The organism is Achromobacter sp. ACM05, from assembly GCF_019218915.1.
In the GTDB taxonomy this organism is placed as follows: domain Bacteria; phylum Pseudomonadota; class Gammaproteobacteria; order Burkholderiales; family Burkholderiaceae_B; genus Achromobacter; species Achromobacter animicus.
Window position 1 is genome coordinate 1 of record NZ_JAHUWQ010000006.1, and the last position, 57,671, is coordinate 57,671.

General features: G+C 64.2%; 46 protein-coding genes, 1 tRNA gene and 1 pseudogene (1 of these 48 running past the window's edge). 10 read left to right on the forward strand and 38 right to left on the reverse strand.

The features are described from left to right. The 3 genes from KW836_RS27080 to KW836_RS27090 form a co-directional block, all read left to right on the forward strand. Positions 1-3,407, forward strand: a 3,407-nt coding sequence (locus tag KW836_RS27080) for an Ig-like domain-containing protein (RefSeq protein WP_218345259.1), incomplete at its 5' end; no start/stop codon positions are given. A gap of 104 nt (positions 3,408-3,511) precedes the next feature. Then, positions 3,512-4,195 (forward strand): transglutaminase-like cysteine peptidase, encoded by a 684-nt coding sequence (locus KW836_RS27085; RefSeq protein WP_218345260.1) that lies wholly within the window; start codon positions 3,512-3,514, stop codon positions 4,193-4,195. A 17-nt stretch (positions 4,196-4,212) separates the two neighbouring features. Then, on the forward strand, positions 4,213-6,174 hold the full coding sequence (locus KW836_RS27090; protein WP_218345261.1) for a LapD/MoxY N-terminal periplasmic domain-containing protein: 1,962 nt from the start codon (positions 4,213-4,215) through the stop codon (positions 6,172-6,174). 130 nt (positions 6,175-6,304) lie between these two features. Here KW836_RS27090 and KW836_RS27095 read toward each other — a convergent pair whose 3' ends face one another. The 3 genes from KW836_RS27095 to KW836_RS27105 are packed head-to-tail and all read right to left on the reverse strand — an operon-like array spanning position 6,305 to position 9,671. Next, positions 6,305-7,144 (reverse strand): M48 family metallopeptidase, encoded by an 840-nt coding sequence (locus KW836_RS27095; RefSeq protein ID WP_175125005.1) that lies wholly within the window; start codon positions 7,142-7,144, stop codon positions 6,305-6,307. Positions 7,145-7,181: 37 nt separating this feature from the next. Then, on the reverse strand, positions 7,182-8,252 hold the full coding sequence (aroC, locus tag KW836_RS27100; RefSeq protein WP_218345262.1) for a chorismate synthase: 1,071 nt from the start codon (positions 8,250-8,252) through the stop codon (positions 7,182-7,184). A gap of 36 nt (positions 8,253-8,288) precedes the next feature. Beyond that, a complete protein-coding gene (locus tag KW836_RS27105) occupies positions 8,289-9,671 on the reverse strand; it encodes a bifunctional diguanylate cyclase/phosphodiesterase (RefSeq protein ID WP_175125007.1) in 1,383 nt (460 codons plus the stop codon). Between the two features lie 466 nt (positions 9,672-10,137). On the opposite strand from KW836_RS27105, the gene KW836_RS27110 reads away from it, so the two are divergent. Together KW836_RS27110 and KW836_RS27115 are read left to right on the forward strand one after the other, a co-directional pair. Continuing rightward, complete coding sequence (locus tag KW836_RS27110) at positions 10,138-12,108, forward strand: EAL domain-containing protein (RefSeq protein ID WP_218345263.1); 1,971 nt, start codon at positions 10,138-10,140, stop codon at positions 12,106-12,108. A gap of 8 nt (positions 12,109-12,116) precedes the next feature. Further along, positions 12,117-13,649 carry a HAMP domain-containing sensor histidine kinase gene (locus KW836_RS27115; protein ID WP_218345264.1) on the forward strand — a complete coding sequence of 511 codons (1,533 nt, stop codon included), beginning with the start codon at positions 12,117-12,119 and terminating at the stop codon, positions 13,647-13,649. Between the two features lie 41 nt (positions 13,650-13,690). Here the strand turns inward: KW836_RS27115 and KW836_RS27120 are convergent, their stop codons facing one another. The 3 genes from KW836_RS27120 to KW836_RS27130 all read right to left on the reverse strand — a co-directional run bounded on the left by KW836_RS27120 (position 13,691) and on the right by KW836_RS27130 (position 16,481). Further along, a complete protein-coding gene (locus KW836_RS27120; RefSeq protein ID WP_043518814.1) occupies positions 13,691-14,410 on the reverse strand; it encodes a response regulator transcription factor in 720 nt (239 codons plus the stop codon). 215 nt (positions 14,411-14,625) lie between these two features. After that, positions 14,626-16,113 (reverse strand): YdiU family protein, encoded by a 1,488-nt coding sequence (locus tag KW836_RS27125; protein WP_218345265.1) that lies wholly within the window; start codon positions 16,111-16,113, stop codon positions 14,626-14,628. Beyond that, positions 16,110-16,481: a DUF2069 domain-containing protein gene (locus KW836_RS27130; protein ID WP_056571311.1), complete on the reverse strand. Its 372-nt coding sequence runs from the start codon at positions 16,479-16,481 to the stop codon at positions 16,110-16,112. The genes KW836_RS27125 and KW836_RS27130 overlap by 4 nt, the downstream gene beginning before the upstream one ends. A 17-nt stretch (positions 16,482-16,498) precedes the next feature. On the opposite strand from KW836_RS27130, the gene KW836_RS27135 reads away from it, so the two are divergent. Both KW836_RS27135 and KW836_RS27140 read left to right on the forward strand, forming a co-directional pair. After that, complete coding sequence (locus tag KW836_RS27135; RefSeq protein ID WP_175125011.1) at positions 16,499-17,812, forward strand: YihY family inner membrane protein; 1,314 nt, start codon at positions 16,499-16,501, stop codon at positions 17,810-17,812. Positions 17,813-17,848: 36 nt separating this feature from the next. Further along, on the forward strand, positions 17,849-18,307 hold the full coding sequence (locus KW836_RS27140) for a CBS domain-containing protein (RefSeq protein ID WP_056315762.1): 459 nt from the start codon (positions 17,849-17,851) through the stop codon (positions 18,305-18,307). A gap of 34 nt (positions 18,308-18,341) precedes the next feature. Here the strand turns inward: KW836_RS27140 and dusA are convergent, their stop codons facing one another. Continuing rightward, positions 18,342-19,322 (reverse strand): tRNA dihydrouridine(20/20a) synthase DusA, encoded by a 981-nt coding sequence (gene dusA, locus KW836_RS27145; protein WP_239214670.1) that lies wholly within the window; start codon positions 19,320-19,322, stop codon positions 18,342-18,344. A 217-nt stretch (positions 19,323-19,539) separates the two neighbouring features. On the opposite strand from dusA, the gene KW836_RS27150 reads away from it, so the two are divergent. Next, positions 19,540-20,508, forward strand: coding sequence for a homoserine kinase (locus KW836_RS27150; protein ID WP_175125013.1), 969 nt, complete (start codon positions 19,540-19,542; stop codon positions 20,506-20,508). A 63-nt stretch (positions 20,509-20,571) separates the two neighbouring features. Next, entirely contained in the window at positions 20,572-21,375 is an 804-nt protein-coding gene (locus KW836_RS27155) for a BPSS1780 family membrane protein (RefSeq protein ID WP_224776787.1), read from the forward strand. Positions 21,376-21,381: 6 nt separating this feature from the next. Here KW836_RS27155 and KW836_RS28205 read toward each other — a convergent pair. The 31 genes and pseudogenes from KW836_RS28205 to ndk form a co-directional block, all read right to left on the reverse strand. Further along, positions 21,382-21,615 (reverse strand): annotated as a pseudogene (locus KW836_RS28205) (DUF192 domain-containing protein); the annotation flags it as partial. Next, a complete protein-coding gene (locus tag KW836_RS27165; RefSeq protein ID WP_218345267.1) occupies positions 21,612-22,484 on the reverse strand; it encodes a type II secretion system F family protein in 873 nt (290 codons plus the stop codon). The gene KW836_RS27165 and the pseudogene KW836_RS28205, both read right to left, overlap by 4 nt. Positions 22,485-22,495: 11 nt before the next feature. Beyond that, the gene (locus KW836_RS27170) at positions 22,496-23,341 is read right to left on the reverse strand and encodes a type II secretion system F family protein (protein ID WP_218345268.1); all 846 of its coding nucleotides are present in this window, start codon (positions 23,339-23,341) and stop codon (positions 22,496-22,498) included. Continuing rightward, complete coding sequence (locus tag KW836_RS27175) at positions 23,338-25,029, reverse strand: ATPase, T2SS/T4P/T4SS family (protein ID WP_218345300.1); 1,692 nt, start codon at positions 25,027-25,029, stop codon at positions 23,338-23,340. Before KW836_RS27175 ends, KW836_RS27170 begins: the two co-directional genes overlap by 4 nt. Then, positions 25,029-26,396, reverse strand: coding sequence for a type II and III secretion system protein family protein (locus KW836_RS27180; RefSeq protein ID WP_218345269.1), 1,368 nt, complete (start codon positions 26,394-26,396; stop codon positions 25,029-25,031). The genes KW836_RS27175 and KW836_RS27180 overlap by 1 nt, the downstream gene beginning before the upstream one ends. Beyond that, positions 26,393-27,196: a Flp pilus assembly protein CpaB gene (gene cpaB / locus KW836_RS27185; RefSeq protein ID WP_218345270.1), complete on the reverse strand. Its 804-nt coding sequence runs from the start codon at positions 27,194-27,196 to the stop codon at positions 26,393-26,395. Before cpaB ends, KW836_RS27180 begins: the two co-directional genes overlap by 4 nt. After that, entirely contained in the window at positions 27,193-27,894 is a 702-nt protein-coding gene (locus KW836_RS27190; protein WP_218345271.1) for a hypothetical protein, read from the reverse strand. The genes cpaB and KW836_RS27190 overlap by 4 nt, the downstream gene beginning before the upstream one ends. Continuing rightward, complete coding sequence (locus KW836_RS27195; RefSeq protein WP_370633082.1) at positions 27,891-28,472, reverse strand: pilus assembly protein; 582 nt, start codon at positions 28,470-28,472, stop codon at positions 27,891-27,893. The genes KW836_RS27190 and KW836_RS27195 overlap by 4 nt, the downstream gene beginning before the upstream one ends. Positions 28,473-28,504: 32 nt before the next feature. After that, positions 28,505-29,908 (reverse strand): hypothetical protein, encoded by a 1,404-nt coding sequence (locus KW836_RS27200; RefSeq protein WP_218345273.1) that lies wholly within the window; start codon positions 29,906-29,908, stop codon positions 28,505-28,507. Positions 29,909-29,921: 13 nt separating this feature from the next. Continuing rightward, positions 29,922-30,188, reverse strand: a complete 267-nt coding sequence (locus KW836_RS27205) for a hypothetical protein (protein ID WP_056315734.1) — start codon at positions 30,186-30,188, stop codon at positions 29,922-29,924. Between the two features lie 361 nt (positions 30,189-30,549). Next, entirely contained in the window at positions 30,550-33,120 is a 2,571-nt protein-coding gene (locus KW836_RS27210; RefSeq protein ID WP_218345274.1) for an autotransporter outer membrane beta-barrel domain-containing protein, read from the reverse strand. Positions 33,121-33,385: 265 nt separating this feature from the next. Next, a tRNA-Ile gene (locus tag KW836_RS27215) sits at positions 33,386-33,464 on the reverse strand. Between the two features lie 7 nt (positions 33,465-33,471). Further along, positions 33,472-35,739: an RNA polymerase sigma factor RpoD gene (rpoD, locus tag KW836_RS27220; protein WP_175139236.1), complete on the reverse strand. Its 2,268-nt coding sequence runs from the start codon at positions 35,737-35,739 to the stop codon at positions 33,472-33,474. A 695-nt stretch (positions 35,740-36,434) separates the two neighbouring features. Beyond that, complete coding sequence (gene dnaG / locus KW836_RS27225; protein ID WP_218345275.1) at positions 36,435-38,516, reverse strand: DNA primase; 2,082 nt, start codon at positions 38,514-38,516, stop codon at positions 36,435-36,437. 19 nt (positions 38,517-38,535) lie between these two features. Then, positions 38,536-38,748 carry a 30S ribosomal protein S21 gene (gene rpsU, locus KW836_RS27230; protein ID WP_006218592.1) on the reverse strand — a complete coding sequence of 71 codons (213 nt, stop codon included), beginning with the start codon at positions 38,746-38,748 and terminating at the stop codon, positions 38,536-38,538. Positions 38,749-39,005: 257 nt separating this feature from the next. Then, on the reverse strand, positions 39,006-39,548 hold the full coding sequence (locus KW836_RS27235) for a phosphoribosyltransferase (RefSeq protein ID WP_056315724.1): 543 nt from the start codon (positions 39,546-39,548) through the stop codon (positions 39,006-39,008). A gap of 81 nt (positions 39,549-39,629) precedes the next feature. Further along, positions 39,630-40,925 carry an adenylosuccinate synthase gene (locus KW836_RS27240; RefSeq protein ID WP_218345276.1) on the reverse strand — a complete coding sequence of 432 codons (1,296 nt, stop codon included), beginning with the start codon at positions 40,923-40,925 and terminating at the stop codon, positions 39,630-39,632. Positions 40,926-41,001: 76 nt separating this feature from the next. Next, positions 41,002-42,159 carry an ATP phosphoribosyltransferase regulatory subunit gene (locus KW836_RS27245; protein ID WP_175139278.1) on the reverse strand — a complete coding sequence of 386 codons (1,158 nt, stop codon included), beginning with the start codon at positions 42,157-42,159 and terminating at the stop codon, positions 41,002-41,004. A gap of 267 nt (positions 42,160-42,426) precedes the next feature. After that, positions 42,427-43,329: a protease modulator HflC gene (gene hflC / locus KW836_RS27250; RefSeq protein WP_175125028.1), complete on the reverse strand. Its 903-nt coding sequence runs from the start codon at positions 43,327-43,329 to the stop codon at positions 42,427-42,429. Positions 43,330-43,347: 18 nt separating this feature from the next. Further along, a complete protein-coding gene (hflK, locus tag KW836_RS27255) occupies positions 43,348-44,646 on the reverse strand; it encodes an FtsH protease activity modulator HflK (protein WP_175125029.1) in 1,299 nt (432 codons plus the stop codon). Further along, on the reverse strand, positions 44,612-45,718 hold the full coding sequence (gene hflX, locus KW836_RS27260) for a GTPase HflX (protein ID WP_175125030.1): 1,107 nt from the start codon (positions 45,716-45,718) through the stop codon (positions 44,612-44,614). The genes hflK and hflX overlap by 35 nt, the downstream gene beginning before the upstream one ends. Before the next feature lie 84 nt (positions 45,719-45,802). Further along, the gene (gene hfq / locus KW836_RS27265; protein WP_006218585.1) at positions 45,803-46,039 is read right to left on the reverse strand and encodes an RNA chaperone Hfq; all 237 of its coding nucleotides are present in this window, start codon (positions 46,037-46,039) and stop codon (positions 45,803-45,805) included. Positions 46,040-46,195: 156 nt separating this feature from the next. Continuing rightward, on the reverse strand, positions 46,196-47,269 hold the full coding sequence (gene hisC, locus KW836_RS27270) for a histidinol-phosphate transaminase (RefSeq protein ID WP_218345277.1): 1,074 nt from the start codon (positions 47,267-47,269) through the stop codon (positions 46,196-46,198). Positions 47,270-47,272: 3 nt separating this feature from the next. Continuing rightward, on the reverse strand, positions 47,273-48,625 hold the full coding sequence (gene der / locus KW836_RS27275; RefSeq protein ID WP_105238156.1) for a ribosome biogenesis GTPase Der: 1,353 nt from the start codon (positions 48,623-48,625) through the stop codon (positions 47,273-47,275). Positions 48,626-48,650: 25 nt separating this feature from the next. After that, positions 48,651-49,808, reverse strand: a complete 1,158-nt coding sequence (gene bamB, locus KW836_RS27280) for an outer membrane protein assembly factor BamB (protein ID WP_175125032.1) — start codon at positions 49,806-49,808, stop codon at positions 48,651-48,653. A gap of 5 nt (positions 49,809-49,813) precedes the next feature. Next, a complete protein-coding gene (locus tag KW836_RS27285) occupies positions 49,814-50,452 on the reverse strand; it encodes a tetratricopeptide repeat protein (protein ID WP_175125033.1) in 639 nt (212 codons plus the stop codon). A gap of 3 nt (positions 50,453-50,455) precedes the next feature. Continuing rightward, positions 50,456-51,742 carry a histidine--tRNA ligase gene (gene hisS / locus KW836_RS27290; protein WP_218345278.1) on the reverse strand — a complete coding sequence of 429 codons (1,287 nt, stop codon included), beginning with the start codon at positions 51,740-51,742 and terminating at the stop codon, positions 50,456-50,458. A 54-nt stretch (positions 51,743-51,796) separates the two neighbouring features. Next, a complete protein-coding gene (gene ispG / locus KW836_RS27295) occupies positions 51,797-53,083 on the reverse strand; it encodes a flavodoxin-dependent (E)-4-hydroxy-3-methylbut-2-enyl-diphosphate synthase (RefSeq protein ID WP_175125035.1) in 1,287 nt (428 codons plus the stop codon). Between the two features lie 14 nt (positions 53,084-53,097). Then, on the reverse strand, positions 53,098-53,592 hold the full coding sequence (locus tag KW836_RS27300) for a helix-turn-helix transcriptional regulator (protein ID WP_175184960.1): 495 nt from the start codon (positions 53,590-53,592) through the stop codon (positions 53,098-53,100). Next, positions 53,589-54,743: a 23S rRNA (adenine(2503)-C(2))-methyltransferase RlmN gene (gene rlmN, locus KW836_RS27305; protein WP_105238151.1), complete on the reverse strand. Its 1,155-nt coding sequence runs from the start codon at positions 54,741-54,743 to the stop codon at positions 53,589-53,591. The genes KW836_RS27300 and rlmN overlap by 4 nt, the downstream gene beginning before the upstream one ends. A 44-nt stretch (positions 54,744-54,787) precedes the next feature. After that, positions 54,788-55,213, reverse strand: a complete 426-nt coding sequence (gene ndk / locus KW836_RS27310) for a nucleoside-diphosphate kinase (RefSeq protein WP_175125038.1) — start codon at positions 55,211-55,213, stop codon at positions 54,788-54,790. Positions 55,214-55,534: 321 nt separating this feature from the next. Here ndk and KW836_RS27315 point away from each other — a divergent pair, with 321 nt between their 5' ends. Continuing rightward, positions 55,535-57,671: the 5' portion of a valine--tRNA ligase gene (locus tag KW836_RS27315; RefSeq protein WP_175139243.1), read on the forward strand. The gene runs 758 nt beyond the window's last position; only the first 2,137 of its 2,895 coding nucleotides appear in the window; the start codon lies at positions 55,535-55,537; its stop codon lies off the right edge, out of view.

Sequence of the window (57,671 nt, forward strand, 5' to 3'; positions counted from 1 at the left end):
CGGACGGCGACAAGAGCGAAGCGGTGCTGACCATCACGATCAACGGCCAAACCGACGGTCCTCCGGTCGTCACCCCGGTTGATAGCGACGGCAACGTCACCAGCGCGCACAACAGTGTGGTGGAAGCTTCCGGCGCAACCGTCACGGGTTCGGTTGGCGTGTCGGCGGAAGCTGGCATCACCGCCGTCACCGTGGCTGGCCGCGACGTGACCGGTGCCAGCGCAGCCAACCCCGTCGTCATCACGACCGACAAGGGCATCCTGACTGTCACGGGCTACAACGCTGCGACGGGCGTGATCTCCTACTCCTACAAGGAAACGGGCGGCGCCGATAACCACTCGGCGGGCGATGACTCGGTTCGCGACAACTTCACGGTCAAGGTCACCGACCTGGCTGGCAAGTCGACGAGCAATGATCTGGTCATCCAGATCATCGACACCGCGCCGATCGCCAAGAACGATTCGGCCTCGGTCACCGAAGACACCGCCACCCCGATCACGGGCAACGTTCTGACCAACGACACGCTGGGCGCGGACAAGACCACCGTCGTGATCACGACCACCGACGCCAAGTACGGCACGCTGGTCCACAACGGCGACGGCACGTGGTCCTATCAGTTGAACAACGGTCTGTCCGCGGTTCAAGCGCTGAACAACGGCCAAACGCTGACCGAAACCATCCGCTACACCATCACCGACGCGGACGGCGACAAGAGCGAAGCGACCCTGACCATCACGATCAACGGCACCAACGACGCGCCGGTCCTGCAGGCCCACACCAAGGAGATCCTGGAAGACCAGACCGCCACCGGCAACGTGCTCCAGGGCGCGACCGACGTGGACAGCAAGACGCTGACCGTCACCGAGTTCACGGTCAACGGCGTGCGCTATGAAGCAGGCAAGACCGCCACCATTGCCGGCGTCGGCACCCTGCTGATCGGCGCCAATGGCAGCTACACGTTCAAGCCGGACGCCAACTGGAACGGCGATGTGCCGCAGGTGAAGTACACCGTGTCCGATGGCGCGGCGTCGACGACGTCCACGCTGGATATCGACGTGCTGCCGGTCAACGACGCCCCCGTGTCGCAAGATGCATCGGGCAACGTCACGGAAGGCAAGACCTACACCTTCGGTTCGGGCGACTTCGCGTTCTCCGACCCGGTGGAAGGTCACGCCATCAAGTCGGTGATCATCGACTCCCTGCCGACGGGCGGCACGCTGATGCTCAACGGCAAGGCCGTCACGCAAGGCCAGGAAATCAGCGCTGCTGATATCCAGGCGGGCAAGCTGGTGTTCCAGGCCGCCGCCACCAACGTGGGCGAGAACGCGGGCTCCAACTTCGACTTCCGCGTCAAGGACACCGGCGGCACGGCCAATGGCGGTCAGGACACCTCTGCGCAGCAGACGTTCAAGCTGCATGTGGACCAGTTCGTCGGCGGCAACAACACCAACGACACGGTCAAGGGCGGCACGGGCAACGACGTGCTGCTGGGCGACCAGGGCGGCATGGTCAAGAGCGTGACCCCGGGCAGCAGCTACAACATTGCCCTCGTGCTGGACTTGTCCGGCTCGATGGACGACAAGTGGGGCAGCGGCAACAGCGCGGAATCGCGTTTGGCTACCGCCAAGAAGGCGCTCAAAGCATTCCTCGAGGGCCAGCTGGCTCACCATGACGGCTCCATCAACATCTCGCTCATCACGTTCGAAGGCAGCGGAAGCAAGCTGCAGAAGTCGATCTCGGGCTTGACGACGCAGAACGTCGACGACATGGTCGACATCCTGATGGGCCTCAAGAGTGGCGGCGGCACGCCTTATGGGTCGGCGTTCACCCAGGCCAAGAACTGGTTCGACGGCCAGCCCACGGTGGACAGCAATGGCAATCCCTACAAGAACCTGACCTTCTTCCTGACGGACGGCGAGCCTACGGACAACGCCTCGTCGCGCGACAACGCCTTCAAGGGCCTGTCGAATGTCAGCGACGTTTACGGCATCGGCATCGGTGACGGCGTCTCCGTCTCGACGCTGGACAAGTACGACAACACAGGTTCCTCCTACACTTCCGGCGGATCGGTCGTCGCATCGTTCGAGTCCAGCTCGGGCGTGAACAACGTGAACAACTGGGAGAAGTCGGGCACCGGCGAAGTGACGGACTACAACAACGGAAGCAGCTGGTGGCCTGATTACCGGATGCGCATCACCGACACCAGCGTGAACGGCAGCGCCTATGTCGTGACGATGGCCGAGTCCCACAAGATGGTTGTCACTTCTGCGTCCGGCGCTTCGTTCGGGTTCAATGCGTTCCTGGGCAACCAGGGCGCAGGCGACACGTTCGAGTGGCGCTTGCTGATGAAGGTCGGAAACGAGTGGAAGGTCGTCGAGAAAGGCACGCAAGCCGACACCACGACCGGCATTTTTGGGCCGGGCGAATATCGCTTCCAGTTTGCCGTGAGCGACAACAGCAATAACAACGCTCGGTTCCGCGTCGACATCGACGACATCCGTACCTATACGTCGGGCCGCACTGGCCAGTCGCAGGTCGTGCTGAACCCGTCGGACCTGGAAACGGCTCTGATCAGCGGCAACACCAGCACCGAGCTGGCGCCTGTCGGCAACGACAAGATCTACGGCGGCGACGGATCGGACATCCTGTTCGGCGACGCGATCAACACGGATCAGTTGCCGTGGGGCGTGAACGGCAACCCGGCCAAGCCCGCCGACTACGCCGACGGCTCCGGCCTGGATGGTCTGAAGCTGTTCCTGCTGCTGAAGAACGGCACGCAGCCGACGGACGCCGACCTGCACAAGTTCATCTCGGACAACCACGGTCTGTTCGACGTGCAGGGCGACACCCGCGGCGGCAATGACGAGTTGCACGGTGGTTCGGGCAACGACATCCTCTACGGTCAGGGCGGCGACGACATCCTGTACGGCGATGACGGCAATGACATCCTGTACGGCGGTGCGGGCAAAGACACGCTGTACGGTGGCGCCGGCAACGACGTCCTGATCGGCGGCAAGGGTGACGACATCCTGCACGGCGGCGACGGAAGCGACACGTTCAAGTGGGAATTCGGCGATCAGGGCACGACGGCAAAGCCGGCCGTGGACGTGATCAAGGACTTCTCGATCGCCACGATCGCCAACGGCGGAGACGTGCTGGATCTGCGCGACATGCTGCAAGGCGAAAAGGATGGCACGCTGACCCAGTACCTGCACTTCTCGAAGGACCCTGCCAACAGCGCCAACACGGTCATCGAAATCAGCACCGACGGCAAGATCGGCCAAGGTGCGGACCAGAAGATCATTCTGGAGAACGTCGATCTGACCAACGGCGGCAAGCTGGCAACGGATCAGGCCATCATCAATGACCTGCTGCAGAAGGGTAAGTTGAACGTCGATCACAGCTAAGCATCGACCTCGCGGGGAAGGCCGCCCGGCCTTCCCCGTCCCGCACGGCGCATTTTTTTCAACGGCGCAATCTGAGACGCCGAAAAAATGTGAAAATCCGTTTCATGCCCTCAACCCGTCGTTTTCGTAGCGCGCTGACTCTGTGCCGTGTGGCGCTGCTATGCCTGGCTTGCGGGTGGAGTGGCAGTTCGGCGCTGGAAATCAACACCGACAGGCTGCAAAGCCTGTCGTCCAGCCGCTATGGCGCCAAGGGCGCAAAGTCCGTATCGAACTGGCTGCAACTGTTGCGCAGCCCGGCCCCCGCAACCGACCGCGACCGTCTCACCGTCGCCAACGATTTCTGGAACCGCGCCCTGCTCTCCGGCGAGGATTCCATCATCTGGAAGCAAGCCGATTACTGGGCAACGCCCCTGGAGTCGCTGGGCAAAGGCGCCGGCGATTGCGAAGACTATGTCATCGGCAAGTATTTCACCCTGCTCTCGATGGGCGTACCGGCCAACAAGCTGCGCTTCATCTACGTGCGCGCCCGCATCGGCGGCGCGGCCAGCAGCAGCCAGGTGGCCCACATGGTGCTGGGCTATTACGAGACCCCGAATGCCGTCCCGCTGGTGCTGGACAGCCTGATCTCAACCATCCTGCCGGCCACGCAGCGGCGCGACCTGACGCCGGTTTTCAGTTTCAACGCCGACGGCGTCTACGTGGACGGCAAGGCGGCCGCGCCCGTCGACCGCCTTAGCCGCTGGCGCGACCTACTTCAACGCATGGAACGGGAAGGCATCCGCCCCTGATGTCCGGAAACAAGACTATGTCCATACTTCGTCAGCTACTGCTCAGTGTGACCCTCGCCATCAGCGTGATTTTGCTGGGGACGCTGGCGCTCAGCGTCAATTCGGCGCGTGAGTACCTGTCGGGCCAGCTTCAGGTGCAAAGCACCGACGCGGCCGTCTCCCTGGCCCTGTCCCTGTCGCAACCGGCGAACAACGATCCGGTCGTGCAGGAACTGCTGGTCTCGGCGCTTTACGACGGCGGGCACTTCTCGCTGGTGCGCCTGACGGATCCCGACGGCAAGGTCCTGATCGAACGCAAGTCGACCGCCACCGCCGCGTCCGTGCCGGCGTGGTTTCAGGCGCTGGCGCCGCTGGACAGCCAGGCGGCCAGCCACGCGGTCAGCGACGGCTGGCGGCAGATCGGCGAAGTCACCCTGATCGCCAACGACGCCTACGCCTGGGAAGCCCTGTGGCGCAGCAGCTTGAAGATGATCGCGCTGGTCGTGGGCGCGGGCATCCTGTGGGCCATGTTTGCCTTCGTGCTGGTCGGATGGATCAAGAACCGTCTGCTGCGCGAGATCAGCGAACACGTCCGCGGCATCGGGCGCGACGCGCCCGGCGAGCAGGTCGAGGCGCGCGTGCCGGAGTTGTCCGGCGTGGTGCAGGCGCTGAACCAGACGCGCGAACGCATCCATGCCAGCGTCGAAGAACAGAACGCAAAGATCGAGTCGCTGGAACTGGAGCTGAACCAGGACCCGGTGACCGGCCTGCCCAACCGCAAATACTTCGTCAACGAGTTCCGGCGCGCGCTGGAAACCCGGCCCGCGGCGGGCACGTCCCGGATCGACGGCGGTCATGTGCTGGTGTTTCGCCAGCGCGATCTGGCCGATCTGAACCGCCACATGCCGCGCGAATTCATCGACCAATGGCTGCGCACCGCGTGCGAACGCATTCAGGGCACGCTCAAGCGCATGCACGTCGCCGCGCCCATGCTGGCGCGGCTGAACGGGTCGGACTTTGCACTGCTGCTGCCGGGCTGCGCGGCGCCGCAGGCCATGATGGTGGCCGAGCAGGTGCGCGCGGATCTGCATGCCTCGCGCATTCCGGTTGGTGAGGGCCATCTTTGCCGCTGGGCGCAGGCCATGACCGATTACGGACACGGCAGCCAGGCGGGCGCCGTGCTCGCCCGCCTGGATTTTGGCCTGATGCGCGCTGAAAGCGCCGGCAACGACCAGGTCGTGATCGCGGGCGCCACCGACATGCAGTCGCCGTCGGAAGCGGGCGAACGCGCCTGGAAGGACGCGATCCAGACGGCGTTGGAGAACCGGCAGTTCGAACTGTCCACCGAACCCTTGCTGGCGCTCGATGGGCGCACCGTGCGCACCGAAGCCATGCTGATGCTGCGCACCGCGCCCGACCAGGAGCCGATCCCCGCCACGCTCTTCATCCCGCCGGCCGTGCGGCTGGACCTGGTGGCGGAATGCGATCTGGAATCCGTGCGGCTGGGCTTGGAATGGCTGGCCAGCCATTCGGGCGAACTTGCGGTGCGCGTGGCGCTGCCCTCTTTGCGCGGCCAGAAGTTCCTGCGCCAGCTTGCACTGCTGCTGACCGAAAACCGTCCGCTGGCGCGCCGTCTGTACGTGGAAATCGACGCGCACGGGCTGGTGGAATGCCACGAGCAGATCACCGCCTTTGCGCGGGTCGCAGCGGAATTTGGCGCACACATCGGCGTGCGACGCCTGGCGCAGCAATTTGGCGCGGTGGCGCAACTGCACACGCTGCCGTTGTCCTACGTGAAATTGGGCGGGGGGTTCGTGGGCGGAATGTCGCAAAGCCCGGGTAGCCAGCAGTTGACGGCATCGGTGCTGGAAACGGCCCGTTCGCTGGGAATTGCGGTTTACGCGGAAGACGTGCCGGACGCGGAGACGCAGCGCATTCTGCACGGCCTGGGCATCGAGATCATGCGCGGCCAGGGCGTCAAGACGGCGAGCGCCTTGTAAGTCGAAGGAATACCGCAAGGACCTGCGGTTGGGGGATCAGACAGGCCCCACCGCCAGGCAAGGACCATGCAAAACGGCCCGCGCAGGCATTGCCGCGCGGGCCGCGTCCTCAGCGTAACGCCTTGCCGTCTTAACGCGCGGCCTGGCCCTTGGACTGTTCGTAAAGCGGCATCACTTTCTGCGAAGCCGATTGCAGATCACTGATGCGCGAGGCGGCCGACGGATGGGTCGACAGGATCTCGGGCGGGGCACTGCCTTGGCTGGCCGCGCCCATCTTCTGCCACAGCGTCACGGCAGCACGCGGGTCGTAGCCCGCCCTGGCCGCCAGTTCCACGCCCATCCGGTCCGCCTCGGTCTCGTGCGTACGGCTGTTGGGCAAGGTGAACATCACGCTGGTCAACTCACCGCCCAGGTCCGACGCCGCCTTGGATCCCGTGGCAATGGACAACACCTGCAAGCCCAGATTGGTCGCCATCTGCTGGGACACGCGCTCGCGCGCATGTTCGCGCAGCGCGTGGGCGATTTCGTGGCCCAGCACCGCGGCCAGCTCATCGTCGGTCGGTTTGATCTGCGAAATCAGGCCGGTGTAGACGGCGATCTTGCCGCCCGGCATGCACCAGGCGTTGACCTCGTCGCTGGACAGCACGTGGACTTCCCATTTCCAGTTGGCCGCATCGGGACGGAACACGCCGGCCTGCGCGATCAGGCGCTGCGAGATCTCGCGCACGCGCGCCACTTGCTTGGCGTCGCGATCCAGCAGGCCCTTGGACTTGGCCTCCTGCAGGATGTCGGCGTACTGCTGGTTTGCTTCCTGTTCCAGCGCCTGCGCCGGCACCATCGTGGACATGTATTGCTTGCGGTCAACGCCCACGGCGCCTGACTGCGTGGTGTTCATGCTGGTGCAGCCGGCCAGCACGGCCAGCGACAGCACGGCCCCGGCATTGCGCAGAAAATGACGCTTCTGTTTCATGTCGGCCTCCAAGCCAATTCAACTACGGGAAAACGTATCAGACGGGCGCCGCGCCGCACTGACCGCGATGGCGCAGCGCGTGGTCGATCAGCACAAGCGCCAGCATGGCTTCGGCGATGGGCGTGGCGCGGATGCCCACGCACGGGTCGTGGCGGCCCAATGTTTGCACCATCACCGGCTCGTTGGCGCGGTTGACCGAGCGGCGCTCGACGCGGATGCTCGACGTGGGTTTGATCGCGAGCGACACGGTGATGGGCTGGCCGGTCGAAATGCCGCCCAGCACGCCGCCGGCGTGGTTGCTCAGGAAGCCCTCGGGCGTGATCTCGTCGCCATGTTCCGACCCGCGCTGCGTGATGCAGTCGAAGCCGGCGCCAATGGAAACGCCCTTGACCGCGTTCAGGCCCATCATGACGTGGGCGATGTCGGCGTCCAGGCGGTCGTAGATCGGTTCGCCCCAGCCTGCCGGCAGGTTCTCTGCCACGACTTCGATGCGCGCGCCGATGGAATCGCCGTCCCGGCGCAACTGGTCCATATAGGCTTCCAGTTCGGGGACGACGTCGGCGTTGGGGGCATAGAAGGGATTGTTGGGCACTTCGTCCCACGAAACGAACGGGATGGCGACAGGCCCCAGCTGGCTCATGTAGCCGCGCACCTTGACGCCGTATTGCTCGGCCAGCCACTTCTTGGCGATGGCGCCGGCCGCCACGGTGGGCGCCGTCAGCCGGGCCGAGGAACGTCCGCCGCCGCGCGGGTCGCGCACGCCAAATTTGCGCCAGTAGGCGAAGTCGGCGTGGCCCGGACGGAAGGTGTCCTCGATGTTGGAGTAGTCCTTGCTGCGCGCGTCGGTATTGCGGATCAGCAGTCCGATGGGCGTGCCGGTAGTGACCCCGTTATAGACGCCGGACAGGATCTCGACCTGGTCGGCTTCCTGGCGCTGCGTCACGTGGCGCGAGGTGCCCGGGCGGCGGCGATCCAGTTCGTACTGGATATCGGATGCGTCCAGGGCCAGTCCCGGAGGACAGCCGTCCACGACGCAACCGATGGCCGGCCCGTGGGATTCGCCGAAATTCGTGACGGTAAAAAGAGTACCTAGGGTATTGCCGGGCATAAGGAGTCAACAGGTCGGGTTTGCAAGCAACCCCGATTATGACACCGCCGCGGCCAAAGCCTGGATTTCGGCGGCGGGCGCCGGCCGCCCCAGCAGAAAGCCCTGCATCACGCGGCATCCCAACGACTTCAGGATTTCGCGCTGCCCTTCGGTTTCGACGCCTTCGGCCACGACCGGCAGGTGCATGGCCTGGCACAAGCCGAACAGCGCAGAGACCACCTCGCGGCTGCCGGCGTCCGATTCCAGGGCGGAAATGAAGCTGCGGTCGATCTTGACCCAGTCGATGGGCAGATGGCGCAGATGGTTCAGGCTGGAATAGCCGCAACCAAAGTCATCCAGCGCTACCCCGATGCCCATGTCGCGCAGCGTATTCAGGATCTTCACGTGCCGCTCGTAGTGCAGGATGAAGATGGATTCGGTGATCTCCAGCACCAGCTTGCGCGGCGACAGCCGGGCGGCCGCCAGCACGTCCGATACAAGCTGGACCAACCCGTCTTCGTTCATCTGCTTGACCGACAGGTTCACGTGGACGCGCCACGCCGACGGCCAGAGCGCCGCCTGCGTGCAGGCGCGCTCCAGGATCCAGGCGCCCAGCGGCACGATCAGTCCGCTGCGTTCGGCCAATTCGATTGTCACGGCGGGCGACACGCTGCCCAGCACGGGGTGATGCCAGCGCAGCAACGCCTCGCACCCCTGCACCACGCCGGTCGCACTGTCGCAGACCGGCTGGTAATAGAGTTCAAACTGCTCCATGGCCGGTGTCGTCAGCGCCAGCCTAAGGTCATTTTCCAGGCCCTGCTGATCCCGCTGCCGCGCCAGCAGCCGGAAGTCGAAGAGGTTCCAGCCCTCGCCGCCCCGATCCTTGAGGGGCACCATCGCCACCTGCACGCAGCGTTGCAACTCCTCGACACTGCGGCCGTGGGCGGGATACAGCGCCGCGCCAATCCGGAAGACGGCAATCAGGGGACGGGCGCCCAGTTCATAAGGCGCGCTCAGGTCGGCCAGCAGCTTGGCGGACACCTGGGCAGCCCCCTCCTCGTCCACGCCGGGGACACAGACGGTGAACGAATCGGCCCCGGAGCGCGCGGCCATCCCACCGAGCGCGCGTGCGACCAGGCTGATGCGATCGGCCACCTGCACCAGTAATGCCTGGTCTTCGCCGGCGCGCAGCATGGCGCTGATCTGCGCGTAGTGTTCGAAACTGACGAGAAAAAAGGCGCCGCGGCGCGTCGTACCCTGGGGTTGGCCCAGCCAGGTACGCACGCGACGATGCAACTCCTGTTGGCTGAGGAGGCCGGTCAGTTCATCCCGCGTCAGGCGGCGGCGCAGCGCGCGGTCCCGGCGGAAGAACAGCAGACTGATCGCTGCAAGTGCGCCCGCGAGCGTCAGGCACAGTGCGAGCAGGTAACTCTCACGCACGGAGCCCCCCTATCCAAACGCCCCCGGCGTTGCGGCCCGATCACGGGCCCGGGGGCTGTAACATATTTTAAATTATGCATTGTTTTCGCAAAAAAACGCCACATTTCGGAGGCAACGCGCCTCCTTCTCCTGACTTTCTTCGGATCCTATGTTGCTCGCAGCGGTCATGGCGGGGTCCCGGATTGGCGATCTCTGGCCGGTCCTTTCGCCACGCCTCGACCCATCTACGACACCGCAACCCCAAAAATTAATACGCAGTGTCTCAATAGTTCTCAAAGGGCCAATTCTCACGAGCGAAATAATTGCACACCTTGTCGGATACGACCGAGCATTTCGTAATATTCTGTGCGTTCTGTGACAGGTCCCAGTACCGTGACACCGCTGCTGGCTGTTGTTTCGTAACGTGTGTCACGTTTGATATCCAGGTTTTTATCCCGCACAGGCCCAGGAAGGGATTCGCCAATACATGCCCACACTACGCCGGCTGCTTTTATGCTCCGCCCTTCTGGTCGGCTTTATCCTGCTGGGCGCCCAGGCCCTCGGGATGCTGGCGGCGCACCGCTATCTGAATACGCAGCTCGCCCAGCAAAGCGAATCGGGCGCCAATGCCCTCGCGTGGGCCTTGTCGCACAGTTCCGGCAGCCATAGCGAGCAAGTCGCCCTTGCCGATGAATTGTTCGGGCAGGGCCTGTATTCGCTGGTCAATATCACGAACGAAGGGAACGCGCTGCGTGTGGAGCGCCGGTCGGGACCGGCTGCCGCAGGCCGGGAGCGCGATTGGCGCGCCGGCTGGCTGAACATGGAAGCACCGGCCATTTCCCGGCCGTTCGTCATTCCTGGCGGACAAGGCAAAGGCACCCTCACCGTGCAGGCCGATGCTCGCCTGGCTCGCGACACGCTGTGGCAAGGCGGCATCCGCGTTCTGGGTCTGGTGCTGGCCGCGGCCGCATTCTGGGCGCTGTTCGCCACCAATCTCGTGCGCTGGATCGAAGCCCGCACGTCGCGCGACATCTGCGAACGCGTGCGCGCGCTGGCGCCCGGCGCCGATGCGCCATTGAGCGGTTCGTGCGAAGTGCCCGGTGTGGACCAGGCGCTGGTCGATGCGCAGCGCCGTGTCGCCGCCACGGTCGAGGAGCAGAATGCGCGCATCGAATCGCTGCAAAGCGAAATCTACCGGGATCCCATCTCGCGCCTGTCGAACCGCAAGCATTTTGTCGACCAGTTCCGGCTGGCGCTGGCAGATAAATCCGACGAGGCCGGCGGTCATCTGCTGATGTTCCGCCAACGCGACCTCGCACAGATCAACCGGCACCTGTCGCGGGCCTTCACCGACCAGTGGCTGCGCTCATCGTCGGACCGCCTGCGCAAGCTCGTGCAGGAATTCGGCGGTCCGGGCACGCTGATCGCCCGGATCAGCGGATCGGATTTTGCCCTGCTGCTGCCGCGCACCTCGGCGCCGCAGGCCAGCGTGCTGGCCGAACGCGTGCGGCGCGAGCTGCGGTCGCTGCGCGTGCCGATGGACAAATACGGATGGTGCCGGTGGGCGCTGGCCATGGCAGCCTTCGCGCCGGGCGACAACATGAGCGACATCCTCGCGCGTCTGGATCATGCGCTGATGTGCGCCGAAAGCGCGGACGACGACCAGATCACGCCGGCAAGCCAGGCCGCCGACAGCACCCGCATCGGTGAATACAGCTGGCACGACGCGCTGGTTACCGCGCTGGAGCAGCACCGGTTCTCACTGACGGCACAGCCGTTGCATGACCTGTCGGGCGCCCTGCTGCACCACGAGGCCTGCCTGACGCTGCACGATGCCTCCGGCACCGATCCCGTGCCGGCTTCGATCTTCATGCCGCCAGCCGTGCGCCTGGGCCTGTCCGCCGAATGCGATATCCAGGCGATCCGCCTGGGTCTCGATTGGCTGTTCACTCATGACGGCGCACTCACGGTGCCGGTATCGCTTGCCACCCTTGCCCAAGGATCCTTCTTCGCGCGTCTTGAACGCATGCTCGACGACCGGCCCACGCTGTCAGCGCGGCTGATCCTGGAAGTCGACGCCGCGGGACTCGTCGAACAAGGCGCCGATGTGCGCCAGCTCTGCGACATCGTCACGGGCGCAGGCGGACGGGTCGGGGTAGCGCGGCTGTCGCAGCAATTCGGCGCCATGGAGCACCTGCATGAATTTCCCGTCTCGTACGTGACGCTGAGCGGCAGTTTCATCGGCGGCCTCCTGCAAAGTCCCGGCAGCCAGCACCTGGCCGCCACCGTGGTCGCGACCGCGATGACGCTCGGCATGTCGGTTTATGCGGCTGACGTGCCGGACACGGCGACGCAACTCGTGCTGGAAGAAATCGGCGTCCGCGCGATAAGCGGAGCTGTCGTAAACTCCGCCCACGCGCAAGATCTCGCGCATGATCACCAATGGGTTCCTAGTTGACGGAAGGATTGTTTCTTCGCACCCGCTGGCGTTTTCGCCACCTTCGCGCAAGCCAGCCCGGCTTCTTCCGCACAACCATCTGGTCGGGAGTCGGCCTGCTGCTGTGCGCCTGCTTCTGGCCGGCCTACGCGCTCGCTTATGGGTTGAATGCCGACGGGGGACATGCCGGCTACGAGAACCTGCACTCAGGCTTGACCGCCGGCGTCGCCATCGCCTGCGCGATAGTGTGCGGCGTGGCCTGGGCGCACACGCGCAACGCGCTGTATGCAGCAGGCATGGCCTTCGCGCTGGTCGAAGGGTTGTTCCGTTCGCTGCCCGATCTAATGCCGCCGGGCGCGCTGCAAGCTGCCTCTTATGCCGCCCTGCTCGCCCTGACCGCGCCCCTGCTGCAGGGATCGCGCATTGCAACCGGACTGGGCGTTGCGTGCCGGTGGATCAGCATTGCGCTGTCCGGCGTGGCGGCGCTGGCGCTGATCTTCGTGTATGAAACGGAATCGGGAGTGCTTCCTGCGGCCATTGCCGGCGTGTGCGCTGCGCTGAGCGTGCCGCTGGCGCTGTGGTTCCTGGCCAGCGCGGTGCGGCAGCGGTCTGGCCGCCCGGCCAACCTTGCGCTGATGCTCGCGTTTGGCGCATCAGCCTGGATCCTCGGGCACGACGCGTGGCACGCAAGCGGCGCAGACGCCACGGATGCGAGCTTCGAAATGCTGCGACTGATGCTGGTGTCGGGCACGCTGGTCTGGCTGGCGCTGGATGCCTCCAACAGTGCCGCGCCGGCGCGCAATAATGGCGCCGGCTCGGACGCCGAACACCTGGCGCAAGGCGAACTGCGGCTGGCCGAACTGGCCGGTGCGCTGGACACGCAACGGCAGATGAACGCGCTGATCTCGCACGAGCTGCGCGCGCCCTTGGCCACCATCAGCGCCGCGGCGCAATCGCTGGACATGATTCTGTCGGACAGTGGCGAAACCGTAGACACGCGGCTCGCGCGCATTCATCGGTCGGTTGCGCGGATGACCGAGCTGATGGATCAGTTGCTGAATCAGGATCGCCTCGAGGAACATGCCTGGAGTCCGCGCGGCGAACAGACAGACATGGCCGACCTGGTGCGCGACGTGGTGAATGCCATGCGCCCGGATACCGCGCATGCTCTGGTGCTCGAAGCGCAAGCGCCGCAGCCGGTGTTCTGCGATCGCCCGCTCACCAGCGTCGTCGTGCGCAACCTGATTCACAACGCCATCAAGTATTCGCCGGCCAACGAACCGGTGCGAATCGAGACGGGTCATACACGGGTCGGCGACACGGCCATGACCTGGGCAGCCGTCGTGGACCGCGGCCCGGGGATTGGAGAAGAGGAACAAGCCCGGATCTTCGAGCCGCGCTTTCGGCGGTCCGCGCATCGCGAAACCCAGGGCATGGGGATCGGGCTGTATCTGGCCCGGCGCATCTGCCAAAGCCAGGGCGGTTCGCTGACGATGCAAAGCAAGGTGGGCGTGGGCACGCGCTTTGTCATCACCCTGCCCGCCAACGGGCAGTCGGCTTAAGCGCTGCACGGGCCTTGGCGTCAGCCGCAGCCGCGGCCGGGTCAGGCCGCGAACACGTAACCCTGACCGCGCACCGACAACACCGGCAGTTTGAGTCCGGCGCTTTGCGCCTTGGCGCGCAGACGGCTCACCAGCACGTCGATACGCCGCAACTCAAACCCGCCCGGGCTGTCGGGCAGGAAGAGTTCAGCCAGCGCCTGCCGGCTGACGGCACTGCCCGCGGCGTCCATCAGGGCTACCAGGAACGTCCGTTCCTGCGCGCTCAGGTGCAGCGAGGCGCCGTCGGGCGCCACCAGGATCCAGCCGCCGTCCTGCAGTGACCAGTTCGTATCCGCCGACGCGCGCGTCTCGGCGTCAGCCGGGCGTGGCGCCTTGGCCAACCGCATGCGGCGCGCCAGGCTGCGAATGACGGAGCTGAGTTCCAGCAAATCCACCGGCTTGGTCATGTAGACGTCGGCGCCGCCCTCGAGGCCGCGGACGCGGTCTTCCAGGGCGCTGCGGCCCGTCAGCATGACGATGCCCACCGGGCTCAAAGCACGCAGGCGCGTCGCAACGGAAAAGCCGTCTTCGCCGGGAAGATGGGCGTCGAGAATGACGATGTCGCACGGCTGCTCTTGCAGGCGGCGGTAGAACGCAACTGCATTGTCACAAGCGAACGCCACGCGAAAACCGTAGCCGCCCAAGCCCAACGCCAGTTCCTCGCGGAAATCGGCGTCGTCCTCGAGCAGTCCTATACATAGCAAACCATCTGCACCAGGCATATTCAGAGTGCTTTACATTGAAATTGTCGACAAATAACCCTGGAGCGCCCACGCGATCAAAAATGCCCCGGAGCCGGCAATCTTACGACTTTTACAATGGAAACGAATGATTGCAGCGAAAAAAATGGCGATATTTCACATTTTTACCGAGATTTTTTTGTTAATCCGGGGAATGTCGCACGATTAATGCTGTCGACGTTATCGCAAAATTATCTTCATGACGAGCAACTCACTTCGATTCCACCAGCCCAATCCGGGGGCAGGCCGGCATAGCGTTCAAAACCCTCCTGGGCGACGAAGGGGCTTCGCAGCAGTTTCATGAGCGTTTCAATTTCGCTGGCGTCGCCGGCCTTGGCCGCGCGAATCGCCTGTTCTGCCAGGTGATTACGCAGCACGTACAAGGGATTCACGCCGTTCATGGCGGCCGCCGTATCCGCCGCAGGCCGCCCGTCCTGCGCATGCCGGGCCAGCAGCTTGTCGAGCCAGGCGCCGGCGGCGGGACGGTCGATAAACAAATCCTCAAAGGCGTTGCGCTGTCCCTGCGTGGCGTCGGCCAGCCGGCGCCAGGACAACGTGAAGTCCGCCTGATTGGCGTCCATCAGTTTAAGCAGATCGTCCAGCAACGCCTCATCGTCAGGACGCCACGCCGCCAAACCCATCTTGGCGGCCATCTTGTCATGGAACGCGCGCGTGAAAATGGCTTCGTATTCATCCAGCACGGCGCGCAATGCGTCAGCGTCCTGCACCAGCAGGTGCAGACTGCCGCCTAGCCGATACAGGTTCCAAAGCCCCACGGACGGCTGCCGATTCCAGGAGTATCGACCTTCGGCATCCGAATGGTTGCAGATATGACCCAGCCGAAATCCGTCCATGAAACCATAAGGGCCGTAATCCAGCGTCAGCCCCAGGATCGACATATTGTCGGTATTCATCACGCCGTGGCAAAACCCGACAGCCTGCCAGTCCGCCATCAGCAACGCCGTGCGCCTCGTAACTTCACGCAGCAGATTCACGTACGGAGCCGTCTCGGACGCCGAATCGCCAGTCGGCACGTCGCGGCACTCGGGGTAATAGCGGTCGATCACATAATCGGCCAGTGTTTTCAGCATGTCCGGCTGACGCCGTGACGACCAATGTTCAAACGAGCCGAACCTGACGAAACTGGGCGACATCCGCGTCACGATCGCGGCGGTCTCGACGGTTTCGCGCATGACCGGATCATCGGAAACGACCAGCGCCAGGGCGCGCGTGGTGGGCACGCCCAACCCGAACATCGCCTCGCTGGCCAGGTACTCCCGAACGGAAGACCGCAGCACGGCCCGCCCGTCGCCCATCCGCGAGTACGGCGTCATGCCCGAGCCCTTGAGCTGCAGTTCCCAGGCGCCCTCGGGCCCTTGAACCTCGCCCAGCAGATGCGCCCGACCGTCGCCAAGCTGCCCTGCCCACACGCCAAACTGGTAGCCGCTATAGACGGCGGCCAGCGTATCGCCGCCCGGCAATGGCTGCCCGCCGGAAAACACCTGCAGGAATTCGGGGGTGGTCAGGACCGACGGATCCAGGCCGATCAGGGCGGCCGCCTGTTCGTTGGCGTGCAGCAGACGAGGATTGTTCAGCCCGCGCGGCGCCAGCCGGGTGTAGAAAGCCTCGGGCAGGGCCGCAAAGGAGTTGACGGCTTGCAGTTCGGACAGGGACTGGGCATTCATGCGCGTTGACTCCGGGCAGCGCGCTTGGCGGGCCGCACATAAAAGATGGCGCTGAGGAAAAAGGTGGTGGACAAGATGATCTCGCCCCACGCCATCAAGACGGACAGCGGCGCCGGATCCGACATGGCGCGCACCACGCCTTCCATCAGATACAGCAGCGACAGCATGGCCGCCCACTGGTAGGTGTAGAGATTGCCTCGCACGATGCCCCGCAGCGGAAACGCCAGCGGCAAGGCTTTCAGCAGCATCCAGGAACCGCCCGGCCGCACCGGCGCCACCACGGTTTCCCAGGCGACGCACAGCACGATCAGGGCAAACAATGAAACCGAGGCGACGAGGCGCAAGCGGGGGTTGAGTTCGGGATTCATGCTGCTATTATCGCCTGATGAATCGCCCCGCCGAGCCCGCCGCCGCTACGCCGGCGGTCAAAGAACGACCAACCTCGCGCATTTCCCGGGTCGCGAGGACCGGACGCGTATTTCGTTTCGTCCTCCAACGCGCCAACGAAGAAAAGCTGCTGCAGGTTGCCTCCAGCCTCACCTTCACCACCGTTCTGGCAATCGTCCCCATGCTCGCGGTGGTGCTGTCGCTGTTCACGGCCTTTCCCGTGTTCCAGGAATTCCGGGTCGCCCTCGAGGACTTCCTCACCACCAGCCTGATGCCGCCGTCCGTGTCGGACAACATCATGGACTACCTGAACCAGTTCGCGCACCAGGCGTCGCGCCTGACCGCCATTGGCGGCGCGTTCCTGCTGGTCACATCGCTGCTGCTGATCATGACGATCGATCAGGCCTTCAACGACATCTGGCGCGTCTCGCGCCAGCGTCCCCTGCCGCAGCGGGCACTGGTGTATTGGGCCATCATCACGCTCGGGCCCGTCCTGGCGGGCGCCAGCTTGTGGGCGACCTCGTTCGTGGCCCGCGAATCGCTGGGTCTCATCAAGGACGTCCCTGAAGTCATCAGTGTCGTCGTCTCGTTCATCCCGCTGGTGCTGACCGGCCTGGGCTTTGCCGCGCTTTTTGTCGTCGTACCCAACCGCGACGTGCTGTGGCGCGACGCGCTGATCGGGGGCTGTGTCACGGCCATCGTGCTGGAAATCATGAAGTCGGCGTTCGCCTTCTACCTGACCCGGTTTCCCACCTACACGGTCATCTACGGCGCCTTCGCCACGCTGCCAATCTTCCTGCTGTGGATCTACCTGTCCTGGCTGGCCGTGCTGCTGGGCGCAACGCTTGCTTCCAGCGCGCCGCTGATCCGGCTGGGACGCTGGCACATCAACCGCTACCCGGGCGCCTCGTTCGTCGACGCGCTCGATGCGCTGCGCGCACTGCGCCGCGCGCAGCTCTCGACGCCCGGCGGCGTGGCCGCCAACACGTTGGCCTCGGAGCTGCGGCTGCATCAGGATGAACTCAATGAAGTCCTGGAAACGCTGAGCAAGATGGGACTGGCCACCCGAAGTCCCGAAGACAACTGGATGCTGACGTGCGACGCGCGCGAGACCTCGTTGGCGCCCGTCGTGGATCGCTTCCTGCTGGACCGAAGCCAATCCCGCGTCCGCAATGACCCCGACATCCTGCGCATCGCATCGTCCGTAAATTCGCCGCAAACCACGCCAACGCTGGAAGAACTCTGCGGAGAAGCGCAAAATACCGGAAATGGAGTCGCCCCAGTGCTGCAACTGGAAGCGAACAAGAAATAGCAAAGCATAGGGCGCAGTCCGCCCCAGGAGATACCGATGTTGAAGGTCAGTGAGATTTTGCGCGTCAAGGGCGATACGCTCTATACGGCGTCGCCCGACATGCCCGTGGCCCAGGCCGTGCAAACCATGAGCGAACAAGACATAGGCTCGCTGGTCATCATGGAATTCGGCACCCTGACCGGCATGCTCACGTTCCGCGAAATCATCCGCCACATGCACGCGCACGGCGGCGCAGGCGATACGACCATCCGTTCCATCATGGACGACGCGCCGGTCAGCGTTTCGCCCAACACCAGCGCCGACGAAGTCCAGCGCCTGATGCTCGAAAAGCACGCCCGCTACATCCCCGTCATGGACGGCCCCACCCTGATGGGCGTCATTTCGTTCTACGACATGGCGCAGGCCATCGTCGCGGCGCAGCAGTTCGAAAACAACATGCTGAAAGCCTACATTCGCGATTGGCCTGCCGAAAGCGCGGAGCCCGCCCAGTCCTGAGCCCGCCGGCGCCCTTGCGGCGCCGGCTGCGTATTCACATCCCGGCGGACGCGGCCTCGCGCGTCGCGTCGCGCGCACCCGGCGCATGCCGCTGGCTGCGCCACGCGTCGTAGATCAGTTCCGGATTGTTCGCCGCCAAAAGGGCCGGATCCGACAACATCCGGCGCCACCGACGCGCCCCTGACTGGCCATTCACCAGCCCCAGCATCGGACGCGTCATCACCCGCAACGGCACGCCCTTGGCAACCTGACGCGCGGCGTACTCCGTCATCGCGTCCACGACCTGCGCATCGCTGGGCAGCCGCACCGACGGCCACAACTGCATTGACACTTCAGACAGCACGCGCGGCGTATGCCATGCGGCGCGACCCAGCATTACCCCATCAAAGGCTCCGGCCGCCTGCACGGACTGCCCGGCATCGGCCAGACCGCCATTGAGCACGAACGTGCAATCCGGAAAATCGCGCTTCAATTGCGCAACCACGTCGTAGCGCAGCGGGGGGATCTCGCGGTTGTCCTTGGGCGAGAGGCCCTTGAGCACGGCATTGCGCGCGTGAGCGATGAACACGCGGCAACCGGTGTCATAGACCTTGCCCACGAAATCGCGCACGAACTCATAGGATTCGTCGTAGTCCAGTCCCAGGCGGTGCTTGACCGTGACAGGAATGTCCACGGCGTCCTGCATGGCCTTCATGCAGTCGGCCACCAGGGCCGGCTCGGCCATCAGGCAGGCGCCAAAGGCGCCCTTCTGGACCCGTTCGGACGGGCAGCCGCAATTCAGGTTGATTTCGTCGTAGCCCCATTGCTTGCCAAGCTTGGCGGCGTGCGCCAATGCGTCGGGCTCGCTGCCGCCCAATTGCAAGGCGACGGGATGCTCGGCCTCGTCAAAGTCCAGGTGGCGGGCCACGTTGCCGTGCAGCAGCGCACCGGTGGTGATCATTTCGGTGTACAGGCGGGCGCGCGGCGCCAGCAGACGGTGAAAGTACCGGCAGTGGCGGTCAGTGACGTCGATCATCGGGGCGACGCAAAGCCGCCAGTCGGGGGAGTCCAAGAATCACTCTACAAAACAAGGGGATGCGGTATTTTACGGTGCTTGGCGACATTGTGCCCGCCGGGATCGGCGCCGCACGTGAAACCGCTGCCCGAGGCCGCCCGCCATGTGGTCTAAAATTGCGGCGCCGCGACCCTGCACGCCCGTGCGCGCGTCCGTTCAACCCTCATACCGAAGATCCATGGCCGTATTCACCCCCGTATCCGATGACGACGCGCGCGCCCTGCTGGCGCATTTCGATCTGGGCGAGTTCGTCTCGCTTCGAGGCATTACGGCGGGTATCGAGAACACCAACTATTTTCTGTACACGACGCGGGGCGAATATGTCCTGACGCTGTTCGAGGTGCTGACGCAGGCGCAGTTGCCCTTCTACATTGAGCTGATGTATCACCTGGCCGAACGCGGCATCCCGGTGCCGCAGCCGCAGACGCTGCGCGACGGCACCCGCTTGACCACGCTGCACGGCAAGCCGTGCGCCATCGTGTCGCGCCTGCCCGGCGGGTACGAGCCGGCCCCCGGCCCCGCCCACTGCGCGCTCGCCGGCGCCACCCTCGCCCGCGCCCACGTCGCGGCGCAGGACTTTCCGATCCACCAGCCCAACCTGCGCGGGCTGTCGTGGTGGCTCGAAACCGCGCCCAAGGTCCTGCCCTTTCTCAGCCCCGCCCAGGCCGAACTGCTGACGTCCGAACTGGCCGCCCAGCAGGCCGCCATCCAAACGCCCGCATGGCAGGCCTTGCAGTCCGGCCCCGCCCACTGCGACCTGTTCCGGGACAACGTCCTTTTTGCCGGCACCTTCGAAGATCCGCTCATGGGCGGCATCATCGACTTCTATTTCGCGGGCTGCGACACCTGGCTGTTCGACGTGGCCGTCAGCGTCAACGACTGGTGCATCGAGCGCGACACCGGCGAATTCATCCCCGAGCTGGTGCAATCCTGGCTGGCTGCCTACGCGGCGGTGCGCCCCTTCACGGACGCCGAGCGCGAAGTCTGGCCCCAGATGCTGCGAGCGGCAGCCCTACGTTTCTGGCTGTCCCGGTTGTACGACTTCTTCCTGCCCCGCCCGGCGCAGACGCTCAAGCCGCACGACCCACGCCACTTCGAAAGAGTGTTGCAAGCGCGCCACCGCTCGGAACTGCCCGTCTTGCCGTAACCGCTACGCCCCCCATAATGGGAACAGCATCCCCTATTTGAGAGAACTCCCTTCTAGAGAGCCATGCAAGCAGCATTTCTACCCGCGACGTCCGGCTGGCTTTGGGTCCGCGACGGATTCCGTCTGTTCCGCAAACAACCCCTGGCCATGTTCACCTGGGCCATGGCGATCAGCCTGCTCGTCGTCTTTGCATCGGCAACGCCGCCGGTCGGCCCGATGCTGGTCGTGGCCCTGATGCCCATCATCACCCTGATGACGCTGTCCGCGTGCAAGCACGTCGAGGCCGACCGCGTCATGCTGCCGTCCATGTGGGGCAAGCCGCTCAAACAGCCCGGCGTATTCCGCAAGCTGTTCCTGATGGGTCTGCTGTATGCCGGCCTTTGCCTGGTGACAGGCCTGGCCATCTTCCTGCCCTTTTCCGATTCGATGATGGAAGGCATGCGCATCGCCTCGGTCGAAAAGAGCATGGAGCCGATCCTGTCGGCCATGGCCATGCCGCTGATGCTGTTCGCAATTTGCTACGTGGTGATCGCGGCCCTGTTCTGGCACGCGCCCGTGCTGGTGGCCTGGCACGGTCTGCGCCTGACGCAAGCCCTGTTCTTCTCCGGCATCGCGTGCTGGCGCAACAAGCTGCCGTTCATGGTGTATGGCGTTTGCTGGATCATGGTGTTTCTGTTCATCGACCTGTGCGCCGGATTGCTGGTTGCCGTCGGTTTATCGCCCCAATTTGCCGGCACGCTGCAGATTCCGTTCAACATCGCGGCGGGCGGCGTCCTGTACTGCAGCTTCTATCCGGCCTATACCTCCGTGTTCGGCATCAATAACCCCGGCACGCATCTCGACAACGGCAACGGCGCGCAGGCATAACGTCACCCGCCACGGCGCAAGCGCCCGGCGCAATCCCACCACCCGGCCGTCCCGGCCGATAAACGCCACGTCGATGGCGTAGCGCATACCAAAGGTATGCACCGCGGCGCAGGGAGTCAGCAGCACGCCTGCCCGCGGCCCCGGCGGGGCCCGCCCCAGCAACCCACGCATACGCCCCCACCACCGCTTCACGGTCAGCAACCGCAGGCGCCCTTCGCATAATGGCATGGGGCGGCTCATTGCACGCTCTGCAATAACTGAACCGCAATCGGAAACGCCAGCACGATAAACGTGCACGGAAAGATGCAGCCGATCAACGGCAGCAGCATCTTCACCGGCGCCTGCATCGCCAGTTGCTCGGCCCTCGTGTGGCGATCGCTGCGGCATTGCGCCGCCTGCGCGCGCAAGACCGGCCCCAGGCTGGCCCCAAGCGCCTCCGCCTGCGCCAGAGCCGCCGCCCAGTTTCGCGCCAGCGCGCTGTTGCTGCGCTCGGCCAATGTCTTGATCGCCACGGTTCTGGACACGCCCGCCCGCATTTCTGCCAGGGCATCCGTGAGCGCGTCGCGCAGCACACCCGGCGGACCGCTTTGTGCCGCCAATTGCAGCGCGCCCTGCACGCTCAAGCCCGCTTCGACGCACAGCGTCATCATGTCGAACACGAAGGGCAGATCCCGTTCGATGGCGCGGCATCGCTGCGCACCCAGCCCCTTCAACCACAACGCCGGCGCCATGCCGGCGGCCAGCGCACACGCCAGCGCCCAGGGCAGCAGCGCCGCGTCGCCCGGCGGCGCCAGCGCAAGCGCTCCGGCGGCGGCCATGCCGCCGGCAGCGATAGCCGCGCTAGCGCACAACGCCGCGATGTGCGCATACCCGACTTCCCGCGGCAACGCCGCCCGTTCTATTGCCTGGTCCAGCCGTAGCCGCCACCGCCACGAGCAGAGCCGACCCGCCAACGGCGCCACCGCAGCGATCCAGGGCCATGCGACGCGCCACCACCACGGCATGGCGCGCGCCGCATTCTGTTCCGCCTTCAACAACGGTCTCAACAGCACCCACGCAAGCCAGGCCGTCCCGGCTGCCGTCGCGGACATGCTCAGGTATAGCCACATCCCGCCCCCACTCAGATATCAATCCGCATGATTCGCCGGATCAGCATTACGCCGGCCGTCTCCAGCACCGCCACGATGGCCAGCACGCCCCACCCCATCGGCGTATGCCACAACAGCCCCATGATTTCCGGCTCCAGTCGGTCGAGCACCGCCAGCAACAGCAAAGGCAAAGCCCCGACGATCCATGCCTGCAGCCGCCCCTGGGACGTCAACGCCAGCAGCTTTGCCTGCAATTGAAGGCGGACACGCAATGTCTGCGCGATGCTCTCCAGGGCTTCCGCCAGATTGCCGCCGGTCTTTGCCGCGATGCGCATTGCCGCCACCACCAGCGAGGTCGAGTCAGCAGGCATCCTGGCCTGCAGATTGTCCAGCGCAACGTCCCACGGCACGCCCAGACGCTGTTCCCGCAGCATCAGACCGAACTCCTGGGCGAGCGGTGCGCTGCTTTGTTCCACGACATGGCGCAAACCGGTCGTCATGGCCACGCCGGCCCGCAACGCGGATGCCAGCATCAACAGCGCCATGGGCAATTGCGCTTCAAAGCGTCGCGCACGCCGTCGCCGCAAACCTTCTACAACCATTCGTGGCAGCCGCGCCGACGGGAGAGCGAACAAGACCGCCACCAGCGCGCTGCCGGTGGCCGTGAACGCGGCGACCGCGGCCGCTACACCGCAGCCAACTGCGCCCACCCACAATTGGCGCGGGTCGATGAACAAAAACACTTCGCTCAAGCGCACGCTCGCGTCCTGGGTGTAGACCTCGCGGTAGCGCCGAAGCGCCGGCGCAAACCAGTTCTGCGCACGCCACGCCAGCAACCCGGCGCACACCATGGCGGCCGCTGCCGCAAGCCAGATCATGGCAAGCCCTGCGCAAAAGCGCCGAAGTCAGGCACCCGGCCCGCCGAGTCCGAAAACCATGCGGTATCCAGGCTTACGCCCTTGTCCCCCCATTCCTGCGCGAATCCAGGTAGCGCGCCGCATCCGCGAAACCCATGGGCTCGATCAAAGCCGAACAGGTCCTGCAACTGAATGCGGCCGCTTTCCATGCCTGCCACTTCAACGATCGCGGTGATGACCCGGCGTCCATCCGACAACCGCGCCTGCTGCACGACCACGTCCACACTGGCGGCAATGTGTTCGCGGACCGCCGACAGCGGCAGGTCCAGCCCCGCCATCAAAATCATGGATTCCAACCGGGCCAAGGCGTCCCGTGGAGAATTGGCGTGCAGTGTGGTCAGGGAGCCTTCATGGCCCGTATTCATGGCCGTCAGCATGTCGAACGCCTCAGCGCCCCGGCACTCGCCCACCACGATGCGGTCCGGCCGCATACGCAACGCGTTGCGCACGAGTTCCCGGATGTCGACTCGGCCCCTGCCTTCCTGGTTTGCCGGCCGCGCCTCCAGCGCGACCAGATGCGCATGGTGCAGCCGCAACTCCGCCGCGTCTTCAATCGTGACCACGCGCTCGCCGTCAGGAATCTCGTTCGACAGGATGTTCAGCAGCGTCGTCTTGCCGGAACCCGTACCGCCCGACACGACCAGGTTCTTGCGCATCCTGACGCATAGCGACAGAAATCGTGCCATCGGGTCGCTCAGCGCGCCCAGCGCAATCAGGTCTGGCATCTGCGGCCGCCGCTGCGGAAACTTCCGGATGGTCAGGCTGGCGCCCTTCATCGCCACGGGCGGAATGATGGCGTGCACCCGTGACCCATCGGGCAGCCGCGCATCCACCATCGGAGAACTTTCATCGATGCGGCGTCCCAATGGGGTCACGATGCGTTCGATCACCCAGCGCACCGATTGCTCGCTGGTGAACGCAGCCGGTTCGCGCCACAGGCGGCCCGCACGCTCGACGTAAATTTCGTCGTAGCGGTTGACCATGATTTCCGTGATATCCGGCGCAGCGAGCAACGGTTCCAGCGGCCCGAGTCCCACCGCTTCATCCAGCACCTCGCGGCAGAGCGCCGCCTTGTCGGCCTGCGACGGAAGTTCGGCGTCCGTGGCCACGATCTGCATCAAAAGACGCTCGGCCTCGGCGCGGAGCATGCCATCGCTCATCCCGGCCACATCGCGCCGGCGCAGGTCCAACGCGTTCAGCAGGGCCGCATGGAGGCGGCGGCGGTCGTGCAGCCGATGAGCGGGGCCCGGCGAAGCGACCGCCGCCGGGACGCAATCAGCATCGTACGTAGGAGGTTGTCCGGATTGCGCGGCGCCCCAAGGCGCGGCATCCGGAGTGTCGACGCGGTCGGCTGCCTCGGGCGCAAGCCTCGACACGCGTAGCCTGCAAGGCCCGATAAGGATCTCGTCGTGAGGCAGCACCGGCGCGTGCCGCACCACCCTGACGCCGTTGACCATCGTACCCGCCAGCGTACCCAGGTCTTCCAGGACGATGACGTCTGCTTCGCAAACCAGCCGGGCATGTTGCCGGCCAATCCTCCAGGTTGGAATCCGCAACGCGCAATCAGCGCCCCTTCCAATCAGCACCGGCGCGGGCAGCTTGAGCTGCTGCTGCGCGGCGTCCTCAAAGGTCAGTTCAATATTTAGCATCACGGCCCTTTCGCCAATGTCGAACCAGCACCCGCCGAACGCGTGACCCATTGCGAGCCGGCGCCCGCATAGGGATCCCACCCAGCCGCGTCGGAAGGCACCGCCGTTCCCAGTTGGGGAGGATTCGGAAACGTCGACTCAAGCATCTCGCGTCCGCGCCGAACGCGATCCGCCATGGCGGGCTCGCCCTGCGACACGATCTTTGGCGTCACGAAGATAGCCAGTTCGGTCTCGCGGCGCTGATAGCGGGTAGAGGAAAACAACGCGCCCAGGATCGGAATGTTCCGCAGACCCGGCAAGCCGCTGACGTCGGAGCCCTGCTCGCGCGAGAGAAAGCCGCCGATGACAAGCGTGTTGCCGGAACGCACATTGAACTCGGTAGACGCGCGGCGTGTCCGCAGCGCCGGGCCGCCCGGAAGGCTTAGCGAGGTGTCGACTGAACTGGCCTCCACTTCGATGAGCGACCGGATGACGCCGTTGCGGTCGATCCGAGGCGTGATGTTCAGCGACACGCCATAGGGTTTGAATAGCGTGGTGGGATTGCCTTGCGCATCGGTGGAAGCGTAAGGCACTTCCCCGCCTGCAAGAAAGGTCGCGCTCGCGCCGCTTCGGGCAAGAAGCTGCGGTTGCGCGAGCATGACCGCTTCTCCGGTTTGCGCCAGCGCGGCAATACGTGCCGACAGCAACGCGTTGACGCCGAAGTAACCCGCGGCCGACGAGACCGGTGCCGCCGTCTCGATGATCTGCTCGCCCGGCCGGGTCATGCGGCCACGAGATCCGCCATCCCACGCCAATCCTGCATTGACGCCCCCCTGCGTCAGGCCATCCCAGCGCACGCCAAACTCCTGCAGCCGCGACGTGGGAATTTCGACCACCTGCACGTCCAGCAGCACCATGCGGTCCCACCCGACCTGTCCCGTGAAATCCACGACCTCCGGATACCGGTCCGCCAGCGCCGCGATGCGCGAGCGGTCATCGTCGGACAGATCGTCGCCTTCGATCAAAATGCGGCCGCCCACGCTCGAGCTTCGCGCACCCGGGATGCGGGAGAGCAGGCTAAGAACCTCTTCGCGCAAGCGCGGCGTACCGGCGGCCACCACGCGTAGCTCGTAGGCCGCGATGCGATCGCGGCCTGCCCAGACATGCACGGACGACACGCCTTCCGCCCTTGCGAACACCACGATCTCGCGCCCTTCGGCAGCCACGGCGTTGACCACCTGGCTATTGCCGATGGCCACCCGCCTCACGCCAGGGTGCGGCAACACGCGGGTCTCGCCGACCTGCAGTTCCAATGTCTGGGTGTCAGACCATGCGGGGTGGCAAACCAGGCACAGCACGAAGACCAGGAAAGTTCTTATTGGCGTCATGGCCCCTCCGAGTCGATGCTTGCCCACGCGTCCAGGCGATCGCCATAAAGAATGGCAACGCCCGGCGCAGGCTTGGGTTCAGCGTCCAGTCCGATGAGCGAAGCCAGATCGCTTTGCGCGGCGGGGTTCACGGATGCTGCGTCATCGCGATGACGCAACATTGCAGTCAACACCCCAGCCTGCCGCGCGGCGATGAACCGCATGGCTTCATCGGGCGTCGCCGCCAAGGTGATGTTGCCAGCGCCGTCCTCGCCCCCGACGGTCAGGACGCGCATGCTCTGCAGCACCGGCACGGTGAGCTCGCGTTGGCGGTGATTGAAGGTCACATAGATGTCGATCGCGTCGCCGCCCTTCAGCATGTCCGCCAGCCCGCCGAGATCCGTGGCGGCAACCGTGAGAGCGCGCTGCCCCGCTCGGAGCCGCGCCGCCAGCGAGGGCTGCGGCGCTTCGAAGGTCATGAAACTTCTGAGCAGGGGTTCGCCATGCGCGACATCAGCAAGAAGCGTGGCGCCGATCACGCTGACAACCTCAAGGGGATCCACACTGGCCCCCGGCGCCCAGGGCTGCGGAATCTGGCGCACAGCAAGGTGCATCTCTTCGAGTAGCGTGCCGGCCGGCAGGTCATAAGCAGCCACCAGGCGACTGACCGACGGCGTGTGCGCCTCGGCTTCCAGCGCCTGGACGCGCTGCTGGACGTGTTCCCGCACGGCCCAGGCGGCCACCAGTCCTGCCAGCACGGCCAATCCGTACACGCCGGTACGGCGCAGCCGCACGGCGCCGCGAATGATCCAGGGATTCATGGCGCCCACCCCAGTGCACGCAGCCCGCTGCCGCCGTCCAAAGGCACCAACCACAGCTTCATCCGCTCGCGTTCACGCGCCCACCATTGATCGGCGCCTTCGCCCTGCTGAACCCATCCCGCCCGCCGCATTCCGGCATCGAGGAGTTCGGCCAGTTTTTGCGGCGGCACCGCGTACTGCCAGATGCGGTCGGAAACCTTGACGCCGGACTCCATCACGGCGACATCCGATTTGACGCGCGCGCCCTTCGGCAGCCACCCGGGCAACTGCGCGGTGGGAGCCGCACGAACACTGATCGCCGAAAGGCTGCCGACAGTACGGTCCATTCCAGCACTTTCCAATTGCGCAACCCAGCGGTCATTGCCGACGCGGCCGGACAAGATGAGTTGTCCGGGCAGCACGTGCAGATCTGCCAATGCAGGCTGCTGGGCAGCCAGCGCTTTAGCTACGGCCGACGGGTTTTGGGGCACATCGAGCACCCATACCTGCGCCGGCATCCCGTGCAGCCACATCCGGTCCGCCAGGCGCTCGCGCACAGCCCCCGCGGGCAATCGCAGGCCCTCAAGGCTGAGGACGCCCGCTGACGCACTGGCGCGCTGAGGCAGCAACAATCCACCGCACAGGCCAACGCCGACAGCGAGCAAACCAACGCGGCGCCACATGCCCCACCGCTTGGGAAACGTTCGTGCCCGATTCATCTTCCGTCCTCCGCACGCTTGCCAAGCCGATCATTCGGCACCACGTCATGCCACGCCGAAAGCCAATCCAGCGACAACGCAGGCCGCCCCCATGGGACCTCGACCTTGCTGACTTGACGCTGCATGCGCTCGGCCTCGGCCAGCGACGTGCGGCCGGCCTGCAACCACCCTGCCGACGATGCGCCCACGCGTCGTTGCGCGTCGGCGTCGCCATGCGCATAGCCCGCTCCGCTTGCGATACTGATGTGACGCGAGATCGGCAATCCAAACATGGCGTTCCCCGGAAGCGGCAGCGAACGGGTCTGCACGGACAACAACTGCATTGCCCCGCCGAACCAGTCGTTCTGCAACGCCGCGGCGCCGGCCACGGCGGTCCCCGGCCGACTCTGGGCCGCGTCGGTCAGGACCATTCCTGACGGCGCACGCAGCGTTGCCGCCGGCTGCCCCAACGCCACCGCCATGACAGCCTGCCGGCTGACTTGCGTGTTGCGCTGCGCTGAAAACTGCATGGCGCCGATATCGGAGACCGCCCAGAGCAGCACTGCCAACAGCGGCAAAATCAGCAACGCCTCGACCACCGCCTGCCCGCGTTCGGTTGACCCGCGCCTCTTCATCGAAGCCTCCCGGCCTGCACGGCTTCCTGCTGCGTAAGCGCGGACAGGCGAGCCTGCCAATAGGGCCGAAAGAGCGTGGCCAGTTCCGACCTGCCGTCGGCGCGCCGTTCCGGCCGCGCAAAGTGCGTCTCGGCCGCCGTGCTGACCGTGACGGCGCCGGTCCGCCCCAATGCGGTGTAGCGAAACTGACCAGTTGGCGCGGTGACGGCACTGTCGGCATCCGTGGTTTTAACGACGGAGGAATCCAGGCTGACCGCAATGGCAAACCGTAAGGGCTCAGCAAGACGCTTCGACGCGACTTCCCGATACGCCGGCAGTCCGCGCCCCGGCCAGCGCCGGGTCGACGCCATGGCGTAGGAGTTCGCCATCGGATTGGTGGCCCCGTCAAAGATGTTCCACGAGGTGGCGTGCTCGACCCACCGCCAGAAGTCCTCCTGCGAAAAGTCCGCGGGCGGATCCTCGACATATTCCACGTCGTCTGGGGCACGGCTTTTTTCGCCCTGCACGGTTCCCCATCCCATCGCGTACTCGCGAAAATAGCAGCCGATCCAACGGTTCGAGCGCAGCGCGTGGTAGGACTGCGTGTCCAACGCGCCCCAATGGCCGTCCGGCCCCAGCCAGGTCGAACCGCGCCGCCTGAGCTCGTGCCGATGCAAGGGACAACGTGAGCTGACTGCCCAAGGATTGCGACGTGTGTCGTTGCGGCGATTCAGGAACCCATAGCGAGCCACCGCGTCTTCCGTTGCAGGGCGCAAGCCGGCCATGCGCGTCGCGGCGTGGCGCTCCGTGTAGCCAGGCCACCCGTCGGCCAGCAGTCTCAGATCAATTGGCGATGCAGCAGCGGACGCCCCGCCAGCGTTGATCTCACCGAACGCCGGATAGTTGGCAGTCAGCACCTCACGCATTGCACGGTCCCGTGATGCCGTAAGGTCACCCACAATCTCTCGCGCCGCCATTTCCAGCACTTGATGCACGACGCGATCGTGTTGCGCGAAAGCAGAGGCGAGCCGGCCGTCGGCATTCGAAAGCCCCCGCGCGCCCTGATAGGCCGCCCCGGCGTCGGGTCCGAAAAGCATGGCGATCAGGCTGGCCGGCGGATTGCCTCGCTGGCGCTGCGATTGCATCGCATCGAGATAGTGCGCGGACGCCCCCAACGTCACCAGATGCGCCATGGCAACCTGATGCGCGATCTGGCTGCGATTCACGTAGGCAATGGCATTGAGTGCGCGCGCCTGAACCAGCGCGCCGCTATAGGCGGCCGCGTCGGCCGCATGGGTGAGGCGGCCTCGAGCCTCGATGGTCTGGCCAAAGTTGTACAGGACCACCAGCGACGCCGCACCGACGGCCGCAATGACGATACCCAAGACCAGGGCTTGGCCGCGCTGTTGATCGGCGAACATGATGGATGCGCCCTCAATTCGCGATCTCGGCATTGCCGGTAAATGACTTGAGCGATCGCGCCTTGGTCTGCGCGGCAGCCTTCTGGGCCGCCTGCTGCGCGGCTTTGGATTGCGTGCTGCCATCTTCGCCGGCCAGCTCGCGGGCCATCGCTGCCGTCTGCGAACGCACCACTTGTCCGAAATACTGATAGACCGCGATTGCCGCGACGGCGACCAGCGCCACCACGACAATGTACTCGGTCATACCCTGGCCCAACTGGCGTTTTCGATGCCCCCACATGTCTGCTCTCCCGTGCAATGAACGTGGAGGCCAGTGTCGCCAGCCGGCGGCCGGCGAACAATTCGTGGATGCCGAGACGGACAAATTCGCCCCCGCACCTTGACGCGCGCGCCCGTCGGCGAACCTGGAGAAGAAGATGATTCAACCCCGTTTATCGCAAGGGTTTCCCCTATTGCCGGGCCGGATTGCCAGCAGTAGATTTGAGTTGCCGGGCTGTCTGACACCCATCGCGTGCGAAGCCGGGCAGGAGCGCCTCAGACTCATCTTGAGCTGGGGCGCTCTTCCATTTGGGGGGCCTGCTGGCGGGGCTTTGCTATTCGCGGGAGCTATTGCCCTTTCGCGTACGAGCCTTGGACGGTCCCTACCATTGCACGCGAAATCCGATCATGCCGCCCACGGAATGGTTGTCGCTCATGTTGTTGGTGGCGCCGGCTACGCTCAGGTTGCCATACACACCGTAGCGCCCCTTGTTCCACAGATAGGTTCCACCGACGCCAAGCTCGGCCCACAGACGCTCATCCCGGCTTCTAAAAGACACGCCAGCCACGTTGACGTTTGTGCCATTCATGAACTCGTTATAGAGATTCGCGATGGCGTACACATGCGTTCGCCCCGCCGCGTCCTTCGTAGCAGAAGACTCAGGTTCATAGTCGAGCGACACGCCCAAACGTCCGGTCAGACTGTCGCCATCGTCAAGCCGCACCTTCGCGCCGAACGGGTCCGTGAAACTGTCGAAGTCCACGCGAGACCGAATCAACTGCGCCTGCGGAGTCAGCGAGAACCCCTTGCCGATGTCATAGCGATAGCCCGTCTCCACGGAGATGGCGACGCCGTTTCCGTTGTTGCCCTTCACCTCATCACGCCCGATCGTGCGCGACGAGATATCGCTGTCGAACCACATGGTCTGCAATTGTCCATCCACGTAGAACCCGCTGGCCCCGTACCACGTCAGGCTGGCGCCCACGCCCGTGCCGGTCGTGTCGATCTCGCCCCGGCCATACGGAGACGCAATATCGGCGGACGCGTTGCCATGAGAAAGATTCACGCCGGCCACCAGCATCGACCCATCCGGCCGGCGGTTCGCCACGACGTCAATGCCGGTTTGCAGCTTCCACAGATCGATATCCCGGCTCGACTTCGTCGCCGACTGTGCCGGGTTCATTGAACTGGTGGACCCTTGGATGCGAGCCCACCCCCCGTATTTTTCTCCGGCTGCGGGCAGTTGACCGTCAGTTCGCCAGAACCGGTTTCCGATGCGTTGCTGCAACGTCGGCACCGTATTGAGGGAAGCGAGCACCTGGGGATACTGCTCGAAAAGCGGTATGCCAGGCTGATAGCGCGGCCCCTCTTCGGGCATGCCGGGAATTTCCTCCACCGGTGCGCCAGGCCCGGGTCCGGGTTCCGGAATGGGTCCGGGCCCTGGTTCCGGTTCGGGAGCCGTCCCGGGCTCCCTGAACTCGGATACGAGGTACCAGTGACCGTCCGCGGGCGTCTCGCTGCCGCCGTGTTCAAGCGTGTAGGCATACGCGCCGGCGATCACGGCTTGCTGACCGTTTTCGGCCCGGTAATCGCCCTGAAGGGTGAAGGCATTTGCGGGCGACGCGCCGCCGACCTCTATAACTCGAATTCCGTTTACCGTCTGCGCCCCGCTGCCACTCAGGTTGGTGACTTTGACAGCGGTATTGCCCGCAACATTGCCTGTCACAACCAGTTTGTCAGCGGGCGACGCATCATTGCCAAGCACCGTCTCCAGTTGCAGCAACGAACCGCTGCTACCCGTGTAGTTTCCGCTGATGGTCAGCGTGCCCAACGATGCCCCGGGCGATACGGTGCCTGCGTTGACGACACTGCCCACCCGTCCGCGCCCTTCCAACGTACCGCCCGTAAGAATCTGCATCGACGCGCCCGACAGATCGCGATTGACCTGAAGAATGCCCGCGCTGCCTATTCGCGCGACACCCGTAAAGTCCCTGTGGTCCGCATTCAGGATGGTGCGCCCCGCCATCGCTTCCAGCCGCCCGCCGCCGACCAATCCAGTATTGGACCCCGCGCCATTGTTGGCGCCATTGTTGATCGTCGCATCGAACACATAACTGGAAGACGTGTGATTGAAAATCACACGGCTGTCGCCCGGGCCAAATGAAACGCGCGTGGTTTCCAGCGTGCCAGGCGCGACCGGCGCAGTGCCCGCATCGCTGCCGATGACAAGCTTGCCGATCCCGGAAGCTGTCGAGCCTATCAACGCGCCGGGAGCGATCACCTTCCCGCCTTCGGAGATCGTCAGGCTGCCACTTCCGAACGAGCCAATCTGAATGGGCGAGCCGGAAAGCCACTGAGAATTGGCCCCGCTAACCGTCACCGCTCCTTTGCCGCCAAAGACGCCAATGGAGCCTGACCCCGTCGAAACATAGCCGCCGTCCGCGATGTTCAAACTCCCCACACCCGACATCCCGATGAAGAGCAGCTGATTGTTTATCCATTGCGAGCCCGCGCCAGTGACGGTCACAACGCCTACGCCATCGTCGAATTCCCCGAGCGTGGCGCGCTGACTCTGGACCACGCCGCCCCCGGCAACCGTCAGCGTCCCTGCCGCACTCCACCCTACATTCAGCATGCTTAAACCGTTGAAGGACACCTCCCATCGCGCGTTCGGTCCTGTCACCGAGACCAACCCGGCGCCGCCGGAAATACCCCCCAGGTAAGCGTCGGGGCTGCTCACCAGGCCGCCACTCAACACATTCAGCGTGCCGGTTCCCGCGTTACCGACAAGGAGAGAAGTATTTATGTTCCAGGGGGAAGCCTGCGTACCCGGGACGGATACCGTCTGCCCGCTCTCGATGGTGATCTGAGCGGCCGATAGCCAAGGAAATGCCAGGAGAGGGAGCAGCGACGAGCGAGAAAGCACGCCGGCATGCAGAGGGTTGTTTTTCATGAAACTTCCTCCGATCGGGCTTCGGTATCAGCACATGCCAAACATCGGACGGGGCGGATGGGCCCTTCCCTCATCGCCCACAGCCGTGGGCGGTTTCGAGGATTATTGAGGAATAGTCCTTTTGGACGAGGAAGTGTTACGCGGGGTTACCAATACGGAACGGTCAACGATGCGCGGTCATTGAGCCTTCTCGTACGCCTGGACGCCAAAAACAAAACAGCCGCCATTGCTGGCGGCTGCGGTACCTGATCGCTCAGGATTTCTTTGGTAGGCCCCCCGAGAGTCGAACTCGGCACCAACGGATTATGAGTCCGCTGCTCTAACCAGGCATGAGCTAGAGGCCCAGGAAATTTACTGCCCTTCCAGGAAGCTCTTCAGCTTGTCGGCCCGGCTGGGGTGACGCAGCTTGCGCAGCGCTTTAGCCTCTATTTGGCGGATGCGCTCGCGCGTGACGTCGAACTGCTTGCCCACTTCTTCCAGGGTCTGGTCCGTGCTCATTTCGATACCGAAACGCATGCGCAGGACCTTGGCTTCACGCGGGGTCAGAGAGTCTAGCACTTCCTTGACCACGTCGCGCATCGAACCATGCAGCGCTGCATCCGAAGGCGCCAGCGTGGACGTGTCTTCGATGAAATCACCCAGGTGCGAATCGTCGTCGTCACCGATGGGCGTTTCCATGGAGATCGGTTCCTTGGCGATCTTCAGGATCTTGCGGATCTTGTCCTCAGGCATGTCCATCTTCTGCGCCAGCGTCGCGGGATCCGGCTCAGCGCCGGTTTCCTGCAGAATCTGACGGCTGATGCGGTTCATCTTGTTGATCGTTTCGATCATGTGAACCGGAATACGGATGGTGCGCGCCTGGTCGGCGATGGAGCGCGTGATGGCCTGACGGATCCACCACGTTGCGTAGGTCGAGAACTTGTAGCCGCGACGGTATTCGAACTTGTCCACGGCCTTCATCAGGCCAATGTTGCCTTCCTGGATCAGATCCAGGAACTGCAGGCCACGGTTCGTGTACTTCTTGGCGATCGAGATCACCAGACGCAGGTTGGCTTCGGTCATTTCGCGCTTGGCCTTGCGAGCCTTGGCTTCGCCGGTGGCCATGCGCTTGTTGACGTCCTTCAGGTCCTTCAACGGCAGCACGACGCGCGTTTGCAGGTCGATCAGCTTTTGCTGCAGTTCCTGCACGGCGGGAATCTGGCGCTCCAGCGTTTCGGCGTACGGATGGCCAGCGGCCACTTCGTCGACGACCCACTGCAGATTCGTTTCGTTGCCCGGGAACACCTTGATGAAGTGCAGGCGCGGCATGCCGGCCCGGTCCACACACGTATGCAGGACAGCGCGCTCGAGCTGACGGACTTCTTCAACCTGGTTGCGCAGCGTGTCGGCCAGCTTTTCCACCATCTTGGCGGTGAAGCGGATGCCCATCAGTTCGTTCTGGATGGATTCCTGGGCGCGCACGTAGATGTCCGACTTGTAGCCGTCCTTCTCGTACGACAGGCGCATCTTGTCGAACTGCTTGTTGACCTCGTCGAACTTGGCCAGAGCCTTGACGCGCAGGTCTTCCAGCTGCTTGCTGGACATGCCGCCGGCGGGGCCGTCGTCGCTTTCGTCTTCATCCGCGGTGACACCGGCGCCGGCGTATTCTTCGCCGTCTTCCGGATCGACCAGGCCGTCGACGACTTCGTCGATCTGCGCCTGGCCTTCACGCACGCGGGTGATGTGGGCCAGGATTTCGTTGATGGTGGTCGGGCAGGCCGAGATGGCCATGACCATGTGCTTCAGGCCGTCTTCGATGCGCTTGGCGATTTCGATTTCGCCTTCGCGGGTCAGCAGCTCGACCGAGCCCATTTCGCGCATGTACATGCGGACCGGGTCGGTGGTGCGGCCGAAATCGGAGTCCACGGTCGTGAGCGCGGCTTCGGCTTCGTCTTCGACGTCGTCGTCGTTGGACGCCACCGGCGCGTTTTCGCTCATCAGCAGGGTTTCGGCATCGGGCGCCTGGTCATAGACCGCGATACCCATGTCGCTGAAGGTGCTGATGATGCCGTCGATGGCTTCCGCGTCGACCAGATCGTCGGGCAGATGGTCGTTGATTTCACCGTACGTCAGGTAGCCGCGGTCCTTGCCCAGCTTGATCAGCTGCTTCAGGCGATTGCGGCGCGCTTCGTATTCTTCCGGCGTGACGGGACCGCGGGCGATCAGATCCTTGGGATCGGCCTTGCCACGTTTGCCGCCGCGCTTCGGCGGCTTCAGGTCGGGCAGGACTTCGCCTTCGCCGTCCATCGGATCGTCGAAACCATCGGAGTCGTTGTTGGCGTTCTTGGCGGGGCGGCCCGGACGGCGGCCGCTCGGTGCGGGGCGTGCGCTGCCGACCAGGTCGGCAAGCTTGTCTTCGGCCTTCTTGGCGCGGGCCTTCGTCACCTTTTCAGGCTTGTCCGCGGCAACGGCCGTCTTGGCTGCCTTTTTGGCGGCCGTCTTGACAGCGGGCTTGGCGACCTTCACCGCCGTCTTGGCGGGCGCTTTTTCCGCGGCCATGCTGACGGCGCGCTTGGGCGCCACAGCCTGGGTTTCGGCCGCATCAATTGCAGAGGAGGATTTGCCGGTGGATTTGGTCATAGTCGCTTCCGTGGTCGTCGCAACCCGTTTGGGCATGTTGCACCGCATAACGCCGCGCCGGGTACGGACCCGGGGCGGCTTGGAATACGGGTAAATCTGGTGGATCGGCGGAGTTCACGCGGCTGCGTTGTTCGCAGCACCGGCTCTTTCGAGCCCTTCTGGCGCCGTACCGGGTGCTTTACCGTTCTGGCGCAAGACGTGCATGACCTCATTCACCGGCGGATTCCGGACGTTGGGGGGGCTGCCTGCCTATAAATAGGCTTTGCTCGCTTATCGGGCCATTGCCCCAAGCAGCTAGGTATACACAGCACCCGAACCACTAACGCCACGCGGATTGACCGCCGCTGAACTGCTATTGATCCACCGCTCAGCTATATTAATTAACCATGTAACAATTCAGACACACGCATCCGGATTTTTTGAAGCGTTCAACTACCGGGTGCCCGAGCGGCTTGCCGCTCTCGTCCAATTGGCACAATAAGTATTAGATTCCGGCATCCGGAATAGATTCCGGTGCCCAACTACATTTCACGTTCCTGCTACTGCTGTATCGGTATGGCGAACAATCAACTTCCATACCGACCTTCAATTTTGTCGATCATGCAACAGTCGGGTCGCAACTGGCAATGGCGTTAAGCCTTGACCAGCGCACTTGGGCACCCCGCATGAGCGGAAAACCTTTGATTTTAGCGTATTTAGCGCAACCCAGCACCTTTCAAGACCGTCATACGGCTAGACAGCTCCAGATAGCGTTTGCGCGCCTCTTCCGAAGCAAGCCCTGAAGCGGCCAGCTTGGCCATTTCCGTTTTCGCCGAATCGAATTCGATTCGCCGCAAGGCGTCGTCCCATTCGGTCTGGGGATCAGGCAGGTCTTCCTGAGCGAGGATGTCCGCCCGCAACCCTTTCAAGACAGTGGCCAGGTCCGAGTCCGGCTCAGCGGCCTCCAGTAACGCACCGACATGGCGCGCACCGCTGGTTTGCGCCAGCATGATCAGGTCCCGTACCAATCCTAGATGGGGGCCATGGTCGATGACTTCAAGCTGCTGGTCGCCCATGGAGTCCACCAGTTCGGGATGGGCAAGCAGCAGACTCAACAGCCGCTTGGCCAGGGACGGCATGGTGCGGCGCCCCTCGAAGCCGCCAACGTCATTGTCGCGCCGGCCTTTCCAGTTGCCCTTGCCACCTTTCCAATCGCCCTTGCCCTTCCAGTCGCCCTTACCTTTCCAGTCGCTTTTGCCCTTCCATTCCTGCTTGCCGCCTTGTTGCCAGCCGCCCGCGCCGCCGCTCGGCTCGTCGCCGTGCGAGGCGTACTGGCCGTAATCGGTGAAGTCCGACTCGTCTGCCGGAATGTCGCTGAAGTCGTGGTTGCCGAAGTCGTAGCCCATGTCGGGCGGACCGCCGTCATGACCGGGCTCGCCACCCGAAGGCATTCCGGCTTCACCCGCGCCGGGCGCTGGCCGCGGGCCGGGTGCGAACGGTTTGGCGGGTTGCTGCGCCAAGACCTGCGCCATTTCCTCGGGCGTCAGCTGAACCAGCTTGGCCATTTCCCGTTCGATCTGCACGCGCAGCGCACATTCAGGAATCGCTGACAACAGCGGCTTGGCCTCGTGAAGGCAACTGGCGCGGCCTTCGGCTTCGTTCATGTTGTGATGCGATGCAAGCTCGTCCAGGAGGAACCGGGACAGCGCCACGGCATCGCCCAGACACGCGCGGAACGCTTCGGCCCCCAATTCGCGCACATACGAATCGGGATCATGCTCGGCCGGCAGGAACAGAAAGCGGATCGCGATATCGTCCCTGAGCACCGGCAGACAGGCCTGCAGCGCGCGCCAGGCTGCACGCCGTCCGGCCTTGTCACCGTCGAAGCTGAAGATGACTTTGTCGCTGGACCGCAGCAGCTTCTTGACGTGATCCGGGGTGGTGGCGGTGCCCAGCGTGGCGACGGCATTGGCGATGCCCTGCTGCGCCAGCCCGACCACATCCATGTAGCCTTCGACGACGATGACCTGACCTTCCTGGCGGATGGCTTGACGCGCCTCCCACAGGCCGTAGAGCTCCTGCCCTTTTGAAAACAAGGGCGTCTCGGGCGAGTTCAGGTACTTGGGCTCGCCTTTGCCGATGATCCGGCCGCCAAATCCGATAAGACTGCCGCGCGCGTTGCGGATCGGGAACATCACCCGCTCGCGGAAGCGGTCGTAGCGGCGCCCGTCTTCGGACTCGATGACGAGTCCGGACTCCACCAGCGTGGGGTCTTCGTAATTGGGAAACACCTGGGACAAGCCGTGGCGGTCCGTACCGGACCAACCCAATCCAAAATGCGCAGCAATTTCGCCGGTCAGACCGCGCTGCTTCAAATAGCGGACGGCCGCGGGAGAAGCACGCAACTGTTTCAGGTAATGGGCTTGGGCCGCATCGAGCACCTGCGTATGGCGGGACTCTTCGGCCTTGCGGCGCGCCGATTCCTGCTGCTGGCGGGGACTGCGGTTTTCTTCGGGGACCGTCATTCCCGCCGACGCCGCGAGCGTGCGCACGGCGTCGGGGAAACTGGCGCCCGTATGTTCCATCAAGAAGGTGATGGCGCTGCCGTGTGCACCACATCCGAAGCAGTGATAGAACTGCTTGGTGGGGCTGACAGTGAACGAGGGGCTTTTTTCGTTATGAAAGGGGCACAGGCCAAGCAAGTTGGCCCCACCCTTTCGCAACTGCACATATCGCCCGACAACGTCGACGACGTCGACTCGGGCGAGCAAATCCTGGATGAATGATTCTGGAATCAATAGATTCGGGAATCAGAAATCAATACAGGCGCGGGGGCAGTTGTTGGCTACGGATGCGCTTGTAGTGGCGCTTCACGGCGGCGGCATGCTTGCGCTTGCGCTCGGCGGTGGGCTTCTCATAGAACTCGCGCGAGCGCAGTTCGGTGAGCAAACCGGTCTTTTCGATGGTGCGCTTGAAGCGGCGCAGAGCGGCTTCAAACGGTTCGTTTTCCTTCAGTCGAACGATAGGCATAAAGTAATTGGCCTGCTTGTAGGGTAACAAAGTTGATGACAAACCTGGCTTGCTTTTCCAGCAACGCCTTGAAAGCGCAACCCGGGCACGCTTTCGCCCGGGTTTGAGCTGGCTGTTTCCGTTACCCAAAGACTACCCAGAGAGTAACAAGCCAAGTTCGGTTTAGCGATAACCAGCGATTCTAGCATGGGTAAGGACGGTTTGCCTACTGCCAGCGCTCGACCGCGGCCAGCACCCCGTCCCTGCCCCGCCGGCGATCAGCTCTGGGAACCCTTGCGGATCCAGGCTTCCAGCTGATGGGGACGCAAGCTGTCGTAATCTTCAAACGGCTGGTGAATCCAGGGATTCGTGGGCAGCTTCTCGACGTAATAGTCGGGCGTTGCCAGGGAATGTCCCTTCCACCACAGCACGGCGCTGCGCAATTCGGTGATGTCGGCGAACTGGCTCTTCAGGTGATCGAACACCTTGTTGAACGTCTTGCCGGTATCAACCATGTCGTCCACCAGCAACACCCGGCCGGAAAGCGTGCCGCGGGTGATGGTGATGAACTGGGCGATGTCCATGTCGCCTTGCTTGGTGCCGGCTGCCTCGCGATAGCTGCTGGTGGCAAGAATGCCCAGCGGCACGTCAAAAATACGCGACATGACGTCGCCCACACGCATACCGCCGCGCGCCAGGCAAAGAATCTTGTCAAACTTCCAGCCCGACTGATGCACCTGCAAAGTAAGGCGCTCGATCAAGCGGTTGTAATCGTCCCACGTTACCCACAGATGGCTATCGTCACTGGTCGGCGTGCTCATAGGCAAGCATCTCCTGCACAAAAATACGAAAAGGCCGCCGCCGGTATGACCGGCGGCGGCCTTGGGAATAATAACCCGATGTCAGCCCTTCAGGGGATGACGCAAAACAATGGTCTCGTTGCGGTCCGGACCGGTGGACACCAGGTCGATCGGCACACCGCAGACTTCCGCCACGCGCTCGAGATAGCGGCGGGCCGCGGCGGGCAGCTTGGCGTATTCGGTGATGCCGACGGTGGACTCGCTCCAGCCGGGCAGCTCTTCGAGCACCGGTTGCGCCTGCGCCACGGCGTGCGCGCCATAGGGCAGCACGTCGCGGAATTCACCATCGACGCGATAACCGACGCCCAACTGGATGGTTTCCAGGCCGTCCAGCACGTCCAGCTTGGTGATGCACAGACCGGAAATGCCGTTCAGACGGACCGAACGCTTCAGCGCCGCGCCGTCGAACCAACCGCAGCGGCGCGGACGGCCCGTGACCGAACCGAATTCCTTGCCGATGGTGGCCAGGCGGGTGCCGATCTCGTCGACCAGTTCCGTGGGGAACGGGCCGGAGCCGACGCGCGTGGTGTACGCCTTGGTGATGCCCAGGACGTAATCCAGTTGCTGGGGACCCACGCCGGCGCCGGCCGAGGCCGCACCTGCCACGCAGTTGCTGCTGGTGACGAAGGGGTACGTGCCGTGATCGACGTCCAGCAACGCGCCTTGTGCGCCTTCGAACAGGAGGCGCTTGCCTTCCTGCTGCATGGCGTACAGGTTGCTGGAGACATCCTTGACCATCGGGGCGATGGCCGGCGCGAGCGCCATGGCTTGATCGCGGACTTCGTTGGCCGAAACGGCTTCCGCGCCCAGGTACTTGGTCAGCACGAAGTTGTGGTAATCCAGCACTTCGGCGAGCTTTTCGTCGAACAGCGAAGGATTGAAGAGATCTTGCACGCGCAGGGCACGGCGGGCGACCTTGTCTTCGTAGGCCGGGCCGATGCCGCGACCGGTGGTGCCGATCTTGCCCTCGCCCTTGCGTGCTTCACGCGCCTTGTCGATGGCGACGTGGTACGGCAGGATCAGCGGGCAGATTTCGGAGATCTGCAGGCGCGAACGCACATCCAGGCCGGCGGCCTCCAGCTCTTCGATTTCCTTGAGCAGGGCTTCCGGGGACAGCACGACGCCATTGCCGATGAAGCAGGTGACGCCGGGGTGCATGATGCCCGACGGGATCAGGCGAAGAATCGTCTTCTTGCCATTGATCCACAGCGTATGGCCGGCATTGTGACCGCCCTGGAAGCGGACCACGCCCTGGACGGATTCCGCCAGCCAGTCGACGATCTTGCCCTTGCCCTCGTCACCCCATTGGGTGCCGATTACGACTACGTTCTTGCTCATGATACGAATCAATTTCGAGTTTCTCGGGAAATCCGGAAATCTCCCCGCGGCCCCCTCGTTTCCGAGAGGGAGTTAGTCACAGCGTTTTGACCGTCCAGACGCCATCCTGCAGCGCCAGCTCGCGATCGCAAACGAATTCGTCCTGATCCTGCTCGTGACCGGGCAATACCTGAACGACGATTTCCCCTGACCGGCGCAAGCGGCGAACCGCCTCGGTCAGAGCGGGGGCTTGCCCCCAGGGCGCACGAACCGCTCGCGCCCTTTCCGCCGGCGGCAGACCCGCCGCCAGCTTGCGTAAATCAAGACTGAAGCCCGTGGCCGGACGCGCGCGGCCGAACGCGCGACTGACGTCGTCGTAGCGGCCACCACTGACCAACGCGTCGTGCCAGCCTTCGGCGTACAGGGCGAACTTGACGCCCGTGTGGTAAGCGTAACCGCCCACGTCGGCCAGATCCACACTGAACGACACGTTCGGCATCGCATCCACCACCGCCTGAAGCGCGTCGAGCGCCTCGGCGACACCCGGCAGTGCCGGCAGGTCGCGGCGGGCAACCTTGAGCACTTCGGGACCACCGTACAACGTGGGCAGCAACTGCAGCGCCTTCAACGTTTCCGGACGAATGCCGGGCGCGCGCGCCACGAGCTCACCCAATCCGGGCACATCCTTGTCGCGCATCAGCCGGATGGCGTCCTGCGCCAGTTCGGCCGCTGCCGGGTCCGATTTCAGGATGGCGCGCAGCACGCCGGAATGACACAGGTCCAGGCGCGGATTGCGCACGCCAGCGATGGCAACCGTTTCCAGCACGAGCTGGATGATTTCGAGGTCGGCTTCGAATCCGGCATGGCCGTAGATTTCAGCGCCGATCTGCAGCAGTTCGCGGCTGGACAGCAAGTCCGAGGGGCGCGCATGCAGCACGTTGCCGCAGTAACACAGGCGGGTGACGCCCGCGCGGTTCAGCAAGTGCGCGTCGATGCGCGTAACCTGGGGAGTCATGTCCGCGCGCACGCCCAGCGTGCGGCCCGAAAGCTGGTCGACCAGCTTGCAGGTGCGCAGATCCAGATCGCTGCCGGTGCCCGACAGCAATGAATCGATGTACTCGACCAGGGGCGGCGCGACCAGCTCGAACCCGTAAGTACGGTAAAGATCGAGAAGTTCGCGGCGCAGTTCCTCGATGCGCCGAGCCTCTGCCGGAAGTACGTCGGCAAGGCTTTCGGGCAGCAGCCAGTTACCCATGAATGTGTTTACCTGAATAACGCCAAGTGATGCGTGGGCGTCGCCCAAACGAAAAGCGGCTGAGGGGCGTAAGCCCGCTCAGCCGCTGCGGAATGTTTTCTAGCTTACGCGGTATTGTACATGGTTCAGCCGCGAGCGCCAGCCGTGGGTCGGGCGTGGCCGGACTGCCCGGCCGCGCCCTCGATACCGGGCGGAAATCGTCCCGCCTGAAGCAGAAAAGCCCCTCAGGGACCCGAGGGGCTTTTCGTTCGTGCTAGCTGGGCAAGATCACTTGGCCGGCACGGTGACCGGCGCCAAGGCAGCGCCCGCCGGATCCTTCATGAACTGGAAGAAGCTGGAGCTGGGGTCCACGACCAGTACATCGCCCGGCTTGGAGAACGATGCGCGATAGGCTTCCAGGCTCTTGTAGTACGTGTAGAAGTCCGGGTTCTTGCCATAGGCTTGGGCGTAGATGGCTGCCGCTGCGGCGTCCCCCTCACCCATGATGCCCTGGGCCTTGGCGTACGCCTGGGCCACGATGACCTCGCGCTGGCGATCTGCTTCCGCGCGAATCTTCTCGCCTTCGGCGGCGCCGATGGAACGCAGCTCGTTGGCGACGCGGGTACGCTCGGCTTCCATGCGGCGGTAGACCGACTCGGAGATTTCCGGTGCGAACTCGATGCGGCGCAGGCGCACGTCGACGATCTGCACGCCCAGGGGCTCGGCACGCTTGGCGACGTTTTCCAGGATCTCCGTCATGATCTTGTCGCGTTCGGTCGAGACCACGTCCCGCACGGTACGCACGTTGACCGACGCGTTCAGGGCGTCGCGGATCTGAGCCTGCAGACGCTCTTGGGCCGCGCGCTCGTTACCGCCGAACGTCACGTAGAACACGCGGGGATCCGCAATGCGCCACTTGACGTAGGAGTCGATCAGCAGGTTCTTCTTTTCGGAAGTCTGGATGCGCTCGGCTTCGTTGGTTTCGATGGTCAGAATGCGCTTGTCGAGCGTGACGACATTCTGGAAAGGCGGCGGAACCTTGAAGTAAAGGCCAGGTTCGCTGATGACGCGGCGGACCTCGCCCAGCGAGAACACCAAGGCATAGTCGCGCTCGCGCACCACGAAAACGCTGGAGGAAAGGAGGGCCAGCACGATGAGCAGGCCGACCAGGATGGGCATAAGACGATTCATGTTCAGGACTCCTCCGGATTAGCGCGACATACGGTCGCGAGGCAGCGTGTTGCTATTGCTGCTGCCGGAAGGCTGCGGCACCGGCGCGGCCGTACCGCGCGGAGGCTGCTGGACAGGTGCATTGGACACGGGCGAGCCAGAGCTGCCGATGTTCGACTTGCCTGCGTCCTGAGCGGCCAGATGCATGATCTTGTCCAGGGGCAAATACAACATGTTGTTGTTGCTCTTGGTGTCGACCATGACCTTGCTGGCGCGGGTGAAGATGTCCTGCATGCTTTCCAGGTACATGCGCTGGCGCATGACTTGAGGCGACTTTTCGTATTCGCCCAGGATGCTGGTGAAGCGCGACGTATTACCTTGCGCATCGCCGACGACCTTGGCCTTGTAACCTTCAGCCTGTTCCGTCATGCGCGATGCCTGACCGCTGGCCAGCGGCACGACCTGATTGGCGTAGGCCTGGCCTTCGTTGATCTGGCGCTCGCGATCCTGACCGGCCTTGACGGCGTCGTCGAACGCGGCCTGCACCTGCTCGGGCGGCTGCACGTTCTGGATGGCGACAGTACTGATCTGCACGCCCGTCTGGTAGCGATCGAGGATCTGCTGCATCAGCGCCTGGACTTGGGAAGCCACCGTCGTACGCCCTTCGTACAGCACGAAGTCCATCGACTGTTTGCCCACGACTTCGCGCATGGCGGTTTCGGATGCCTGGCGCACGGACTCGTCCGGGTCGCGCGTCTTGAAGAGATAGTCGGGCGCGCCGTCTGCCTTCAGGCGGTACTGGACGACGAACTGCATATCGACGATGTTCTCGTCCGTCGTGAGCATCAGCGCTTCGGGCAGAACCTTGTTGCGCGCGCCGCCACGGAATCCGACTTCGAACGTGCGCAGTTGCGACACGTTGACGATTTCATGGCTTTGAATGGGGTACGGCAGACGCCACTGGAAACCGGCTTGCGACGTGCTCTTGTATTTGCCGAATTGGGTCACGACCGCGACCTGGCCTTCTTGCACGATGTAAAAGCCGCTGGCCAGCCAGATGCCCGCCGCGACCAGAGCAATGACGCCCAGGCCGATGCGTGTGCCGCGCGGGGATGGCGGCGTCATGCCGCCACGGTTGCCGGGGCGGTTATTGCCGCCACCGCCCTTGCGCCCGAACAGGTTCCCGATGCGATTGTTGAAATCGCGCCAGACCTCGTCCAGGTCAGGAGGGCCGTCTCCGTTGCCTTGGGGCCGCTTGGGCGGCGGCTCGGAGCCATTGTTGTTTCCACGACCCCAACCGGGGTCATTCAGATTGAAGAGTTTGATAATTCGCGGCATTGTTTCCCACAATCTGTCCGGTCTCCGCAATTGCCCCGCGCAACGCATCCAAACCGGCGCGCTCGGTGGCGCTTACAAATACTCGCGCAATCGTACCATGTGCATCGCGCTCCACCCGCGGTTCCAATCCCGCCCGGTCGATCTTGTTGTATACCAGAATGGTTGGAATCGCGGCAGCGCCTATTTCGGCGAGGACCTTGTTCACTTCGAAAATCTGCTCATCCCGCTGCGGGCTGGCCGAGTCCACCACATGCAGCAGCAGGTCGGCGTGCACGGTTTCTTCGAGGGTGGCCCGGAAGGCAGCAATAAGGTTGTGAGGCAGGTCGCGGATGAAGCCCACGGTGTCTGACACCACCACCGATCCGGCGCCTTCGATCCAGATGCGGCGCGTCGTCGTGTCCAGCGTGGCAAAGAGCTGGTCGGCGGCGTAGGCGTCGGCCCGGGTCAGCGCGTTGAACAGCGTCGACTTGCCGGCGTTGGTATAGCCGACCAGGGACACCGACAGCGCCCCACCCCGCGCGCGGGCGCGCCGTTGGGTGATGCGCTGGCGCTCGACTTTGTCGAGCCGTTCGCGCAGCGTCTTGACCTTGGCGCCGATCATGCGGCGGTCCATTTCGAGCTGGGATTCGCCGGGGCCTCGCATCCCGATGCCGCCACGCTGCCGCTCCAGGTGACTCCACATGCGCGTGAGGCGCGTGGCCAGATGCTGGAGCTGGGCCAGTTCGACCTGCAGCTTGCCTTCGTGGCTCTTTGCGCGCAGCGCGAAGATATCAAGAATGAGCGCCACGCGATCCACCACGCGCAGGTTGAAGGCGCGTTCAAGGTTGCGTTGTTGGGCGGGCGACAAAGGCTGATCGAAAAGGACGATATCGGCGAGCAGCGCCTGCGCCATCGCGACGCCCTCGTCGGCCTTGCCGGAGCCGATGAAGAACTTGGCGTCGGGACGATCGCGGCGGGCCGTCAGGGTGCCGACGATTTCGGCGCCCGCGCCCTTGGCCAGCATGGCGAATTCCTCGGCGTGCGCCGTGAAGTCCGGATCACCGAGATCCACACTGATGATCAGAGCGCGCATACATGCACCATATTCGAGCCAAAGCGAAAATGCCCGCCGACGGGAACCGTCTGGCGGGCAATAAAAGGTAAAGCTGGAGCGAGATTACTCAGCAGGGACTTCCACTTGAAAATTGACGGCACGCGCGGGGACGACGGTCGAGATGGCGTGCTTGTAGACCATTTGGGTGACCGTATTGCGCAGCAGCACCACGTATTGGTCGAAGGATTCGATTTGCCCTTGAAGCTTGATGCCGTTCACGAGGTAGATCGACACGGGCACATGATCCTTGCGCAGCGTGTTGAGGAACGGATCTTGCAGAGTTTGCCCTTTATTGCTCATTGGCCAGGCTCCATTTGATTGTTATTGAGTGATGACGCGCTTTTTGTACTGGTGGAGCACGCCGAAACACGTACTCTACAGGGTTTTCCCGGCCCGTGCTACTTGGCCGGGAAGCAAAAATGAGACCAGAGTTTTCCAGCTGAAAAGCCTCTGAAATCACGCCTGCAGGATCTCGTCGAGCGCTTGCAGAAGCATGTCGCATTGGCCTTCCGTACCCACCGTGATGCGCAGGAATTGTTCGATCCGAGCATGACGGAAATGACGCACGATGATGCTGCGTTCACGCAGGGCGGCGGCGAGCGTCGCGGCGTCTTTTTCCGGGTGGCGTGCGAACACGAAGTTCGCCGCCGACGGGAGCACCTCGAAGCCCAGCGACTCCAGCCCTGCGGTCATGCGCGACCGGGTTTCGATCACGGCGTTGCGGGTCTGCTCAAAATACTCCGTATCCTCCAGCGCCGCCACTGCGCCGGCGGACGCCAGCCGATCGATGGGGTAGGAGTTGAAACTGTTCTTTACCCGCTCCAGGCCGTCGATGAGCGCGGCGCTGCCCACGGCAAAGCCCACGCGCAAACCGGCCAGCGAGCGCGACTTGGAAAGCGTCTGCACCACCAGCAGGTTGTCGTAGCGCGAGACCAGCGGGATCACCGATTCGGCGCCGAAATCCACGTACGCCTCGTCGACGACGACGACCGTGTCAGGGTTGCCGGCGACGATGCGTTCGACTTCGGCGGCGCTGAGTGCGCGGCCGGTGGGGGCATTGGGGTTCGGGAAGATGATGGCGCCGGCCTGACCGTGGCGCGCCGGCAGGTAGTCTTCGACGTCGATGCGGAAGTCCGCGGTGAGCGGCATCGTTTCGAACTCGATGCCGTACAGGCCGCAATACACCGGGTAGAAGCTATAGGTGATGTCCGGGAACCGCAGCGGGCGATCATGCTTGAGCAGCGCAAGAAATGCGTGCGCCAGCACCTCGTCGGATCCGTTGCCCACGAACACCTGCTGCGGCTGCGCGCCGACGGCCGTTGCGATGGCCTCGCGCAGGCGGTCCGAGGACGGATCCGGATAGAGCTTGAGCGTATCGTCGCAGGCCGCGCGGATCGCATCGAGCACCTTGGGCGACGGCCCGTAAGGATGCTCGTTGGTGTTCAGCTTGACCAGATTCTGAAGCTTGGGCTGCTCGCCCGGCACATACGGACTGAGCGTCCCAACAACGGGACTCCAGAAACGGCTCATGGATCAGCTTTCCTGCGTGTAGGGGTTGTGCGAAGACTTGAATTCAATGCGCAGCGGCGTACCGGCCAGGTCGAACGCATTGCGGAAACGCGTTTCGAGGTACCGGCGGTACGAGTCGGGAATCGCGTCCAGCGCATTGCCGTGGATGACGACCAGCGGCGGGTTCTGTCCGCCCTGGTGCGCGTAGCGCAACTTGGGACGGAAGATGCCCTTGCGCGGCGGCTGCTGCTGTTCGACCGCGGCTTGCAGCTCGCGCGTGAGCTTGGGCGTGGACAGCTTGGCAAACGCGGCGGCGTGTGCGGCATTGATGGACTTGAGCAAGGGCTTGATGCCCTGCCCGCGCAGCGCCGAGATCGTGTGGACGCGAGCGAACGACAGGAAGCGCAGCTTGCGGTTGAACTCGCGCTCGATGCGTTCCTTTTCTTCGCCGTCCAGGCCATCCCACTTGTTGACGGCCACGACCACGGCACGCCCGGTTTCCAGCACGAACCCGGCGATGTGCGCGTCCTGCTCGGAGATTTCGGTTTGCGCGTCGAGCATCAGCAGCACCACGTTGCTGGCCTCGATGGCCTGCAAGGTCTTGATGACGGAAAACTTTTCGACGGCCTCGAACACCTTGCCGCGCTTGCGCAGACCGGCGGTGTCGATGAGCGTGTAGCGACGGCCGTCGCGATCGAAATCGATTTCGATCGCGTCGCGCGTGGTGCCTGGCATGTCGAACGCGATGACGCGTTCTTCGCCCATGAACGTGTTGATGAGCGTGGACTTGCCCACGTTGGGACGGCCCACGATCGCCAGCTTGATGCGATGATCGTGTTCGCCTTCTTCGGCGGGTTCTTCTTCGGCAGGCGGTTCGGCCAGATCCTTGAGCGCGAGCTCGATCAGGTCGACGATGCCGTCGCCGTGCGCCGCCGAAATCGGATAGGGCTGGCCCAGGCCGAGTTCATGGAACTCGGCGATGGCGGGCCCAAGTCCCATGCCTTCGGCCTTGTTCACCGCCAGCAGCACGCGCTGCTGGCCGGATTTGCGCAGCAGTTGCGCAATTTCGTGGTCGTGCGCGTTGATGCCCGCGCGCGCATCCACCAGGAACACGACGACGTCCGCCTCGGCGATGGCCTGCCGGGTCTGGCGGGCCATTTCGAGCAGGATGCCGTCCTTGGCCACGGGCTCGAAGCCGCCGGTATCGATGGCGATGAACGGAATATCGCCCACCCTGCCCTCGCCGTAATGGCGATCGCGGGTCAGGCCGGAATAGTCGGCCACCAGCGCGGCGCGCGATCGCGTCAGGCGGTTGAAGAGGGTCGATTTCCCCACATTGGGGCGGCCGACCAGGGCAACGACAGGCTTGAAAGACACGGTAAAAGGCTTTGTTTTATAAGGTTCAGTTGGTGCCGATCAGGACGAGATTGCCATTGCCCGTCTGGACCAGCACGCCTTGGGGCGTCGTCTGCGGCGGCGACACGACCGCGCCGCCACCCACCGACAGACGCGCCATCAGGCTGCCATCGCTGCGCGACAGGAAATGCACATATCCGTCCAGATCGCCGACAGCCAGCGCACCCCCCAGCATAGCCGGAGCGGTGACCTGGCGGTTCTTCAGGGCGGCCTGCTTCCAGAGATTACCGCCATTATCCAGCGCAAACGCGTTGACCACGCTGTTCTGGTCGGCGGAAAAGGCGAAGCGGTCGTCCAGAGTGAGACCGCTGACGCTGGAGAAGTCTTTCGTCCAGAGCGGACGGCCGCCGGCGGTGACATCGAAGCAAACGATACGTCCCTGATAAGCGACGGCGCACAGCAGGTTGCCGGCGATGCGAGGCGCGCCGACCACGTCGGTCAGGCGCTCCAGGTCGCCAGCGCCGCGCGGCGTGGCGACGGTGCCTTCCCATTGCACGTTGCCGCTGTTGGACGCGATGGCAAGGAGCTTGCCGCCAGGCAGACCCGTGATGACCAGGCCTTCGGCCAGGACCATCTGCGCAACGCTGCGCAAGGCGAGCGAGGGGCCGGGACGCTGCACGCTCCAGACGCGCTCGCCGCTGTTGGCGTCGAAGGCCTGGATGCGATAGTCGCCGCTGCGAACAACGACGATGCCGTAGCCGACAACCGGCGGGATGGCGACGTCGCTGGTGGCGCGGACCTTCCATTTCACCTTGCCGGTGTCGTCGAAGGCGATGACGTCGCCGTTGGGGGACGCCACGGCGGTGGTCGTGCCATCGCTGCCGGCGCCGGCAGACAATTTGGTGTCGGCCTTGGCCTTCCAGATGACACGGCCGCTCTGCAGATCGAACTTGCCGACGGAGCCGTCAGGCGTCGCGGCATAGATGGCGTCGCCGAGCACGGTGGGCGCGAAGCCCAGGCCGGAGCCGCTGCCGATGGACGTGGACCAGACCTGGCGCACGGACATGCCGGCCTTGTATTCGGTCAAGGGCGCGGGATCGTAACGGCCGTCGTCATGGGAAAACATGCCGCAACCACCCAGGGCAAGCAGGCTTGCCAGCAGAACGGCGCCGCGCCACGTACGGCCAGGTGCAAATTTACGCATTACAGTCACGCTCCGCTCAAGGCATCCAGTTTCAGTTGCACAACCTGGGTCAGGGGATTGGCCAGGCCCAGGCCATCAATGGCGCTCTGCCAGGCCGCGCGCGCTTCCTCGCGCTTGCCTTGCGCAGCCAGCACGTCGCCGCGGCGGTCAGCGAACAAGGCGGCAAAGGCGGCCGGCGGATTGTTCAACTGCGCCAGCGCGGCGTCGTATTGCTTCTGGTCCAGCATCATGCCTGCCAAGCGCAGGCGCGCCACGGCTTGCATGGCGGGGTTCTTGCCTTGGCCAGCCAGCCATTCGAGCTGTTCGCGGGCGCCGGCGTCGTCCTTTTGCGCCTGCAGAGCCTGCGCCGCCACAAGGGCGCCGCGCGCGGCATAGCCGGTGTTGGGATATTTTTCGCGCAGCGTCGAGGCGGCTGTCTTGATGCGCACCGAGGAATCGGCGCCGCCCAGGCGAGCGGCGTCTTCCAGCGCTTCGAAGTAACCCATGGCCTGGTTGGCCTGATGCGATTCGTACGCCTTCCAGCCCCACCAGCCGCCCCAAGCCAGGAGCACCACCGTCGTCAGGGCCAGCAGCAGCGTCCCATAGCGGGCCCACCACGCCTTGATCGCGTCGAGTTTTTCCTGTTCTTCAAGATCGTATGCCATGCCTTAACCCTTGTTGTTCAATGCGTCGGCCAGCTTTGCCAGCGGAACCCGTTGCTGCGCCGCCTCGCCCTGCTCTTCTGCGCGCAGGAACTTGACGCTGGCCGTCTGCGACGCCACTTCGTCGGCGCCAAGGATAACCGCAACGCGGGCGCCGCTGGCGTCCGCGCGCTTGAATTGCGACTTGAAGCCTGCGGATCCGGCATGCACGATGACCGAGAGGCCCGCGTCGCGCAGGTCTTCGCCGACCCGGGCAGCCAGGCGCTGCGCGTCTTCGCCCTGATGCACGATGTAGACATCGCACTCGGCCGGCGCGGCGATTTCAACGCTTTGTTCCCAGAGGTCGAGCAGACGCTCCATGCCGATGGCAAAGCCCACGGCCGGCGCGGTCTTGCCGCCCAAGAGTTCGACCAGGCCGTCGTAGCGGCCGCCGCCGCAAACCGTGCCTTGGGAACCGAGACGGTCGGTGACCCATTCGAAGACGGTGAGGTTGTAGTAGTCCAGGCCGCGGACCAGACGCGGGTTCAAGCGGTATTCGATGCCGGCGTCGGTGAGGCGCTGGCACACGCCGTCGAAGTGCGCGCGGGACTCTTCGCCCAGGAAGTCGAACAGGCGCGGCGCGCTGTCGGCCATTTCCTGCATGGCGGGGTTCTTGGTGTCCAGCACGCGCAGCGGATTGCTGTACATGCGGCGCTGGCCGTCCTCGTCGAGGATGTCGCGGTGCTTTTCCAGATGCTGGATCAGGGCAGCGCGGTGCGCGGCGCGCTCAGCGGGTTGGCCCAGCGAATTGAGTTCAAGGCGCACGTCCTTCAGGCCCAGCAGCTTCCAGAGGCGGGCCAGCATGACGATGAGTTCCGCGTCCACATCGGGACCGGCAAAGCCAAGGGCCTCGACGTCGATCTGGTGGAACTGACGGTAGCGGCCGCGCTGCGGGCGCTCGTGGCGGAAGACGGGACCGATGGAGTAGACGCGTTGCGGACGGTCGTAGAGCAGGTTGTGCTCGATGGAGGCGCGCACGATGCCGGCGGTCATCTCGGGGCGCATGGTCAGCGATTCGCCGTTGAGCGCGTCGGTGAACGTGTACATCTCTTTTTCGACGATGTCGGTGACTTCGCCGATACCGCGCGCAAACAGGCGCGTATGCTCAAGCACCGGCGTGCGCACATTGCGATAGCCGTAGCCGCGCAGCCAGCCGCGCACGATTTCCTCGAATTGCTCCCAGCGGGCGCTAGCCCCCGGCAGCAGATCATTCATGCCGCGTATGGCGGCGACTTTCTGGAAAGCTTGAGTCATCTTGATCATGCCACGGGCGCGCCCGAGACGCGCGCCAGTGGCTACACCCTTACTTTAGTGAGAGGCGAGCGCGCCATAACGGCGCGCAACGTATTCTTCAACGATGGCCTGGAACTCTTCGGCGATATGGTCGCCCTTGAGCGTCACCGTACGCTCGCCGTCGACGAACACCGGCGCGGCCGGCACTTCGCCGGTACCCGGCAGGCTGATGCCGATGTCGGCATGACGGCTTTCGCCCGGCCCATTGACCACACAGCCCATCACCGCGACGTTCATGGATTCGACGCCGGGGTATTGCGCGCGCCACACCGGCATCTGCCGGCGCAGGAACGACTGGATGCTGTCGGCAAGTTCCTGGAAGAACGTGCTGCTGGTGCGGCCGCAGCCCGGGCAGGCGACGACCATGGGCGTGAAGGCGCGCAGTCCCATGGTCTGCAGGATTTCCTGCGCGACGATGGCTTCGCGGCTGCGCTCGCCGCCGGGTTCAGGCGTGAGCGAAATGCGGATGGTGTCGCCGATGCCTTGCTGCATCAGCACGGCAAGCGCGGCGGTCGAAGCCACGATGCCCTTGCTGCCCATGCCCGCCTCGGTCAGGCCAAGATGCAGGGGATAGTCGCAACGGGCGGACAGATCACGGTAGACCGCGATGAGATCCTGGACATGGCTGACCTTGCACGACAGGATGATCGCGTCGCGCCGCAGGCCGAGTTCTTCGGCGCGCTGGGCATTGCTGATGGCCGAAACAACGAGCGCATCGCGCATGACGGCCTGCGCTTCCCAAGGCTGGGCGCGCCGGCTGTTTTCGTCCATCTTGCGCGCCATGAGTTCGTGGTCGAGGCTGCCCCAGTTGACGCCGATGCGCACCGGCTTGTCGTAGCGGCAGGCGACTTCGATCATTTGCGCGAAGTTGTCGTCGCGGCGCTTGCCGCCCCCCATGTTGCCGGGGTTGATGCGGTATTTGGACAGCGCCTGGGCGCATTCCGGAAACTGCGTCAGCAGCTTGTGGCCGTTGTAGTGGAAGTCGCCCACCAGCGGCACGTTCACGCCCATGCGGTCGAGCTGTTCGCGGATGGCGACGACCTCGCGGGCGGCTTCCGGCGTGTTCACGGTGATGCGCACGAGCTCGGAGCCGGCCAGCGCCAGCTCCTTGACCTGGATCGCGGTGGCGATGGCGTCCGCGGTGTCGGTGTTGGTCATGGACTGGACCACGACCGGGGCGTCTCCGCCCACCGTCACGACGCGATCACCCCACTTGATCGCCACGGAACGCGTGGCGCGGCGCGCTGCGGCTCCCACCGGGGGAGGCGGCGCGTCCTGGCAAGGCAGAGAAGAATCTTGCATCGGGTGGAACCGTGTTACTTGGTCGACTTCGGCAGCCAGTCGGCCGGCAGCCACTGCTGCGGCAGCCAACCTTGCCAGAAGGCATATGCCACGCCGGCGGCCAGCACCAGCACGATGGCGATCAGCCAGCCCCAGGACGTCGTGGACGAGCGGTCGTCGTCGGCGCTGGATTGGGGAATGGAATGCGCCGAATGCAGCGAACTGGGGCTGAGCTTGGCCGGGCCGGTGACGCGGGCCTTGGGGTCGAGCGAATCGACGATGGCCTCGGCGTCGGCGCCCAGCAGGCGTGCATAGTTGCGGACGAGGCCGCGCAAGGAAACGCCGGTGGGCAGGTGATCCCACTGTTCGTTTTCAAGGGCTTCGATCTGCTTGGTGGAAAACTTGATGCGGCTGGAGACCTCGTCGAGCGACCAGCCCTTGGATAGGCGCAGGCCGCGCAAGGCGGCGCCCACGCTGCCCACCGCGGCGGCGGACGAGTCGGAAACTGCAGAAGCGAAATCCTGCGTCATGCGTGCACCTGTTTAATTGGTATGGTCTGGCGCTGTGCGGCATTGCGCTCGGTGATCCGAGTGCGGTCCCGCACCTCTCCGGCCAGCTGGCCGCAAGCCGCATCGATGTCGTCGCCCCGGGTCTTGCGGACCGTGGTGATGATGCCGGCGTCCATGAGACGTTGGGCAAACACCTTCACCCGCGCCGAGGCCGATCGCTTCAGGCCGGAGGCGGGGAATGGGTTGAACGGGATGAGGTTCAGCTTGCAGCGCACCTGGCGTGCAATGTGGATCAGTTCCTTGGCGTGCTGGTCGGTGTCGTTGATGCCGTCCAGCATGCAGTATTCAAACGTGATGAAGTCGCGGGGCGCAAACGCGAGATAGCGTTCGCAGGCAGCCAGCAACTCTTTCAGCGGGTATTTCTTGTTCAGCGGCACGAGCTCGTCGCGCAGCGCGTCGTTGGGCGCGTGCAGCGAAACGGCCAGTGCCACGGGACAGTCTTGCGACAGGCGGTCCATCATGGGGACGACGCCGGAGGTGGACACGGTGACGCGGCGGCGCGACAGGCCATACGCGTTGTCGTCGAGCATCAGGCGCAACGCGGGCAGGACCTGGTCGTAGTTGAGCAGGGGTTCGCCCATGCCCATCATGACGACGTTGCTGATGACGCGCGTGTCTTCGGTGGCGCGGGCGCTTTCAAGGCGGGCCGTGCCGATGTCGGCTTCGAGCACGCGCTTGGCCCACCACAACTGGCCGATGATTTCGCTGGTCTTCAGGTTGCGGTTGAAGCCCTGGTGGCCGGTCGAGCAGAACCGGCAGTTCACCACGCAGCCGGCCTGGCTGGAAATGCACAGTGTGCCGCGGTCGTCTTCGGGGATGAAGACGGTTTCGATGGCGTTGCCCTGCCCCACGTCAAACAGCCACTTGCGGGTGCCGTCGGTCGAGCGCTGCTCGATGTTGACGGGCAATGCCTCGATGCGGCAATGCGACGCAAGCTGGCTGCGAAAATCGCGGGCCAGATCGGTCATGGCGTCGAACGAATCGGCGCCGCGCTGGTGCATCCAGCGCTGCAACTGGCGGGCACGAAACGGCTTGCCGCCCCACTGCCCGACCAATTCGGACAGGGCGGAGCCGTCCAGCCCCAGCAGATTGATTCGTTCGACGGATTCCATAACCAGGTAAAACTTAAAGCGCTTTCAACAACTTAAGCCAAAAATTAACGGCTGTGGATGTTGATTTCGGGGAAGAAGAAAGCCACTTCGACAGCGGCCGTTTCCGGAGCGTCGGAGCCGTGGACGGCGTTGGCATCGATGCTGTCGGCGAAATCGGCGCGGATGGTGCCGGCTTCAGCCTTCTTGGGGTCCGTGGCGCCCATCAGGTCGCGGTTCTTCTGGATGGCGTCTTCGCCTTCCAGCACTTGCACGAACACGGGGCCCGAGATCATGAAGTCGACCAGGTCCTTGAAGAAGGGACGGGCGGCGTGCACGGCGTAGAAACGCTCGGCGTCGGCGCGCGACAGTTGGGTCAGGCGGGCGGCGATGACCTTCAGGCCGGCTTGCTCGAAACGGCCGACGATCTGGCCGATCACGTTCTTGGCGACGGCGTCGGGCTTGATGATCGAGAGGGTGCGTTGGATGGACATAAAAGACTCCGAAAACTGATTTCTGACGGGTTTCTAGTTAATTGCTTGGCGGGGCTCGGGCCGTTCTGAACCACCGCCAAAACAGGATTCGACACTGCCGACCTGTCGGACGCATCCTGGAATGCAAGCGGGATTCCGGTTGCACGCGAATCCGATGATTCTGCACGCATTTCCGAAGGAATCCTCAATGAATTCAGGGACTTCTAAAAGGTTTACAGCAACCCGGCATTCTAACACGCCGAGAAGACCGCAATACATCTTAAAATGAGCGGTTTGCTGCCCGCTCCCTACCCGGGCGCCCCTGTCTGCCGGAACTTAGTAATGACTCAAGCTGCTCCCCCGAACGCCGCGCCCATCGCCGGCGAAACCCCGGAACTCTCGAAGAGCTTCGAACCCTCCGAACTGGAATCCCGCTGGTATGCCGAGTGGGACAAGCGCGGGTACTTCGCCGCGGGCCAGCATGTGGAAACGGGGACGGAAAGCCAGCCGTACGTCGTCCAGTTCCCGCCGCCCAACGTCACGGGCACCCTGCACATGGGCCACGCGTTCAACCAGACCATCATGGACGGGCTGGTGCGCTACCACCGCATGTCGGGCGACGACACCGTGTTCATTCCCGGCACCGACCACGCCGGCATCGCCACGCAGATCGTCGTTGAAAGACAGCTCGACGCCCAAAAGGTTTCGCGCCACGACCTGGGCCGCGAGAAGTTCGTCGAGAAAGTGTGGGAATGGAAGGAAAAGTCGGGCAGCGCCATCACCGGGCAGGTGCGCCGCCTGGGCGCCTCGGCCGACTGGCCGCGCGAATACTTCACCATGGACGACCGCATGTCGCGCGGCGTGGTGGAAACCTTTGTCCGTCTGCATAAACAGGGACTGATCTATCGCGGCAAGCGCCTGGTCAACTGGGATCCCAAGCTGCTCACGGCCGTGTCCGACCTGGAAGTGCAGTCCGAAGAGACCGATGGCCACATGTGGCACATCCTGTACCCGTTCGTTGACGGCCCGCAGACCATCGTCGACAAGGATGGCCAGACCGTCACCCTGCGCGGCATGACCATCGCCACGACCCGTCCGGAAACCATGCTGGCCGACGGCGCGCTTTGCGTGCATCCCGATGATCCCCGCTACAAGCACCTGGTGGGCAAGCAGGTCGAACTGCCGCTTTGCGACCGCAACATTCCCATCATTGCAGACGACTTCGTCGACCCCGAATTCGGCACGGGCTGCGTGAAGATCACGGGCGCTCACGACTTCAACGACTACGCCTGCGCGATGCGCCACGATCTGCCCCTGATCGTGATCTTCACGCTGGACGCGCACATCAACGAAAACGGTCCCCAGCAGTTCCAGGGCATGGAACGCTACGAGGCCCGCAAGGCCGTGGTTGCGCAACTGGAGACCGAGGGCTATCTGGTTAAGGTCGAGCCGCACAAGATGATGCAGCCCAAGGGCGACCGCACCGGCGTCGTGCTCGAGCCCATGCTGACCGACCAGTGGTTCGTTGCCATGAGCAAGCCCGCGCCGGAAGGCACGCTGAACCCGGGCAAGAGCATCACCGAGGTCGCGCTGGAAGTCGTGGCCGACGGCCGCATCCAGTTCTACCCGGACAACTGGACCACCATCTACAACCAGTGGCTCAACAACATCCAGGACTGGTGCATTTCGCGCCAGCTCTGGTGGGGCCACCAGATTCCGGCCTGGTACTCGGAAGACGGCCAGGTGTTCGTCGCCCACGACGAAGCCGGCGCGATCGAACAGGCGCGCGCCGCTGGCGTCACCGGTCCGCTCACGCGCGATCCCGACGTGCTGGACACGTGGTTCTCGTCGGGCCTGGTACCTTTCACGACGCTGGGCTGGCCGGAAAACACGCCGGACCTGCAGCGTTACCTGCCCTCCAGCGTCCTGGTCACGGGCTTTGACATCATCTTCTTCTGGGTGGCGCGCATGGTCATGCTGACCACGCACCTGACCGGCCAGATCCCGTTCAAGCACGTCTACGTGCACGGTCTCATCCGCGACGCCGACGGCCAGAAGATGAGCAAGTCCAAGGGCAACACGCTGGACCCGGTGGACCTGATCGACGGCATCGACCTGGACGGCCTGGTCGCCAAGCGCACCTACGGCCTGATGAATCCGAAGCAGGCCGGCGCGATCGAAAAGGCTACGCGCCGCCAGTACCCGGACGGCATTCCCGCCTACGGCACCGACGCGCTGCGCTTCACCATGGCGGCCTACGCCACGCTGGGCCGCAACATCAACTTCGACCTGAAGCGTTGCGAGGGCTACCGCAATTTTTGCAACAAGCTCTGGAACGCCACGCGCTTCGTGCTGATGAACACCGAAGGCCATGACCTGACAGTGCCGGATGCCGGCGAGCTGTCCTTCGTGGACCGCTGGATCATCAGCCAGATGCAGACGCTGGAAGCCGACGTGGCGCGCGGTTTTGCCGACTACC

Bases quoted from the DNA above. Each gene is read 5' to 3' on its own strand.
- KW836_RS27085 (WP_218345260.1), top strand. From the start codon at position 3,512: ATGCCCTCAACCCGTCGTTTTCGTAGCGCGCTGACTCTGTGCCGTGTG.
- KW836_RS27090 (WP_218345261.1), top strand. From the start codon at position 4,213: ATGTCCATACTTCGTCAGCTACTGCTCAGTGTGACCCTCGCCATCAGC.
- KW836_RS27095 (WP_175125005.1), bottom strand. From the start codon at position 7,144: ATGAAACAGAAGCGTCATTTTCTGCGCAATGCCGGGGCCGTGCTGTCG.
- aroC (WP_218345262.1), bottom strand. From the start codon at position 8,252: ATGCCCGGCAATACCCTAGGTACTCTTTTTACCGTCACGAATTTCGGC.
- KW836_RS27110 (WP_218345263.1), top strand. From the start codon at position 10,138: ATGCCCACACTACGCCGGCTGCTTTTATGCTCCGCCCTTCTGGTCGGC.
- KW836_RS27120 (WP_043518814.1), bottom strand. From the start codon at position 14,410: ATGCCTGGTGCAGATGGTTTGCTATGTATAGGACTGCTCGAGGACGAC.
- KW836_RS27125 (WP_218345265.1), bottom strand. From the start codon at position 16,113: ATGAATGCCCAGTCCCTGTCCGAACTGCAAGCCGTCAACTCCTTTGCG.
- KW836_RS27130 (WP_056571311.1), bottom strand. From the start codon at position 16,481: ATGAATCCCGAACTCAACCCCCGCTTGCGCCTCGTCGCCTCGGTTTCA.
- KW836_RS27135 (WP_175125011.1), top strand. From the start codon at position 16,499: ATGAATCGCCCCGCCGAGCCCGCCGCCGCTACGCCGGCGGTCAAAGAA.
- KW836_RS27140 (WP_056315762.1), top strand. From the start codon at position 17,849: ATGTTGAAGGTCAGTGAGATTTTGCGCGTCAAGGGCGATACGCTCTAT.
- dusA (WP_239214670.1), bottom strand. From the start codon at position 19,322: ATGATCGACGTCACTGACCGCCACTGCCGGTACTTTCACCGTCTGCTG.
- KW836_RS27150 (WP_175125013.1), top strand. From the start codon at position 19,540: ATGGCCGTATTCACCCCCGTATCCGATGACGACGCGCGCGCCCTGCTG.
- KW836_RS27155 (WP_224776787.1), top strand. From the start codon at position 20,572: ATGCAAGCAGCATTTCTACCCGCGACGTCCGGCTGGCTTTGGGTCCGC.
- KW836_RS27165 (WP_218345267.1), bottom strand. From the start codon at position 22,484: ATGTGGCTATACCTGAGCATGTCCGCGACGGCAGCCGGGACGGCCTGG.
- KW836_RS27170 (WP_218345268.1), bottom strand. From the start codon at position 23,341: ATGATCTGGCTTGCGGCAGCGGCCGCCATGGTGTGCGCCGGGTTGCTG.
- KW836_RS27175 (WP_218345300.1), bottom strand. From the start codon at position 25,029: ATGCTAAATATTGAACTGACCTTTGAGGACGCCGCGCAGCAGCAGCTC.
- KW836_RS27180 (WP_218345269.1), bottom strand. From the start codon at position 26,396: ATGACGCCAATAAGAACTTTCCTGGTCTTCGTGCTGTGCCTGGTTTGC.
- cpaB (WP_218345270.1), bottom strand. From the start codon at position 27,196: ATGAATCCCTGGATCATTCGCGGCGCCGTGCGGCTGCGCCGTACCGGC.
- KW836_RS27190 (WP_218345271.1), bottom strand. From the start codon at position 27,894: ATGAATCGGGCACGAACGTTTCCCAAGCGGTGGGGCATGTGGCGCCGC.
- KW836_RS27200 (WP_218345273.1), bottom strand. From the start codon at position 29,908: ATGTTCGCCGATCAACAGCGCGGCCAAGCCCTGGTCTTGGGTATCGTC.
- KW836_RS27205 (WP_056315734.1), bottom strand. From the start codon at position 30,188: ATGTGGGGGCATCGAAAACGCCAGTTGGGCCAGGGTATGACCGAGTAC.
- KW836_RS27210 (WP_218345274.1), bottom strand. From the start codon at position 33,120: ATGAAAAACAACCCTCTGCATGCCGGCGTGCTTTCTCGCTCGTCGCTG.
- rpoD (WP_175139236.1), bottom strand. From the start codon at position 35,739: ATGACCAAATCCACCGGCAAATCCTCCTCTGCAATTGATGCGGCCGAA.
- rpsU (WP_006218592.1), bottom strand. From the start codon at position 38,748: ATGCCTATCGTTCGACTGAAGGAAAACGAACCGTTTGAAGCCGCTCTG.
- KW836_RS27235 (WP_056315724.1), bottom strand. From the start codon at position 39,548: ATGAGCACGCCGACCAGTGACGATAGCCATCTGTGGGTAACGTGGGAC.
- KW836_RS27240 (WP_218345276.1), bottom strand. From the start codon at position 40,925: ATGAGCAAGAACGTAGTCGTAATCGGCACCCAATGGGGTGACGAGGGC.
- KW836_RS27245 (WP_175139278.1), bottom strand. From the start codon at position 42,159: ATGGGTAACTGGCTGCTGCCCGAAAGCCTTGCCGACGTACTTCCGGCA.
- hflC (WP_175125028.1), bottom strand. From the start codon at position 43,329: ATGAATCGTCTTATGCCCATCCTGGTCGGCCTGCTCATCGTGCTGGCC.
- hflK (WP_175125029.1), bottom strand. From the start codon at position 44,646: ATGCCGCGAATTATCAAACTCTTCAATCTGAATGACCCCGGTTGGGGT.
- hflX (WP_175125030.1), bottom strand. From the start codon at position 45,718: ATGCGCGCTCTGATCATCAGTGTGGATCTCGGTGATCCGGACTTCACG.
- hfq (WP_006218585.1), bottom strand. From the start codon at position 46,039: ATGAGCAATAAAGGGCAAACTCTGCAAGATCCGTTCCTCAACACGCTG.
- hisC (WP_218345277.1), bottom strand. From the start codon at position 47,269: ATGAGCCGTTTCTGGAGTCCCGTTGTTGGGACGCTCAGTCCGTATGTG.
- bamB (WP_175125032.1), bottom strand. From the start codon at position 49,808: ATGCGTAAATTTGCACCTGGCCGTACGTGGCGCGGCGCCGTTCTGCTG.
- KW836_RS27285 (WP_175125033.1), bottom strand. From the start codon at position 50,452: ATGGCATACGATCTTGAAGAACAGGAAAAACTCGACGCGATCAAGGCG.
- hisS (WP_218345278.1), bottom strand. From the start codon at position 51,742: ATGACTCAAGCTTTCCAGAAAGTCGCCGCCATACGCGGCATGAATGAT.
- ispG (WP_175125035.1), bottom strand. From the start codon at position 53,083: ATGCAAGATTCTTCTCTGCCTTGCCAGGACGCGCCGCCTCCCCCGGTG.
- KW836_RS27300 (WP_175184960.1), bottom strand. From the start codon at position 53,592: ATGACGCAGGATTTCGCTTCTGCAGTTTCCGACTCGTCCGCCGCCGCG.
- rlmN (WP_105238151.1), bottom strand. From the start codon at position 54,743: ATGGAATCCGTCGAACGAATCAATCTGCTGGGGCTGGACGGCTCCGCC.
- ndk (WP_175125038.1), bottom strand. From the start codon at position 55,213: ATGTCCATCCAACGCACCCTCTCGATCATCAAGCCCGACGCCGTCGCC.